The sequence below is a fragment of the Antrihabitans stalactiti genome (genome assembly GCF_012932915.1).
GTDB lineage: Bacteria > Actinomycetota > Actinomycetes > Mycobacteriales > Mycobacteriaceae > Antrihabitans > Antrihabitans stalactiti.
The window spans coordinates 56061-113731 of the sequence record NZ_VCQU01000001.1 but is presented as its reverse complement, the minus strand read 5'-3'; the positions used below and the strand labels follow the sequence as shown (position 1 = coordinate 113731).

55 protein-coding genes (1 of these 55 only partly in view) are annotated in these 57671 nt (G+C 64.2%); 27 read left to right on the top strand and 28 right to left on the bottom strand.

Features of this window, described 5'->3' with window-relative positions:
* The 3 genes in view from FGL95_RS00560 to mptB are tightly spaced (each overlapping or abutting the next) and all read right to left on the bottom strand, a layout consistent with a single transcriptional unit that may run on beyond the window.
* Positions 1–643, bottom strand: the 5' portion of a protein-coding gene (locus tag FGL95_RS00560; RefSeq protein WP_338079664.1) for an ABC transporter permease. Its footprint begins 131 nt before the window's first position; the window shows 643 of its 774 coding nt (coding positions 1–643); its start codon is at positions 641–643; its stop codon lies off the left edge, out of view.
* Complete coding sequence (locus FGL95_RS00555) at positions 640–1584, bottom strand: ATP-binding cassette domain-containing protein (RefSeq protein WP_169584233.1); 945 nt, start codon at positions 1582–1584, stop codon at positions 640–642. The genes FGL95_RS00560 and FGL95_RS00555 overlap by 4 nt, the downstream gene beginning before the upstream one ends.
* Positions 1581–3287 (bottom strand): polyprenol phosphomannose-dependent alpha 1,6 mannosyltransferase MptB, encoded by a 1707-nt coding sequence (mptB, locus tag FGL95_RS00550; protein ID WP_169584232.1) that lies wholly within the window; start codon positions 3285–3287, stop codon positions 1581–1583. Before mptB ends, FGL95_RS00555 begins: the two co-directional genes overlap by 4 nt.
* Before the next feature lie 140 nt (positions 3288–3427).
* Here mptB and FGL95_RS00545 point away from each other — a divergent pair, with 140 nt between their 5' ends.
* The 8 genes from FGL95_RS00545 to FGL95_RS00510 all read left to right on the top strand — a co-directional run bounded on the left by FGL95_RS00545 (position 3428) and on the right by FGL95_RS00510 (position 10456).
* Positions 3428–4159, top strand: coding sequence for a helix-turn-helix transcriptional regulator (locus FGL95_RS00545; RefSeq protein WP_169585170.1), 732 nt, complete (start codon positions 3428–3430; stop codon positions 4157–4159).
* Positions 4156–5592 carry a Fe-S cluster assembly protein SufB gene (gene sufB, locus FGL95_RS00540; protein WP_169584231.1) on the top strand — a complete coding sequence of 479 codons (1437 nt, stop codon included), beginning with the start codon at positions 4156–4158 and terminating at the stop codon, positions 5590–5592. Before FGL95_RS00545 ends, sufB begins: the two co-directional genes overlap by 4 nt.
* The gene (gene sufD / locus FGL95_RS00535; protein ID WP_169584230.1) at positions 5592–6794 is read left to right on the top strand and encodes a Fe-S cluster assembly protein SufD; all 1203 of its coding nucleotides are present in this window, start codon (positions 5592–5594) and stop codon (positions 6792–6794) included. The genes sufB and sufD overlap by 1 nt, the downstream gene beginning before the upstream one ends.
* Positions 6795–6817: 23 nt before the next feature.
* Positions 6818–7591 carry a Fe-S cluster assembly ATPase SufC gene (gene sufC, locus FGL95_RS00530; RefSeq protein WP_169584229.1) on the top strand — a complete coding sequence of 258 codons (774 nt, stop codon included), beginning with the start codon at positions 6818–6820 and terminating at the stop codon, positions 7589–7591.
* Positions 7592–8842: a cysteine desulfurase gene (locus tag FGL95_RS00525; protein WP_169584228.1), complete on the top strand. Its 1251-nt coding sequence runs from the start codon at positions 7592–7594 to the stop codon at positions 8840–8842.
* A 95-nt stretch (positions 8843–8937) separates the two neighbouring features.
* A complete protein-coding gene (gene sufU / locus FGL95_RS00520; RefSeq protein WP_169584227.1) occupies positions 8938–9384 on the top strand; it encodes a Fe-S cluster assembly sulfur transfer protein SufU in 447 nt (148 codons plus the stop codon).
* Complete coding sequence (locus tag FGL95_RS00515) at positions 9381–9725, top strand: metal-sulfur cluster assembly factor (protein ID WP_169584226.1); 345 nt, start codon at positions 9381–9383, stop codon at positions 9723–9725. The genes sufU and FGL95_RS00515 overlap by 4 nt, the downstream gene beginning before the upstream one ends.
* A gap of 2 nt (positions 9726–9727) precedes the next feature.
* Positions 9728–10456: an SDR family NAD(P)-dependent oxidoreductase gene (locus FGL95_RS00510; RefSeq protein WP_169584225.1), complete on the top strand. Its 729-nt coding sequence runs from the start codon at positions 9728–9730 to the stop codon at positions 10454–10456.
* 51 nt (positions 10457–10507) lie between these two features.
* On the opposite strand, the gene FGL95_RS00505 is transcribed toward FGL95_RS00510, so the two are convergent.
* The 4 genes from FGL95_RS00505 to FGL95_RS00490 all read right to left on the bottom strand — a co-directional run bounded on the left by FGL95_RS00505 (position 10508) and on the right by FGL95_RS00490 (position 14998).
* Complete coding sequence (locus tag FGL95_RS00505; RefSeq protein ID WP_169584224.1) at positions 10508–10975, bottom strand: SRPBCC family protein; 468 nt, start codon at positions 10973–10975, stop codon at positions 10508–10510.
* 10 nt (positions 10976–10985) lie between these two features.
* Positions 10986–11642, bottom strand: a complete 657-nt coding sequence (locus FGL95_RS00500) for a TetR/AcrR family transcriptional regulator (RefSeq protein WP_169584223.1) — start codon at positions 11640–11642, stop codon at positions 10986–10988.
* 2 nt (positions 11643–11644) lie between these two features.
* Entirely contained in the window at positions 11645–13585 is a 1941-nt protein-coding gene (locus FGL95_RS00495; RefSeq protein WP_169584222.1) for an acyl-CoA dehydrogenase family protein, read from the bottom strand.
* 129 nt (positions 13586–13714) lie between these two features.
* On the bottom strand, positions 13715–14998 hold the full coding sequence (locus FGL95_RS00490; protein ID WP_169584221.1) for a glycosyltransferase: 1284 nt from the start codon (positions 14996–14998) through the stop codon (positions 13715–13717).
* A 19-nt stretch (positions 14999–15017) separates the two neighbouring features.
* Between FGL95_RS00490 and FGL95_RS00485 the strand changes: the two genes are divergently transcribed.
* Both FGL95_RS00485 and FGL95_RS00480 read left to right on the top strand, forming a co-directional pair.
* Positions 15018–16214, top strand: a complete 1197-nt coding sequence (locus FGL95_RS00485) for a glycosyltransferase 87 family protein (RefSeq protein ID WP_169584220.1) — start codon at positions 15018–15020, stop codon at positions 16212–16214.
* Entirely contained in the window at positions 16211–17545 is a 1335-nt protein-coding gene (locus FGL95_RS00480; protein WP_169584219.1) for a cytochrome P450, read from the top strand. Before FGL95_RS00485 ends, FGL95_RS00480 begins: the two co-directional genes overlap by 4 nt.
* Positions 17546–17547: 2 nt before the next feature.
* Here the strand turns inward: FGL95_RS00480 and FGL95_RS00475 are convergent, their stop codons facing one another.
* The 12 genes from FGL95_RS00475 to FGL95_RS00425 form a co-directional block, all read right to left on the bottom strand.
* Positions 17548–18450, bottom strand: a complete 903-nt coding sequence (locus FGL95_RS00475) for a UbiA prenyltransferase family protein (protein ID WP_338079663.1) — start codon at positions 18448–18450, stop codon at positions 17548–17550.
* A complete protein-coding gene (locus FGL95_RS00470; protein WP_169584217.1) occupies positions 18447–19385 on the bottom strand; it encodes a ScbA/BarX family gamma-butyrolactone biosynthesis protein in 939 nt (312 codons plus the stop codon). Before FGL95_RS00470 ends, FGL95_RS00475 begins: the two co-directional genes overlap by 4 nt.
* Positions 19382–20329, bottom strand: a complete 948-nt coding sequence (locus FGL95_RS00465; protein ID WP_169584216.1) for a nucleoside-diphosphate kinase — start codon at positions 20327–20329, stop codon at positions 19382–19384. The genes FGL95_RS00470 and FGL95_RS00465 overlap by 4 nt, the downstream gene beginning before the upstream one ends.
* Positions 20326–21399, bottom strand: a complete 1074-nt coding sequence (locus tag FGL95_RS00460; RefSeq protein ID WP_338079662.1) for an SDR family oxidoreductase — start codon at positions 21397–21399, stop codon at positions 20326–20328. Before FGL95_RS00460 ends, FGL95_RS00465 begins: the two co-directional genes overlap by 4 nt.
* Positions 21396–21632: an acyl carrier protein gene (locus FGL95_RS00455; RefSeq protein WP_169584215.1), complete on the bottom strand. Its 237-nt coding sequence runs from the start codon at positions 21630–21632 to the stop codon at positions 21396–21398. The genes FGL95_RS00460 and FGL95_RS00455 overlap by 4 nt, the downstream gene beginning before the upstream one ends.
* Complete coding sequence (locus FGL95_RS32115; protein ID WP_240962626.1) at positions 21629–23257, bottom strand: nucleotidyltransferase domain-containing protein; 1629 nt, start codon at positions 23255–23257, stop codon at positions 21629–21631. Before FGL95_RS32115 ends, FGL95_RS00455 begins: the two co-directional genes overlap by 4 nt.
* Complete coding sequence (locus FGL95_RS32110; protein ID WP_240962625.1) at positions 23254–24951, bottom strand: AMP-binding protein; 1698 nt, start codon at positions 24949–24951, stop codon at positions 23254–23256. Before FGL95_RS32110 ends, FGL95_RS32115 begins: the two co-directional genes overlap by 4 nt.
* A gap of 4 nt (positions 24952–24955) precedes the next feature.
* On the bottom strand, positions 24956–27658 hold the full coding sequence (locus FGL95_RS00445; RefSeq protein WP_338079661.1) for a phosphoenolpyruvate synthase: 2703 nt from the start codon (positions 27656–27658) through the stop codon (positions 24956–24958).
* Positions 27659–27867: 209 nt separating this feature from the next.
* On the bottom strand, positions 27868–28701 hold the full coding sequence (locus FGL95_RS00440) for an alpha/beta hydrolase (protein ID WP_169584213.1): 834 nt from the start codon (positions 28699–28701) through the stop codon (positions 27868–27870).
* Positions 28702–30180, bottom strand: a complete 1479-nt coding sequence (locus tag FGL95_RS00435; protein WP_169584212.1) for a wax ester/triacylglycerol synthase domain-containing protein — start codon at positions 30178–30180, stop codon at positions 28702–28704.
* A gap of 12 nt (positions 30181–30192) precedes the next feature.
* Entirely contained in the window at positions 30193–31626 is a 1434-nt protein-coding gene (locus FGL95_RS00430) for an HAD-IB family hydrolase (RefSeq protein WP_169584211.1), read from the bottom strand.
* Entirely contained in the window at positions 31623–33512 is a 1890-nt protein-coding gene (locus FGL95_RS00425) for a lysophospholipid acyltransferase (protein ID WP_169584210.1), read from the bottom strand. Before FGL95_RS00425 ends, FGL95_RS00430 begins: the two co-directional genes overlap by 4 nt.
* A 120-nt stretch (positions 33513–33632) precedes the next feature.
* Between FGL95_RS00425 and FGL95_RS32695 the strand changes: the two genes are divergently transcribed.
* The 3 genes from FGL95_RS32695 (at position 33633) to FGL95_RS00410 (ending at position 34786) form a co-directional block, all read left to right on the top strand.
* Positions 33633–33824: a zf-HC2 domain-containing protein gene (locus FGL95_RS32695; RefSeq protein WP_169584209.1), complete on the top strand. Its 192-nt coding sequence runs from the start codon at positions 33633–33635 to the stop codon at positions 33822–33824.
* A 99-nt stretch (positions 33825–33923) separates the two neighbouring features.
* Entirely contained in the window at positions 33924–34544 is a 621-nt protein-coding gene (locus FGL95_RS00415) for an RNA polymerase sigma factor (protein WP_420838016.1), read from the top strand.
* Positions 34541–34786, top strand: a complete 246-nt coding sequence (locus FGL95_RS00410; RefSeq protein WP_338079660.1) for an anti-sigma factor family protein — start codon at positions 34541–34543, stop codon at positions 34784–34786. The genes FGL95_RS00415 and FGL95_RS00410 overlap by 4 nt, the downstream gene beginning before the upstream one ends.
* Here FGL95_RS00410 and FGL95_RS00405 read toward each other — a convergent pair.
* Entirely contained in the window at positions 34764–35765 is a 1002-nt protein-coding gene (locus FGL95_RS00405; RefSeq protein WP_169584207.1) for a YncE family protein, read from the bottom strand. The two genes, FGL95_RS00410 and FGL95_RS00405, sit on opposite strands and share 23 nt — an antisense overlap.
* Positions 35766–35883: 118 nt before the next feature.
* On the opposite strand from FGL95_RS00405, the gene FGL95_RS00400 reads away from it, so the two are divergent.
* Positions 35884–36777 (top strand): NHL repeat-containing protein, encoded by an 894-nt coding sequence (locus FGL95_RS00400; RefSeq protein ID WP_169584206.1) that lies wholly within the window; start codon positions 35884–35886, stop codon positions 36775–36777.
* 7 nt (positions 36778–36784) lie between these two features.
* On the top strand, positions 36785–37690 hold the full coding sequence (locus tag FGL95_RS00395; RefSeq protein WP_169584205.1) for an NHL repeat-containing protein: 906 nt from the start codon (positions 36785–36787) through the stop codon (positions 37688–37690).
* Between the two features lie 60 nt (positions 37691–37750).
* Here the strand turns inward: FGL95_RS00395 and ku are convergent, their stop codons facing one another.
* The 3 genes from ku to FGL95_RS00380 are packed head-to-tail and all read right to left on the bottom strand — an operon-like array spanning position 37751 to position 40538.
* The gene (ku, locus tag FGL95_RS00390) at positions 37751–38626 is read right to left on the bottom strand and encodes a non-homologous end joining protein Ku (RefSeq protein ID WP_169584204.1); all 876 of its coding nucleotides are present in this window, start codon (positions 38624–38626) and stop codon (positions 37751–37753) included.
* The gene (locus FGL95_RS00385) at positions 38623–39834 is read right to left on the bottom strand and encodes a lycopene cyclase family protein (protein WP_338079659.1); all 1212 of its coding nucleotides are present in this window, start codon (positions 39832–39834) and stop codon (positions 38623–38625) included. Before FGL95_RS00385 ends, ku begins: the two co-directional genes overlap by 4 nt.
* A complete protein-coding gene (locus FGL95_RS00380) occupies positions 39774–40538 on the bottom strand; it encodes an SDR family oxidoreductase (protein WP_169584203.1) in 765 nt (254 codons plus the stop codon). The genes FGL95_RS00385 and FGL95_RS00380 overlap by 61 nt, the downstream gene beginning before the upstream one ends.
* Positions 40539–40660: 122 nt before the next feature.
* On the opposite strand from FGL95_RS00380, the gene FGL95_RS00375 reads away from it, so the two are divergent.
* Positions 40661–42292 (top strand): ATP-binding cassette domain-containing protein, encoded by a 1632-nt coding sequence (locus tag FGL95_RS00375; protein WP_169584202.1) that lies wholly within the window; start codon positions 40661–40663, stop codon positions 42290–42292.
* 63 nt (positions 42293–42355) lie between these two features.
* Positions 42356–42574 (top strand): helix-turn-helix domain-containing protein, encoded by a 219-nt coding sequence (locus tag FGL95_RS00370; protein ID WP_169584201.1) that lies wholly within the window; start codon positions 42356–42358, stop codon positions 42572–42574.
* On the opposite strand, the gene FGL95_RS00365 is transcribed toward FGL95_RS00370, so the two are convergent.
* Positions 42571–43071, bottom strand: coding sequence for a cupin domain-containing protein (locus tag FGL95_RS00365; RefSeq protein ID WP_169584200.1), 501 nt, complete (start codon positions 43069–43071; stop codon positions 42571–42573). The two genes, FGL95_RS00370 and FGL95_RS00365, sit on opposite strands and share 4 nt — an antisense overlap.
* Before the next feature lie 69 nt (positions 43072–43140).
* On the opposite strand from FGL95_RS00365, the gene FGL95_RS00360 reads away from it, so the two are divergent.
* Positions 43141–43638, top strand: a complete 498-nt coding sequence (locus FGL95_RS00360) for a MarR family winged helix-turn-helix transcriptional regulator (RefSeq protein ID WP_169584199.1) — start codon at positions 43141–43143, stop codon at positions 43636–43638.
* A 2-nt stretch (positions 43639–43640) separates the two neighbouring features.
* Here FGL95_RS00360 and FGL95_RS00355 read toward each other — a convergent pair whose 3' ends face one another.
* Both FGL95_RS00355 and FGL95_RS00350 read right to left on the bottom strand, forming a co-directional pair.
* A complete protein-coding gene (locus tag FGL95_RS00355; protein ID WP_169584198.1) occupies positions 43641–44204 on the bottom strand; it encodes a TetR family transcriptional regulator in 564 nt (187 codons plus the stop codon).
* Between the two features lie 81 nt (positions 44205–44285).
* Entirely contained in the window at positions 44286–47105 is a 2820-nt protein-coding gene (locus FGL95_RS00350; protein ID WP_169584197.1) for an aconitate hydratase AcnA, read from the bottom strand.
* Positions 47106–47272: 167 nt separating this feature from the next.
* Here FGL95_RS00350 and FGL95_RS00345 point away from each other — a divergent pair, with 167 nt between their 5' ends.
* From FGL95_RS00345 to FGL95_RS00310, 8 genes are all read left to right on the top strand, one after another.
* Positions 47273–47815, top strand: a complete 543-nt coding sequence (locus FGL95_RS00345) for an Rv1476 family membrane protein (RefSeq protein ID WP_169584196.1) — start codon at positions 47273–47275, stop codon at positions 47813–47815.
* A gap of 177 nt (positions 47816–47992) precedes the next feature.
* Positions 47993–49474 carry an NlpC/P60 family protein gene (locus FGL95_RS00340; protein WP_169584195.1) on the top strand — a complete coding sequence of 494 codons (1482 nt, stop codon included), beginning with the start codon at positions 47993–47995 and terminating at the stop codon, positions 49472–49474.
* A gap of 127 nt (positions 49475–49601) precedes the next feature.
* The gene (locus FGL95_RS00335) at positions 49602–50780 is read left to right on the top strand and encodes an AAA family ATPase (RefSeq protein ID WP_169584194.1); all 1179 of its coding nucleotides are present in this window, start codon (positions 49602–49604) and stop codon (positions 50778–50780) included.
* Positions 50777–51727, top strand: coding sequence for a DUF58 domain-containing protein (locus tag FGL95_RS00330; protein ID WP_169584193.1), 951 nt, complete (start codon positions 50777–50779; stop codon positions 51725–51727). Before FGL95_RS00335 ends, FGL95_RS00330 begins: the two co-directional genes overlap by 4 nt.
* Positions 51724–52725: a VWA domain-containing protein gene (locus FGL95_RS00325; RefSeq protein ID WP_169584192.1), complete on the top strand. Its 1002-nt coding sequence runs from the start codon at positions 51724–51726 to the stop codon at positions 52723–52725. The genes FGL95_RS00330 and FGL95_RS00325 overlap by 4 nt, the downstream gene beginning before the upstream one ends.
* Before the next feature lie 55 nt (positions 52726–52780).
* Positions 52781–53500 carry a 3-oxoacyl-ACP reductase FabG1 gene (gene fabG1, locus FGL95_RS00320; RefSeq protein WP_169584191.1) on the top strand — a complete coding sequence of 240 codons (720 nt, stop codon included), beginning with the start codon at positions 52781–52783 and terminating at the stop codon, positions 53498–53500.
* Between the two features lie 29 nt (positions 53501–53529).
* Complete coding sequence (gene inhA / locus FGL95_RS00315) at positions 53530–54360, top strand: NADH-dependent enoyl-ACP reductase InhA (RefSeq protein WP_169584190.1); 831 nt, start codon at positions 53530–53532, stop codon at positions 54358–54360.
* A complete protein-coding gene (locus tag FGL95_RS00310; RefSeq protein WP_169584189.1) occupies positions 54361–55392 on the top strand; it encodes a ferrochelatase in 1032 nt (343 codons plus the stop codon).
* A 71-nt stretch (positions 55393–55463) separates the two neighbouring features.
* Here the strand turns inward: FGL95_RS00310 and FGL95_RS00305 are convergent, their stop codons facing one another.
* Positions 55464–56267 carry a hypothetical protein gene (locus tag FGL95_RS00305; protein ID WP_169584188.1) on the bottom strand — a complete coding sequence of 268 codons (804 nt, stop codon included), beginning with the start codon at positions 56265–56267 and terminating at the stop codon, positions 55464–55466.
* A gap of 67 nt (positions 56268–56334) precedes the next feature.
* On the opposite strand from FGL95_RS00305, the gene FGL95_RS00300 reads away from it, so the two are divergent.
* Entirely contained in the window at positions 56335–57162 is an 828-nt protein-coding gene (locus FGL95_RS00300; protein WP_169584187.1) for a DUF3097 family protein, read from the top strand.
* On the opposite strand, the gene FGL95_RS00295 is transcribed toward FGL95_RS00300, so the two are convergent.
* Positions 57159–57626: a nuclear transport factor 2 family protein gene (locus FGL95_RS00295; RefSeq protein ID WP_169584186.1), complete on the bottom strand. Its 468-nt coding sequence runs from the start codon at positions 57624–57626 to the stop codon at positions 57159–57161. The genes FGL95_RS00300 and FGL95_RS00295 overlap by 4 nt on opposite strands.
* Positions 57627–57671 lie beyond the last annotated feature (45 nt).

Genomic DNA, 57671 nt, shown 5'->3' with positions numbered 1-57671 from the left:
GAATCAGTCGGGCGGCGAACCGAAGTGCGTCGGGAAGTTGGTCGGAGGCGAAGACGATGCTGCCGATGCCGAGCATGACGAACCACAGAATGTTGGCCAGGGCGAGCACGATCTCGGCTTTGAGCGTGCCGCCGAGCAGCAACCCCATCGCAGCGAAGGTGACGGTGCCGATCGCGATGGCGACTGCGCCGAGCGCAAGGCCTGCCAATTCGGGCCGCCAGCCGAGCGCGATGCCGATCGTGCCGAGGATCAGCGCCTGAATGGCGACCACGATCACGACTGCGGCGCTCTTGCCCGCGATGATTCCCCACTTCGGGAGCGCAGTCGCGCCGATGCGTTTCAGTGCGCCGTAGCGCCGGTCGAAGCCGACCGCGATCGCTTGACCGGTGAATGCCGTCGACATGACCGCAACCATCATCACGGCAGGGACCACGTTGTCGATGCGATGTTCGCCGAGGCCGTCGAGCGGCAGCAGGCACAAGCCGACCAGCAGCGTGATCGGGATGAACATCGTGAGCAGGAGTTGTTCGCCGTTGCGTAGGAGCAGCAGCAATTCCAGCCGGGTCTGCGCCCACAGCATGAGATGCGGTGCGTTCGGGCGCGGATCCGGTGTGAACGTCCCCGCGGGGAATCGAGTGGTCACCCGCGTAGCTCTTTTCCGGTCAGTTCGAGGAACACGTCTTCGAGCCGTCGTTGGTCGACGCGCAGGTCGGTCGCGAGGACGCCGATGCGGGCGCACCATGCGGTGACGGTCGCCATCACCTGCGGATCGATCTTGCCTTGGATCAGATAGGAACCGGGCGAAGTCTCTTGCGGCTCATAGCCTTCGGGCAGTGCCGACGCGAGCAATGCCAGGTCCAGTTTCGGGGGAGCGGAGAATCGCAGCTGACCCTCGGCGCCGCGGGTCGTGAGCTCCGACGGCGTGCCCGACGCGACGATTTTGCCGCGGTCGATGATCACGAGGTCGTCGGCGAGTTGTTCGGCTTCGTCCATCATGTGGGTCGTCATGAGCACCGAGACGCCGTCCCGGCGCAGCGAATCGATGAGCTCCCACACCATCAGCCGTGCCTGGGCGTCCATGCCCGAGGTCGGCTCGTCGAGAAACACCAGTTCCGGTCGGCCGACGACGGCGCAGGCGAGAGCGAGCCTTTGCTGCTGACCACCGGATAGGCGGCGGTACGGCGTCTTCGCTGCATCCTGCAAACCGACGGTCCGCAGCAACCACTCCGGATCGAGCGGATCGGCCGAGTATGCGGCGACGAGCGAAAGCATTTCCGCCGCACGAGAACCCGGGTAGGCGCCGCCGCCTTGCAACATCACGCCGATACGGGACCGCACGGCTCCCGAATCGCGAACCGGGTCGAGACCGAGCACCTGCACCGATCCCTCATCAGGGGTGACGAAGCCTTCGCACATCTCGACGGTCGTGGTCTTTCCTGCGCCGTTCGGACCGAGCAGCGCGAGGATCCTGCCGCGTTCGAGGACGAGATCCAGCCCGTCTACCGCGGCGACAGATCCGTACCGTTTCACGACGCGCTCCAGGCGTACGGCAGGCGCTGCCGATCCGGACGTTCGTGAGGTCACGAGGGTCCAGAGTATGCGGTGGGGGCGGGTGCCGGCTCTGGTGCCCCGGACTCGGCCCGCCACGGCAACAGGTTGCGGGTGGCGAGAATCAGGGCGCCGCACACGATGACCGTGGCAATCGCGGCCTGGATGATGACGTAGGGCACCTCGTCCTTGCCGCTCGGCATCAGAATCACGCAGACCACCGTCGACAGCGCGACCGCGGGGAAGCGGAACAACGGTCGGGTCGCCCACGCGGCGAGCGGAACGACGGCCCACAGCAGGTACCACGGCTGGACGACCGGGGACAGCAGCACAATTGCACCCACCGCAACACCGAGTGCTCCAACCGCCTGCAATCGTCCGGCGTAGACGGCGACCATCATGCGGATCGCGATGAACGCGGCGACCGCAGCCGCAATCGGCCGCGTCAGGCTGAGCAACGCGGTCGTGTGGTCGCCGAGGCCGAGCAGAACGCCGCCGAATCCGGTGACGACGCCGATTGCTGTCGGCAACGACATCCAGCTACGGACCGCATTAGCGGTGCCCAGGGTGTGGATCCAGCCGAAGCCGAGGCCACTCACGACGCTGACCAGCAACGTCACCGCCGCGGCAATCGCGAACAAGAACGCCGCCGACGCCACAAGGCTGCGCCAGTTCGCACCCCAGCGCCGCGCGAGGGCCATGCCGACGAATCCGAGGGCGATCAACGCAGGAATCTTGATCGTGGACGCGAGGGCGATGATCGCGCATCCGCCGACGAAAATGGCGAGACTCTTCCCCCGCATAGGTTCGGAACTTTCCAGCGATCGCATCGTCAGCTCGATACCGGCCAGCATCAGCCCGATCATCAACGCTTCGTTGTGTACGCCCGAGACCAGGTGAAACAAGAGCAGCGGGTTGGCTGCGCCGAGCCACAATGCGCTCACCGCAGCGACGCCGCAGCGGCGGGCGACGCGGGGGAGTGCCCACACGATCAGTGCAACGCCGCCGAGTGCGAGCAGGCGATGCAGGAAGATCCCGGCGACGATGTTGTCGCCGGTCACGGCCCAAATTCCTTTGCCGATCCAGAGGGAGAACGGTCCGTAGGGGGCTGGGGTGTCGCGCCAGATCGTTGGCACGGTCCGGGTGAGCACGTGGTCCAAGCCGAGCGCCTGGTTCGGCCCCAGTTCGTAGGGATTGAAGCCTCGAGCTGTGATCTCGCTCTGCGCGAGGTAGGAGTAGACGTCGCGGCTGAACATCGGCGGACCGACCGACAGCGGCAAGATCCAGAGCAGCAGGGTGCGGTCGAGTTGGGACCGGCTCAAGCGGCGCGCAGGTTCGTTCTGATGTGCGCGGCCGATCGCGAACCGTCCCAGCAGCAGCCAGGCGAGCACGACCATGACGGTTCCGGTCATTGCGATCGTCAACGACGTCGTGGGCATGCGAGCAGGAACGCCGAGCAGCCGAACACCTTGGGTCGGGTTCTGCAGCACGGGCTGGGCACCTGCGCCGAGCGCGCCGATCGCCATGAGCACGGCCCCGGTCGCTCCGAACAACCGGATGTGTCGCAGCTGCAGGGTTTCGCGCGCGTTGAGTCCGGGAACCTCGGGTTCATCGGTATGCAACGCGGCGACCGTGTGGTCGGGCGCGACGTCCAATCCGAGGACGCGACGGCTGAGATTGCGAACGCGACGGAGCGCGGGACTCTTGTCGGTCTCCTGCGTCACCGTCGCGGCTGTCACACGCGCAGCCTAGCTGTCAAGGCACCGAAGGTGTGTAACTAAGCGCACCCTTCCTAGACCCGGCCTCCGAATTCCGTCACACTAGTGTTGTGAAAACGTTTCAGCAGGCCACGGAGACAGAACGGGCAGGTCAGCAGGCCATGTCCGGTTCTGGCAATCCGGTAGCTCCGCTGTCCGTTTCCCATGATGGTCACACGCGTGCGGCCATCGTGCAGTTGTTGCTCGAGCACGGGCCGATCACCGCAACGTCGATCAGCTCCGAATTGGGCTTGACTGCGGCGGGTGTGCGCCGCCACCTCGATGCGTTGATCGATGCAGGTGAGGCGCGTGCAGCGTCGTCGGCAAGCTGGCAACAGCGCGGTCGCGGACGCCCGGCGAAGCAGTACCAACTCACCGCAGCAGGTCGGGGCAAACTAGCTCACGCCTACGACGACCTTGCCGGTGCGGCTATGCGCCAATTGCGCGAAATCGGTGGCGAGGGAGCGATCAAGGAATTCGCCCGTAAGAGGGTTGCGTCGATTGTGGCCAACGTCTCGTCCACCACAGGTCAGGACCCGAAGGCGACGGCAGAAAAGGCAGACGAGATCGCCGAGGCGTTCACCTCGGCAGGTTTCGCGGCATCGACTCGCAAGGTCGGCACGGGCGTCCAGATCTGCCAGCACCACTGCCCGGTGTCACATGTCGCCGAAGAGTTCCCCGAGTTGTGTGACGCGGAATTGAACGCGTTCCGCGACTTGCTCGGCACGCACGTCCAGCGGTTGGCGACCATCGCGAACGGCGATTGCGCCTGCACCACACACGTTCCGCTGATTCAGATTTCGAACCTCGCCGGAGCACAGCCCGCTCCAGCAATCCGGAAGGAAGCCGAATGACGCTCACCAGCGATCAGACCGAGCCACTGACCCAGGAAGAGACGATTGCGTCGCTGGGTAAGTACGGCTACGGCTGGTCCGATTCCGATGTTGCGGGCGCAAGCGCGCAGCGCGGCCTGTCCGAGGCGGTTGTCCGCGATATCTCGGCCAAGAAGAGCGAGCCCGAGTGGATGCTCGAGGCACGCCTCAAGGCCCTGCGTATCTTCGATCGCAAGCCCATGCCCAACTGGGGTTCGGATCTGAGCGGCATCGACTTCGACAACATCAAGTACTTTGTGCGCTCCAGTGAGAAGCAGGCCGCGACCTGGGACGATCTGCCCGCCGACATCAAGAACACCTACGACAAGCTCGGCATCCCGGAGGCGGAGAAGCAGCGCCTCGTCTCGGGTGTCGCGGCTCAGTACGAGTCGGAGGTCGTCTACCACTCGATCCGTGAGGACCTCGAGAAGCAGGGCGTCCTCTTTCTGGACACCGACACCGCGCTGAAGGAGCAGCCAGAGCTGTTCCGGCAGTATTTCGGCACGGTCATCCCAGCCGGTGACAACAAGTTCTCCGCGCTGAACACGTCGGTGTGGTCGGGTGGCTCCTTCATCTACGTGCCGCCGGGCGTGCACGTCGATATCCCGCTGCAGGCTTACTTCCGGATCAACACCGAGAACATGGGCCAGTTCGAGCGCACGCTGATCATCGTCGACGAGGGTGCCTACGTGCACTACGTCGAGGGCTGTACTGCGCCGATCTACAAGTCGGATTCGCTGCACTCGGCGGTCGTCGAGATCATCGTGAAGAAGGGTGGCCGCTGCCGGTACACCACGATTCAGAACTGGTCGAACAACGTCTACAACCTGGTCACCAAGCGAGCCAAGGCCGAAGCCGGCGCGACCATGGAGTGGATCGACGGCAACATCGGTTCCAAGGTCACCATGAAGTACCCGGCCGTCTGGATGACCGGTGAGCACGCGCACGGCGAGGTTCTCTCGGTGGCGTTCGCAGGCGAAGGTCAGCACCAGGACACGGGTGCGAAGATGCTGCACCTCGCGCCGCACACCTCGTCGACGATCATCAGCAAGTCGGTCGCGCGTGGCGGTGGCCGCGCGTCCTACCGCGGTCTGGTCCAGGTCAACAAGGGTGCCTACGGCTCGAAGTCGACCGTGAAGTGCGATGCGCTGCTGGTCGATCAGATCAGTCGCTCCGACACCTACCCGTACGTCGACATCCGCGAGGACGACGTGACGATGGGTCACGAGGCAACGGTCTCGAAGGTCAGCGATGATCAGCTGTTCTACCTGATGAGTCGCGGCCTCACCGAGGACGAGGCAATGGCCATGGTGGTGCGCGGGTTCGTCGAGCCCATCGCCAAGGAACTGCCGATGGAGTACGCGCTCGAATTGAACCGGCTCATCGAGCTCCAGATGGAAGGGTCCGTCGGCTGATGGGGGCTGTCGAAAACGTGGTCGAAGCCGCAGAAGGCAGACCAGTACAAAACCCGGGCGCCGGAGCGGCGACCAACAAGGGCGAGGTCTTCACCTCGTTCGACGTCAATCAATTCGAGGTGCCGTCGGGCCGTGACGAGGCGTGGCGGTTCACCCCGATGCGTCGGCTGCGCGGACTGCACGACGGGACTGCGATCGCGGACGGCGTTGCAAGCGTTGACGTTCGGGCCGGTCACGACGTGTCCGTCGAAACTGTCGGACGCGACGACGCCCGCCTCGGTCAGGCAGGCAAGCCTGCCGATCGCGTTGCGGCGCAGGCGTACTCGTCCTTCGAGTCCGCGACGGTCATCACCGTCGCCAAGGAGGCCGAAGTTGCCGACGCAGTCGTCGTCTCGGTCACCGGTCCGGGCGAAGGAAAGACGGCATTCGGTCACCTGCAGATTCGGCTGGAGCAGTTCGCCAAGGCGACAGTCGTCATCGACCAGCAGGGCAGCGGAACGTTCGCGGAGAACGTCGAATTCGTCATCGGTGATGGCGCGGCTTTGACGGTCGTCGCGGTCCAGGACTGGGCCGACGACGCGGTCCATACGGTTGCGCACCACGCCAAGCTCGGTCGCGACGCAGTGCTTCGGCATACCGCGGTCACGCTCGGTGGCGACCTCGTTCGCTTCACCGCGACAGTGAATTACGCCGGCCCTGGCGGCGACGCCGAGTTGCTCGGTCTGTACTTCGCCGACGCCGGCCAGCATTTCGAGCAGCGTTTGCTGGTCGACCATTCGCAGCCGCATTGCAAGTCCCGCGTGACGTACAAGGGAGCGCTGCAGGGTGATCCGAACTCAGGCAAGCCGGACGCGCACACGGTCTGGGTCGGCGACGTGCTCATTCGCGCGGCAGCCGAAGGCACCGACACGTTCGAATTGAACCGCAACCTCGTCCTCACCGACGGCGCGCGTGCCGACTCGGTCCCGAACCTCGAAATCGAGACCGGCGAGATCCAGGGCGCCGGGCACGCCAGTGCGACGGGAAGATTCGACGATGAACAGCTGTTCTACCTACGTGCGCGCGGTATTCCGGAAGATCAGGCGCGACGGCTGGTGGTACGCGGCTTCTTCCACGAAATCATCAACAAGATCGCTGTCACCGAAATTCGCGACCGACTCGAAGCGGCAATCGAAACCGAGCTCGCCGCCGTCGGTGTTTGAGCCCAATCCCTAAGGAACACACATTGACTACCCTCGAAATCCGCGACCTGCACGTCGAAGTTGCGAACCCCGACGGCAACGGCGATCCGATCAGCATCCTCAAGGGTGTGAATCTCACGATCAGCTCGGGTGAAACCCACGCGATCATGGGCCCCAACGGATCTGGCAAGTCGACCCTGTCGTACGCGATCGCCGGCCACCCGAAGTACACGGTTACGTCCGGCACCATCACCCTCGACGGTGAAGACGTGCTCGCCATGTCGGTCGACGAGCGCGCCCGCGCAGGCCTCTTCCTCGCGATGCAGTACCCGGTCGAGGTGCCCGGCGTCTCGATGTCGAACTTCCTGCGCACGGCCGCCACCGCGGTCCGCGGCGAGGCGCCGAAGCTGCGCCACTGGGTCAAGGAAGCCAAGACTGCTCTCGGCGAGCTCGAGATCGAGCCGTCGTTCCTGGAGCGCTCGGTCAACGAGGGGTTCTCCGGCGGCGAGAAGAAGCGTCACGAGATCCTGCAGCTCGGGCTGCTCAAGCCGAAGATTGCGATCCTCGACGAGACCGACTCGGGCCTCGACGTCGACGCGCTGCGCATCGTCAGCGAAGGTGTCAACCGCTACAAAGAGCGTGAGAACGGCGGCGTGCTGCTGATCACGCACTACACGCGGATTCTTCGCTACATCAAGCCTGACTTCGTGCACGTGTTCATCGGTGGCCGCATCGTCGAAGAAGGCGGCAGCGAGCTGGCCGACGAACTCGACGCCAACGGCTACGTCAAGTTCACGCAGGCCGTCGCAGGAGCCTGAATGACCAGCGTCCAGGTTCTCGACGTCACCAAGATCAGGGCGGACTTCCCGATCCTGCACCGGACCGTGCGGGACGGGAAACCGTTGGTGTACTTGGATTCCGGTGCGACGTCGCAACGTCCGGTCCAGGTTCTCGACGCTGAGCGCGACTTCCTGACGACGAGCAACGCCGCCGTTCACCGCGGCGCGCATCAGCTCGCCGAGGAAGCGACCGACGCGTACGAGGGCGCGCGTGAGGACATCGCGCGGTTCGTCGGCGTCGACGTCGGCGAGATCGTGTTCACGAAGAACGCAACCGAGTCGCTCAACGTCGTCACCTACGGTTTCTCTGACGATCGCTTCCCGTTTGCGCTCGGTCCCGGCGACGAAATCGTCATCACCGAGCTCGAACACCATGCCAATCTCGTTCCCTGGCAGGAGCTTGCACGCCGAACCGGTGCGACGCTGAAGTGGTACGGCGTGACCGACGACGGTCGGATCGACCTCGACTCGCTCGAGCTGACCGACGCTGTCAAGGTTGTTGCGTTCAGCCACCAATCCAACGTGACGGGCGCAGTCGCTCCGGTCGCTGAACTGGTCCGGCGCGCTCGCGCTGTCGGCGCGTTGGTCGTGCTCGATGCGTGCCAATCGGTCCCGCATGCGCCGGTGAACTTCCGGGAGCTGGACGTCGACTTCGCTGCGTTCTCCGGCCACAAGATGCTCGGTCCGTCCGGTGTCGGTGTGCTCTACGGCAAGCGCGCGTTGCTCGACCAATTGCCACCGTTCCTGACCGGCGGCTCGATGATCGAAACCGTCACGATGGAGGCGACTACGTTCGCGCCGCCGCCGCAGCGTTTCGAAGCGGGCGTGCCGATGACCTCGCAGGTGGTCGGGCTCGGTGCCGCAGTTCGGTACCTCGAAGCAATCGGCATGGATACCGTTGCGGCGCATGAGCATCAGCTCGTGTCCGCCGCGCTCGAAGGTCTCGGCGCGATTGAAGGCGTCCGCATCGTCGGACCGACCGAGAATGTCGATCGCGGGGGAGCCGTGGCGTTCGTCGTCGACGGAATCCACGCCCACGACCTCGGCCAGATTCTGGACGACGAGGGTGTCGCGATCCGCGTCGGTCACCATTGCGCCTGGCCGCTACACCGTCGTTTCGGCGTCGCCGCAACCGCACGTGCATCGTTCGCGGTCTACAACACGCTCGACGAGGTCGACGCGCTGGTCGCTGCGGTCCGGAAGGCTCAGAAGTTCTTTGGGACGGCCTGACCCATGCGTGTGAGTGAGCCCAACCCTCGTGAGTCTTTTAGGAGTCCAGGGACTCCAAAAAGACTCACGACGGTGGCCGAGCGGAGCGAGGCAAAATGAGAATGGAGCAGATGTATCAGGAAGTGATCCTGGATCACTACAAGCACCCGCATGCGCGGGGGCTGCGCGAGCCGTTCGGCGCAGAGGTACATCACGTGAACCCGACGTGCGGTGACGAGGTCACCCTGCGAGTGCATTTGGATGAGAACATCGTCAAAGATGTCTCGTACGACGGTCAGGGTTGCTCGATCAGTCAGGCGTCGACGTCGGTGCTCACCGACCAGGTGATCGGATTGCCGCTGGTCGATGCGCTGAAGGTCGTCGACTCTTTCAACGAAATGATCAGCAGTCGCGGTACCGTCGAAGGTGATGAGGACGTGATCGGCGACGGCATCGCCTTCGCGGGTGTGTCGAAGTATCCGGCTCGTGTGAAGTGCGCGTTGTTGGGCTGGCTTGCGTTCAAGGACGCGATTGTTCAGATAGACGAGAGGCGAGCATCATGACCGAGGCAACACCCGAGACAGAGACCGACGTTCAATTGCTGGACGATCTCGAAGAGGCGATGCGCGATGTCGTCGACCCCGAACTCGGCATCAACGTTGTCGACCTCGGCTTGGTGTACGGCATCGCCGTGGAGAACGACATCGCTTTGCTCGACATGACACTCACGTCGGCGGCCTGCCCGCTGACCGACGTGATCGAAGATCAGTCGCGAAATGCCTTGGTGCGCAGCGGCCTTGTCGAAGATATCAAGATCAACTGGGTCTGGGTACCGCCGTGGGGCCCGGACAAGATCACCGACGACGGCCGCGAACAGCTGCGCGCCCTCGGGTTCACCGTCTAGGGGTGAGCAGCGCTCTGCGCGGACGTGTCGGTGTTGTCACCGGAGCGGGCCGCGGGATCGGTCGTGAGATCGCGAGCACTCTTGCTGCCGAAGGAATGTCGCTGCTGCTGCTTGCTCGGAGCGGCAGCGAGGTCCGGGCGTTGGCCGACGAACTGACCGAACGTCATTCGGTCCGTTGCTTTCCCGCAGCAATCGATGTCACCGACGCTGCGGCGATCGACCGCGTGATCCTGCACGTCGAACAGCATCTCGGCCCTGTCGATCTGCTCGTCAACAATGCCGGAACCATCGAGTCGTCGGAACGGCCGTTCGCCGATGCCGACACCGACGAGATGTGGCGGGTGGTCGAGACGAATCTGCGTGGTCCGATGCTGCTGACCCGCGCATTGCTGCCAGCCATGATCGCGCGCGGTCGCGGTCACGTCGTGAACATCACGAGCCTTGCGCGCGCCGCAGCCAAGACTGGCACGTACACCGGCTACGCCGTCTCGAAGCGGGCGTTGTCGATCTTCACCGAGTCGATCGCGCCGTCACTCGCCGGTACCGGAGTCGTGGTGGTCGACGTGTTACCGGGGTTGGTCAAAACCCCGATGACCGAAGCGATGCCGATATGGGCAGATGTGACGGACTGGGATTCGGCCGCTGCCACCGCGACGCTCGTGGTCGACATCGCGCGAGGCAACTACGACGCACAAGCCGGCACCATCATCGACGCCACCCACCCCTCGTGAGTCTTTTAGGAGTCCAGGGACTCCAAAAAGACTCACGAGGGGCGCGCACCATCATCGACGCGGTGACTTCTCGACAACGTTCTTGATGCGATTGAGCGTGGTCAACATGTTCTCGCGGTTGGTCTTTCCGCGCGTCCAACCGGCCAGCAACCAGTAGATCCGTACCGGCAACGCACCGGCGAGTTCGAACGACTCGGTGACATCGGTTCCGTCGCCGCTGGGTTCCAGCTGGTAGCGCCACGTGTTGACGTCCATGCCGCCCGGACCCAGGACGGTGAATGCCAGTTCGCGACCAGGTTCGCACGTGATGATCCGGCAGACGGTCCAGTAGATCGGCCCGATGCCGTTGCGCTTGACGTGACCGCGGAACTTCACCCCGACGGCGGGTGCGGTTGCGCCTTTGAGCCATTCGGCTTCGAAGGTTTCGGGGCTGAACTCGCCGATCCGCGTGACGTCGCTGACCAGCTCCCAGACGACGTCGGGTGGGGCATCGATATGGACAGTTACGGAATTGGACATGTCACCCACGCTACTGCAGGCCTCGGGCCAGGTCGGCTGCCCCCGAATCGAACTCGGTCGTCGCAGCAACCATGGCTCGCAACTGACCGAGTAGCCAGTCCTCCAACTCGTGCCTGGGCAGCGCGCGTTCTTCGACTCGGTCGGTCAACCAGGTCAAGACTGTGCCTTCCAGCAACCCGATCCACGACCGTACTGTCAGCAGCAGGTACGGCGTCGGCGCCGCACGTGCTCGCGCGAGGATGGCGTCGATCGTGTCGGTTCGCACCTTTTCGACCAACTCGTACGCTCCGGGCGTCGACACCCCTGGACCGCGCCTGACGAGCGCGATGTACGGCGTCGGATATGCCCTGGCGAAGCTGAAGAGCTCGTGGATCGCGTGGCGCACCTGACCGACCAGCGGCTCGTCTTCGGGCGGCAGGAGTTGCGCGGTGAGACCTTCGGTCACTTTCTCCAGTGCGGCGATGTTCAGCTCGTCCATGCTGGAGAAGTAGCGGTAGAACAGCGCCCGCGAAACTCCGGCTTCGGCAACGATGTCCGCCGGGGTGACCTTGTGGTGGGGTTTGCGGCCGAACAGTGAGAGCGTGGCCGCAATGAGGTCGTCCCGACGTTCGGACGGCAGCATGCGGCGAGGCTTGACGTCCCCCGCCGCAGCTGCCGTATCGGTCATCGTCAGGGGTTCATCTCGTACGAGCCGGCGACCGCGCGCGCAAGGGTGACGACCCGGTCGAAACGGCCCTCGTCGGCGAGCGGACGGCGAATCAGGTTGAGCCCCTGAGTTTGCTGCGCCTTCGTCGCGTTCGGCTTGCCGTTCAACGTCACGGCATGCCCTGAGAAGTCGCGGACCAGGACGTCGAAGATCTGGTCGAGGACATCGGTCCGTGTGCCTGCGATCTGCGCCTGTTCCAACACCAGCTGAGCGTACGGAATCAGCGTGAACATCTCGCCGATTGCGAACAGGAAGTCGACGTCTTTCTGTTGGTCGGCCGTGGGGGTCGCCGATGCCAACAGCGTTTGCAGACCCTCGGCCTGCTCGAGGAAGACTGCGACGTTCGGCACGTGCGAGAACGCTTCGAAGATCGGGCGCCAGTCGTGGAACCGGACCTTGCTCAGGCCGCGGCTCGGTCCCTGACGGAACAGGAACTCGTCGTCGGCGGTATCGCGCCGCGTCGGGACGGGCTCGAACGTCGCTCGTGACAGCTCCGAACGCAGTTGGGCGACACCGCGACTCAGCACGGGGGTGGCGGCGCGGCTCGACTTGCGCAGCACCTTCGACAAGGTCGGGTTGCCAGGCAAGTAGCGCAGAAGTGCGAGGCCGGCGTCGGCGGGATTGAACATGTAGTTCTGCATGAACTTCAGCGCGAGCGCCATGTTGACGTGGACTGTACCTTCGAGCCGCGGCAGACCGCTGACGCCGAGGATCGCCATCGGGAAGTACATGTCGTTCTCGAAGGCGCGCGCGGCAATCGTGTCCCAGAGGCCGATCATCACCGATTCGCCCTGGCGGGTCACCGTCATCTTCTCGATCGAGTTGAACAGCAGGTAGCGACGGTCTTCCGGTGAGGCGGAACGCATGTAGTCGATGGCGCGCTCGCTGTAGAGCTTCATCGCGATGAGGCGAGCGTAGGCGTCGGCGAGCATTCGCCGGACCTGCGGGAACTCGGTTACGCGCTGCCCGAACAGGATTCGGTTCTCGGCGTGCGTGACGGCCTCGTGGTAGGAGTGCTCGCACGCGCCGATCGCACCGAATCCGAGATTGAACTTGCCGACGTTGACCGTGTTGATCGCTGCGTGGAACGCGGACTTTCCGGTGTGCAGAATGTCGTCGGCCTTGACCGGGTAGTCCTCGAGATCGAATGCGGCGACGTACATCTGGGCGTCGACGACGTTGCGGCCCAGTTTGTAGGCGGGGTGCTGGCTGTCTGCAGCAAAGAAGACGTAGCCGTCGAACTCGTCCTCATTGGCGTGCCGTTCGAAATCGGCGCTGTCGAGAATCGGCTTGTCGGCGCGGCGGCCGAAGATCGACACCATGCGGGCGAGGTTGCCGTTGCCGATGTAATGCTTGCCGCCGGTCGCGGTGAAGTCGCCGTCGCCCGCCGGCGTGAGCACCATGTCCGTCGAGTAGACGTCGGCGCCGTGGTCCTTCTCCGACAGGCCGAACGCGAAGATTTCGCCGTTTTCCAGCTGTTCGGCAGCACGCTTCTTGGCGGCGACGTTGCTGCTCTGCCAGATGGGTCCGAGGCCGAGGATCGTGACCTGCCAGACGTACCAGTACGCCATGCCGTAGAAGCCGAGGATCTTGCTCAGCATCGCGTTGCGGCCGGTGTCCCAGCGCTTGTTCGGATCGCCGTCCGCCAGGGCCGCAGGGGTCAGGAAGGTTGCGAAGATTCGCTCGGTCTTGACGACCTCGAGGAAGTCCGAGTACCAGATCAGGTCGCGGTCTTGCTCCTTGAGCACCTTCTTGCCGCGGGTCTCGAAGAAGTCGACGACCACCTTGAAAAGCCGTTGGGTCTCGGGATCGAACTCGGTAAACGTGGCGGTCTTGGGGTTGAAAAGCGCTTCCGACGGTGTCGCGGGGGCCGGCGCGGCCGTGCGCAGTGCAGTGACAGTCATGAGACCGATAGTAGACAAAGTGTCAATAACGGCACAACTGTTGGACTAAGTGTCAGTAGTAGGTCGTTTGTCCAACGCCAACCCTCGTGAGTCTTTTAGGAGTCCAGGGACTCCTAAAAGACTCACGAGTCAGAGGCCGGCGCGCGCCTCGATGGCGTCGGCAACGCGAGCGGCAGCGGTCTCCGATGGCCGGAGCCGATGGGCGAACTCACTTGCCCGCTGGACCGTTTTCGGGTCGAGCAGGACGCGGAGGCCGGCGGCCAGGGTGTCGGCGTCGACCTTCGGAAAGGGCACGTGCGCGCCGAGCTTCAGCTTTTCGATCTGCGCGCCCCAGAACGGTTGATCGAACGAGACCGAACACACGAGAGTGGGCAGTCCGGCTCGTAGGCTCTCGAACGTCGTCCCGATGCCGCCGTGGTGAATGGCGGCGGCGCAATGCGGCAGGACGACGTCGTGGGCGAGGGCGCCGACGACCTTGACGTGGTCGGCGGTCTCGGCGTCGGTGGTCGTGAGATCACTCCACCCGGCGCTGATCAGCGCGCGCTGGCCGGCGTCTGCGCAGACCTGCTCGACGAGCTTCGTCACCGCGTGGGTATCGCGAATGGGCATGCTGCCGAAGCCGAAATAGATCGGGCGCGGACCGGATTCGGCCCACTCGACGATGTCGGTATGTGACTGAGCGAGTTCACCGACGGCCTCACGTGCCTCCCGCGATAGCGGGATGAAGCCGATGAAAGGGCGCGCGTCGCCCCATTCCTCAGCGAGTCCCGGCACCAGCGCGTGACTGTAGATCTGGAGCTCCGGCACGCCTTCGCTCGCGAGGATGCCCTCGATGCCTTTGCGTGTCGTCGGTAGATTCAGCCGCTTGCGGAGGCGATTGATGTACTTGCCGAAGCCGACGCGGCGGAGATTCTCGGCGACCCGCCAAGTGGTCTCGTTGACGAACGGGGGAAGTTCCTTTTTGTGCGACACCGACCCGGGAAACGGATAAGTCCGGTTCCGGCGTGACGGGAACGTGTGCATCGTCAACATCGGGATGCCTGCGGCTTCGGCGATGGACTGGCTGCGGTCCTCGGTCATCTGCGTCGAGACGATGATGTCTGCGCCCTCGGACAGAGCGATGAGTTCGCTGTCCATCTGGTAGGCGTACTCCGACATCTGCTTGGCGACCATCGGCATCAGCTTGAATGTGCTGCCTGCAGCCAGCGCTTTCTGGCCGCGGTCCGACGAGTACAGCTTCTGGACGTCAGGTCCGAACGTGTGGGCAGTAAGCCCGGCGCGAGTCGCGAAGTCGACGAGGTTCGGAGGCACCCCCAGCACGACGTCGTGACCACGTGACTGTAATTCCAGGCCGAGGGCCACGGCGGGTTGAACATCGCCGCGGGTGCCAGCTAACGGGAGTACGACTCTCATCGCGGCTAACCTAACAGAGGTGCGCGTGTCGACCGAGAGCATTCGTCCGGTGTTGGTCGCCGTTGTCGTCGCAGGCGTGCTTACTGCGGTCCTCGTCCAGCTGCGTGGCGTCCCGCTCTGGATGGCCGATTTCGACGTGTACCTGGCCGCTGGAAACGCTGCGCGGCAGGGTCATTCGCTCTACGACCTCAGGATCGACACTGCAGCGTTCAGTGACATGAAGTACACGTATCCGCCCTTCGCCGCCGTGTTGTTCGAGCCGTTGACTTTCCTGAGTGGCATTGTTGTTCAATCGCTTTCGGTGTTCGCCAATGCGCTCGCGATGGGCGGGGTCTTGTGGTTGGCGCTCGGCATGGCAGGCGTCACCGATCGTCGCAGAAAGGCGTCGTTCATGGCTGCGGGCATCGTCGCGACCATGTTGCTCACGCCGGTCCTCGCGAACACCGCGCTGGGGCAGGTGAATGTTCTCGTGATGCTCGCGGTGCTCGTCGACTTCTCACCCGCCATGCCGAAGCGGTGGCGCGGCGTGGCGACGGGGTTCGTGGTCGGGGTAAAGCTGCTGCCCGTGCTTTTTGTTGCGTATTTCGTGTGCACGGGTAGCTGGAAACCCGCGGCGCGGGCGATCGTCACCTTCCTCGGGACTGTTGTTGTCGGTTTCCTCGTCCTGCCAGCGGACTCGCGCGAATATTGGCTGCGGGGCGTGGTTTTCGAGGCGAATCGCGTCGCAGACCTCGCCGATGTGCAGAACCAATCCGTGCCCGGACTGATTGCGCGGGCGTCCTACGGGCTGAGCAACAGTGTCTGGTGGCTGCCCGTGTCCGCGCTCGTTGCCGCCGCCGGACTGTTCGGCGCAACCTGGGCGTACCGGCGCGGTGAGGAGTTGCTGGCGCTGACGGTCGTCGCTTTCACGGGAATCCTCGCGTCACCGGTGACCTGGCCTCATCACGTCGTCTGGATCGTGCCGGTGCTGGTCTGGCTTTGGTACGCGCGGTGGAATGCCGATTCCCGATTGCCGCGAATCGTTTTCGGGCTGCTCGTGCTGTGGTTCGTCGTACCGACCTTCGTACTGGCGGTTCCGGAGAGTTGGCGAGATCATCAGCTGACGGTCGCACAACAGGTCGTGGTCGCGGTGTCTGGCTATTTCGTCATCACTGTCGTCGCGCTGGCGTTGCTACCGGTCTGGTCCCGACGGTTACGGACGGTGGAAGTGACGTGAACACGATCGACGATGTACCGACCGCGCCCGGTCGGCTCCCGCTGGTCGGGCATGGAATTTCCGTGTTGCGGCGGCCGCTGGACTTCGTCACCATGCTGCCCCCGTATGGTCCGATCGTCCGTATCTTCCTGGGGCCTAGGACTGCATATGTGCTGACGACCCCGGACTTGATCCGTCAGGTCGGGCTCGGCGAGGCAGGCAGCTTTCATCGCGACGAGCTGCGCGACGCGATCAAGGAACTCTCGACCGGCGCCGTCAACGTCCTCAGCGGGCAGGCACATGAGTTGCGGCGCAGGATGATCGCGCCGTCGTTCAAACAGGGCAGGCTGGCTGAATACGGGGTCGTCGCCGCCCGGCTCGGCAACGAATGGGCGCAGTCGTTCCACGACGGCGAGATGGTGAATGTCGTCGAATCAGCGCACGACCTTGTGCTACGGACGATTTCGTCGACGCTGTTCACCGCAGACTTCAGCTCGAATGCCCACGACGACATCCAATCGTCGATTCCATGGCTGCTCAACGAGGTGATCCGCCGCGCGTCGCTGCCGCCTGGAGTCCGGCCGGTCCGGGTGCTCGCGAATCGCAAGTTCGTCAAGCGCTCCCGGCAACTCCGAGCATCGATCGGCGATGTGGTGTCGGAGTACCGCAAGTCGGGTGCCGACTACAACGACATGCTCTCCGCCTTCATCGCCCACGTCGATCCGGAGACCGGTACACGGTTGAGCGACAACGACATCGTCGACGAACTCATCCTGATTCTCGGCGCCGGAGTCGGTTCCGAGGCTTCGATGTTCGCGTGGTTGGTTCACGAGGTCGTCACGCACCCCGAGGTAGCCCAGCGCCTGTATGCCGAGCTCGATACCGTGGTGCCGGACAAGACGATTGGACCTGAGCACGTCGGACAGTTGGTCTATTTTCGCCAGGTGCTACAGGAGACTTTGCGGTTCTGGGCACCGTGGGTCAGCATGCTTACTGCTGCGGGTGATGTGACGGTCGGGGGTCTGACGCTGCCCGACGGCGCGATAATCGTGTTCAGTCCGTACATGATTCAGCACGACGAGCGGTACTTTCCGAACGCGGCGAGCTTCGACCCGGACCGTTGGGGTCCCGACCGGGTGAGCGAGATCGACAAACGCCACTCGCTGCCGTTCGGTGTGGGGGAGCGGCGTTGCCCCGGCAACCACTTCGCGATGTTGGCGATCACGCTGCAGGCCGGAGCATTCCTCGCCCGCTGGCGTCCCGTTCCGGACCCGGACTATCGGGTGAAACCGACGAACCGCGATTTCACAGCATCGCCGTCGAAGCTGCCGGTCCGGCTGCACGCGAGGTGAACTCACGCGAGCGTTGCTTGCGCAATCAGAACGGCGTAGAGCGCGAGCACGAACACCACCGGTGGTCCCAGCGGAAAGGTCTCGCGATCGGTGCGAAGAAACTTCGCTAACCCGACCGCGGGAAGGGCGAGCAGCACCGGGGGCAGCCAGCCGAACACCGCTGCCGCACCGTCCAATTGCCATGGGCGTGCGAGCAGCACTTCGGCGCCGACCGCCACCACCGCGAAGACCGCTATCGCGGTGGCACTTCCGGTTGCGCCGAGTGCGTTCGAATACAGGTGTTCGCTCGGCGCATGCACTTTGGACGTCTTGCGCGCAAACTCGAACTGCAGGAATGCACCGGCGAAGACGGCGACGACAGCGACGGCCTGCCACCGCGATCCCACTTCGCCGGTGTCGACCGCCGACACGAGAACGTATGCGGTGACGAGCAATTGGACCGGGTAGGTCACAGCGAGGTTGAGCATGATGTCGTCGCGGACCCGAGGGAGCGCGGCTTCCGCAGCCCAGAGGAACAGTCCATACAGCAAGGTCAGGCACATGACCACAACCGAGCCGACCGACAAGAACGCGCTTGCCGCAACGGATATCGCGGCCAGCACGGCCATCGACGCGCGCAATTCGGTCGCGCTGACCGCTCCGGTGACGAGCGGGCGATCGGGATTGTGGACGCGGTCGTACTCGAGATCCTTCTGCTCGTCGACCATGCGCAGATAGAGCAAGACGAGCAAAACGACGACGATGCGGATCACGGTGTCGCGGCCGGGCCGGTACGGCAACGGTCCAGCGGTCGCGACGGCCGCGGTGCCTTCGAGGGCGAGCACCCACAACACGCCGTAGACCATGTAGTGCGGCTTGTACATGACGACGATGAAGTGGGCGACGCGTTGGAGCGACGAGATCACAGCACGAATCCTGCGACGAACTGCGCAGCAGGACGGCCGAACTGGCGAATGCTGCACGAGACGACGGCACGGTCGTCGGTCACCTCGGCTATCTCGGAGATGACGACGCTCGGGCGATCGAGCTCGAGGAACGCGTCGAAGGTGCTCTTCACGCAGTCCAGGCCGGGTGTTGCGTCCGGGAACCGGGATCGCAGTGCCGCAACACCGATCTGCCGGCATGCCTCGATCTGCAGCGAGCCTGGCATGTGGTCGACCGGATGATCGAAAAGCGTTGCGTGACCGGTGTCCACGACCAACATCGACTTGGCTGTATTGCCGTACAGCTTCGGCGGGCTGATCACGACATTTCTGTTCAGGTGCCTGCCGACCGACGCTGCGGCAACGGGTACGCAGTGCGGAATCGGCTCGACCACATCGGGCAATCCTGCTTTGGAGCGGATGTCACGGCGCAGACTTATCCACTGCGGTTTGGGAATCCAGGAGAATTTGCTGTCGACCACCATCATCGGCATCCCGGACCGCTTGATGTCGACCGTCACGCTCATCCCCGTGAGCGCGTCGTGCTGATGGACCAGCCTGGTCACCTGCGTGACCATCGTCAGCTCCGCAGGCTTGGCATCGATGTCCCACGCGCGCCCGTCGATCGCCCGTCCGTTGAAGGTGCGGAGAAGGAAGGCCATGGTGAACGGAACGTCGAAATGCTCGTGCACCACCACCATTCCGCTCTGCCGGGCAGCTTCCATGACCATCATCGGGTCGTAGGCGTTCTCGAGCGTGCCGGTGTGGTCGCCGAAGAACGCGTGGGATCGAGGCAGCTGCGCGGTCGTGACGAACTGGTCGTCGCGGCGCTTCGTCAACGATGTGACGAACACTTCGGCGATCTGGGCGCGATGCACGAGCTCCCGCGAGATGGCGTGCGTGTGTGGGGTAGTCACGACTGCCCTCCCATTCGCGCACGCCAGTCCGCGGGGTCGGCGGCCCCGAGGATCTGTGTGCCAGTAGCGGTCCGCATCGGCAGGACAGCCGAGCCCACAACCAGGACCGGCCACGGGTCGAGCGGCCAGTCGACATCCCATGCAGTGGTGAGCAGTTCGGCCCACGCAGCGTTAGGCACTGTGTCACCTTCGAGGACCAGCCGCGCCTTTTCTTGAAGTCGTTGCGGCAGTTCCTCGCCCGACCGCAACCGCTTCTTCAGCGCGGCCTCGGCGTCGGACCGTTCGAAACTGCCTGCTTCGACGGTCTCGTACAGTTGCTGTCCCAAATGCTTCGCCACAGCACTGCGGTCGATGCCCGTCAAAGCTTCACCGATCACGACGCGTCGCTCGTGCTCGGTGAAGTAGATTCCGAGTTCCCGCACCACATCTGCTGGATCATCAGGCGTATGAACCATATTCAGCAGATAGGTGCCGCCGCCGAGGAGGTGGCGCAGATGACCCGGCTGCCGTTTCGACGGCGCGGTCGGACCCTTGCGCTCGGTCAGTCGCACCGACGTCGGCAACTCGTCGGCAGCGTCGGTGACCACGAGCAGCAGCGACGACGACACGTTGAGGAGCAGGTCGGCAAGTGTGCGTCGCTCGGCCGACGCGATGTTCCACTGGAAGTACCACAGCGAGCGCACGAAATGACCGTTCGCGGCCACTGTTCGCGCGGAGACGACGCGAAACCCGTTGTCTGCCAGCCACTGCAGCGTCGGCTCGACAGCGCGTGCCACGATAGCGTCCGGCTTGAGGAACAGCAGACCATGCCGGAGCGCGAACGATTCGACATCGGCGCCGAGCCGGGAAAGCTGTTCGACACTTTCCAGAAAATAGGTATCGGTGACGTAGGCCGCGACCTTCTCGGGCATCGTCGTGAGCGAACGCGCAACGTCCTCGGTCATGTTGTCGCTCCAATTCTTCGAAGGACGTCATCGATCGACGGCAGCGGAATTCCTAGATACCCGGTATCGAGGCAATGATCGAGAAGTGTTCGGAGGTAGTCCTTTCCGGTTGCGGGCGGCGGGGCGCCCAGTAGTTCACGAGTGTTGGTGGTGTCGAAGCTCGGACGCCGATCGAAGTAGCTCTCGTACAGCACGCCGATGCGCCGGTAGTACTCGCGCTCATTGCGATCCAGATTGTCGACCGAGAACGTCGAGGGCGGAACATATTTCGCGACCTCGAACGAGGGGTACTCCGCCAGGACATCGGAAATCTCACGCAGCGAGATCGTTTCGTTCCCGGCGGCGTGGAACGTCTTCCCGGCGGCGCGATCGAGGTCGACGACGGCACCCACGATGACATCGGCGACGTAATCGACCGGCACCAGCGACAGCGTCGCGTCATAGCGACCCGGCAAGGATCGGAGCTTGCCTTCGACGATGAGCTTCACAACCGTGTAGAGATTTTTGTGCTCGCGTATCGCGCCGTCGGTCGCGCGACCGGTCACGATGCCGGGGCGCACGATGCAGGTGCGCAGACCAGCGGCTGCGGCTGCGCCGACCAGCTGCTCGGCCCGGAACTTGCTGGCCTCGTAGGCATTTCCGAACGTCTGCCCTGTGTCGAGGTCGCTTTCGAGAATCGTTCCGTTGCGGGTGCCGCAAACGTACGCGGTGCTCACGTAGATCAGTGGAACGGTCCATTCGCGGGCGAGCGCGATGGCGTGCTCGGTACCGGCAACGTTCAGCTCGTCGTATTCGGTTTGGCGAGCACCGAAGTCGGTGGTCGCGGCGCAGTGAACGATGGCGGTCACCGACATGCCGAGTGCGGCGCGCTCGTCGTCCGACAGTCCGAAGGATGGTGCCCGCACGTTGCCGTGTACGACTGCGGCACCGGGCACCGCACGGCCGTCGTTGGCAACGAAAGTCGAGTTCCGGTGTACGACCGCCGACACTGCGTCGCCGCGACCGACCAACTGCGACAACACCTCTACGCCGACCAATCCGCTGGCGCCGGTGAGCAATACATGAGTCACGATGTCGCCCCCTCGATCAGTTGGACGACGGCACCGACCGTGAGTACCCCGGCGAGATCCTCGGGCTTGTACGGCGGCAGATCGAAGGCCCGCTCGAGAACGACGGTCAGCTCCATCAGTCGCAAGGAATCATAGAAGAGGTCGTCGATCAGCCGCTGATCATCGGACACCGCCGCTGGCAGTTCGGGCGCCATCGACTTGACGATCTCGCGCACTTGCTCGGCGGTGCTCATCGTTCCCCCTCGGCATCGGAGCGCGCGTGCGGCTGAACCCCACCGGACGTCAACAGGTCTCGGGCCTCGTCGAGCGGCAACTTCGCGTTGAGGTACCCGGCTAGCCGCAGCCAGTCGTAACTGATGTCGAGCGTATGCCGCCATTGTTCGCGGGATGCGAAGGAATCCGGGAACGCGGAACCGTTGGCGATTTCACGAACAGCCTCGGCATAAGCGTCCAGTTCGGCGGGGTTTCGATCCGATTGCGGGTCGTCGAACCGCACGTGTTGTGCACGTGCGAGCTTCGCGAGCAATTCCGCCTTGCCTGGCGTGCTCGCCGGAATCAATCGGCGGAGCGCTGCCTGTGGCGCGACGTCGGCAGGAAGCGGATGAATGCCGAACGCGGACAGCAGCACTCGCGTCGACATGGCGATCAGCCGGTGTGCGGCGATGTCTGCAACTTGCCACTGTGAATTCTTCAGCGCACCACGGCAATCCTCGCGGGCGTTCTCCAACACGATGTTCGACCAGATCAGGGTCGTGGCGCATTCGGCGAAGCGGTCGGCTGCCAGCGGCGACAGCGTGACCGCGGCGTTCGGGTCCTGGGCGGCACCCCCGACGCCGAGCGTAGGTACCACTGTCCCGGGCGGCGGTGAATACGCGCCGGCCACCTCGCACATTGCCAATGCCGGCCGCAGCGGTTCGGCGTGCCAGCGCAGCCCGACGAAGCCGAGACGAACGAATTCTGCCAGCTCCGAGCCGATCCCGAAACGCGTCGACACCGTCGCCACGGATTGTCCGAAAACGACGGATCGCCAGGCTTGCCCGGTTGCCTCGGACAGGACGAACACGTCTCGTCGATTGCGCACGACGTGCAGCCGCCCGCCGATCGGCCAGGTCGTGACGTCCGGAACCCGTTGCAGGCGGACCGCATCTGGCGTGTTGTCGACTGCGGGGATCCCGGTGAGCGCTGCGGCGGCCAACACGTCGTCGAGCGAAGCGCCGGACTCGACCGAACGGTATCGCGCCGCCACCTCGTGAGGGCCGATCCGATCCAGTTGCCGTGGTAGCCATTTGGATTCGAGATACGTCTCGCCGAGGCTCGCGGCCCACGCCTTCATCGCCTGTGCGAGGCCGTCACGTGCCCAGCCATCGGCTTCCTCGTCGGCGCCCATGGCCGCGAGCGCAACGGAGTAACGCAGCGCCTGCACGGCTCGCGCGGACCACCACGTCTGCATCACGCGAGCAAACTCGTCGTACGGCACAACTGCGCGCAACCCCGCGATATCGGGATTGCCCTCGCGAACCACGTGTGCGCGAAGAAAGCGCTGGACCCGGTTCAGGGTGTCTTCGTCCGCCTCGCCGCTGGTGACGCGGTCGAGCTGTTGCCGCAGTTGCGCTTCCGAGCGGGTCCGGACCTCGACGCGGCGGCCGTCGACGAACAGCACCGTCGGCATCGTCGGCATCGGCTCGCTGCCCTTCGACACCACAAGGAAGTCGATGTCGGAGCCGTCGTTGCCGAAGCCCTCCGCGATCGAGCCTTCGAGCAGAACAGCGCAGTCGTCGGGAACGGTGCTGAGCTGGGTGGTCTCGTCGAGCAGCGTGCGAATGTAGTCGGCGGACAGGATGAGTTCGGGTGCCGTCATGTAGCACCCGCGTCGTGATCCACCGCGCCGTGCAATGCGCCTTCCTGCAACAACTGCCACATGACGCGTCTGCGGGGCTTCCCGCTCGAGGTGCGCCTGATCAGCCCCCGCGGACCGCTCACCACCCGGACCGACTTGGTCGACCCGACGACGGCAGCCGCCGCGCGACGGGCACCGTCGACCCACTCGCCACCGTCACGTTCAACGAATACCGCGACCATCGGCTCGCTCGCATTGGGGATCGCAACGCCCGCGACTTTGCCTGGTGCAATACCGATTTCGGCCGCGACTCGCGCCTCGACGTCTTCCATGAAGACAGACCGCCCACGGACCTTCAGGCTCGTTCCCATCCGGCCGAGGACGAAAAGCTCGCCGTCGTACAGGAACCCGGCGTCGCCGGAGAAAATCTTGCCGTCGACGATCCGGGTGCTCGAGTTCGAATAGTCGCCTTGGTAACCCCGTGCGACGGATTCGCCAGTTACCACGACCTCGCCGATCGTGCCGTCCGGCAACTCGGTGCCGTCGTCGTCGATGATCGCAACCTGCGACGTCTCGGTGGATCGTCCGAGGCCACTGGTCCAGCCGTCGCCGGAAATCTCTACGCCCGCAACTAGTTCACGCCGGTCGAGCACGTCGACCGGTTTGCCGAACCGCAACGCCGCGTAGTCCACGCGCAGCGCTACGACCGGCGATGTGCGCGCGGACGTGGTGATGTGCAGGGTGTTCTCCGCCATGCCGTACGCGATGGTCAGCGCCGACATATCGAATCCGTTGCCCGCGAGGAAGTTCGAGAACTCTACGACATCGCCGGGCGGCACCGGCTCGGACCCGAGCGCAAGCGTGCGCCAATTGGAGAAGTCCAGACCCTCCAGCTCCTGCGGACGGACGCGGCGCGCAACGTATTTCAGCGTGAAGGCGGGGGAGGGGCAATGCTTGCAGTGCGTCATCGCCCGCAACCACCGGGCGGGGTCGCGCACGAACTGGTCCGGGCGCAGCAAGTACAGATCACCTTGCACGGTGATGGTCATGAACAGCGCGCCGATGAGGCCCATATCGTGGTAGAGCGGCAGCCACGACGCCGTCGAATCGCCGTCCTGCCATTGCACAACACCTGCGATCCGAATGACGTTGTCTGCCAGGTTGCCCCACGTGATCTCCACGCCGCGCGGCGAACCCGTCGAGCCGGAGGTGAATTGCAGCAGGCACAGCTCACCAGGCTCTACCAATTCCGCGATCGGTGCGGTTGCTGCGAGAACGGCGTCGTCGATGATGAGTGGCTCGTCCGTGCGACCCGACGCGGCGATCGCACCCCGCACCAAGTCGGCGAAATCGCGCGAAGTGACAATCAGCGCAGGATCGGCGACGTCGAGGATCCCGCTCATGTGCTTGGTGTAGGTGTCGAGGTCTTCGAACATCGGCGGAGTGATCGGGGTGAACAACCCGCCCGCGGCCCAGGATGCATAGAACGCCGCGACGCAGTCGATGGTGGTCGGCATGACGACGCAGACGTTTTCGCCGGTCCGCAGACCGCGTTCGTGCAGCAGCGTGGCGATGCGCCGAGCGCGATCGGCAAGGTCGACGTAGGAGTAGAAATTCCAGCCGTCCGCTTCGTCACCGAAATAGACGCCAGTGCCTGCAGCGGGGTTGGTCAGCCAGTCACGGAGGTGCGCAACGGGAGTGGTCTGATCTGTCATCGTCTCAGTTCTCCTCGGACAGAATCGTCACGGTGCCGCTGGCGCCGTCTACTTCGATGTTCATTCCCGTGCGGACCAGCTTTGTCACGTCTTTGATCTGGACGACAGTCGGCACGCCGAGTTCGCGGGCAACGATTGCGACGTGCGTCAACGGGCTACCGCGTTCGATCACCAGTGCCGATGCCGACGGCAGTGCGGCAACCCAGCCTGGATCGGTTCGATACGCGACAAGAATTCCGCCCGCCACGTCCTGCGGCTCGGTCACCACGACCGCGCGACCCCGTACGACGCCGGATGCGGACGGAGTACCGCGCAATACGGTTCCGGCGGTGGCAGATTCGGTGGCGCTGATCGGTACCCAGCCTTGCGCGGCCAATTCGTCGTTGTGGAACGCCCGTCCTCTGGTGACGAACCGCGCCGGCGCGACCAACTCGGCATCCAAGGCGCGCTGCGCCTTTCGTGCCGCAACCAGACCTGCCAGCGCAGCCGTGTCAGTCGTTCCCTCGTAGCAGCCGTGCAATTCATCGAGGCGCAGGTAGAACACGTCGGTGAACTCGTCCAGAATGCCCTGGCGTGCCAGGTCGCGACCCATTGCGCGGATCGTCCGCTTGACCATGCCGAACGCCCGAGTTCGGCAGAACCGCAATCGTTCCCGGTTTCCGAGGGCTCGGCTTGTCTTGCCGCGGAGCTTCTCGTAGATCTTGCGGCGGACGCCGTGCAGGCGCGAGTCGAGATAGTCGTCGGCGTCCGCGCGCTTGGACAGTGGCGCATCGGGAAGAGCGCTGCGCAGCATGACGAACAAGCTGGCCGGATCCTCGCGTAGGTCAGGTGTTTCGAGCTTCAGTTCGTCGAGGCTGCGATAGCCATACTTGGCGATGTACTCGTCGACCTGCCCGGCGAACTCCTGCCAGTCCGATGCTTGCACAGCGGCGTATGCCTTTTCGGGTGGCGTGGTGTTGATGAAACGCGCCAGCTCCGGGTCCGCCCGGACGAACTTCGCCATATCCTGCATCGCCCGTGCAGGTTCGGCAGATTCGACGTCGGAACCTGGACTGACGACCGCGTATTGGAACCATTCGGGAGTGTCTTTCAGGAACAGCTTCGTCAACAGGAAGAGCAGGCCCGACGACGTCAACAGAATCGCGTCGAGCACCATCATCGGACCCCAGCGGTCCACGAGATCGCGCTCCAACTTTCGGTAGCGGCGATACACCTCCTCGCCGGGCAGCGTGTTGTAGTCGACGGCGTCGTATTCGTCGTAGACCTTGTAGAACTCCGTCATGAACGACTCTGTCTTGCTGTCGATCTCGGCGAAGCGTTTGATGTAGGTGGCGGTAGTGACTGCGCGAGAGAAGCCCTTGTGCGCGATCGTCTTGAAAGTGAACGGTCGCAACGTCTTTGCGAGGTCGTTTTCGATGGATTCGTCGACGCCGAGGGCGACCTCCAGCACCCGCCAGTTCAGCGGATAGCCAGGCGCGATGTGCACCATCCGGTACCAGTGCAGCAGGTTGTAGTAGACTCGGCCGTGGAAGTAGCCGAGCATCGCCGGGGTCCACACCTCCATCTGCCGCAGCTGCGCTTCCGGAACACGTAGTGACCGTGCGTAACTGCGGTAGACGCGGCCGTAGACGTCCGCGGCGGTGGTGAGGGTCAGCGGTGAACTGATGCCGCTGAAACTCTCGATGATGTTGGAGTTGTCCCAAATTCGCATCTCGTCGTCGGTGACGGCTTCGGTGGCGCCGAGAATGACGCCCTTCGACGGATCGACGGCGTCGGGCAGTGCAGTGATCGGCCGGACCTGAAGGACCCAGAAGTTTTCGCCGTCGCCGACCCACTCGATGTCCTGCGGTCCGTCGTGGAGCGACTCGATGGCGATCCCGAGTTCGGCCAGTTGCGCGAGTTCGTCGTCGCTGAGCGTCGGTTGGTTGCGTAGCTGCTCGGGCACAGGGGTGGGCGCGCACCCCGCGGCGCCGGTAGGGACGAATTGCTCGGACTTCTCGCCGACGACGCGGTCGTCGACGGCGCCTGTCGACTTGTCGATCACTACGTAATCGGCATCGACCGCGCCGGAGACCAAGCCCTCGCCCAAGCCGTAGACCGAACTGATCGCGATCTGGTTGCGTGCGCCGGTGATCGGATTGGCGGTGAAGATGACCCCGCTCGACTTGGCGTCCACCAGCCGCTGAACGACGACGGCGATGCCGCCTTTCGACACGCCGGTCCCGTGCTCGAACAGGTAGCGGACCGATCGATCCGAAAAACCGGACGCCCAGCATCGGCGCACTGCGTCGAGGACGTCGTCGAGCGTGGTGACGTTGAGGAAGGAATCGAATTGCCCGGCGAGCGAGCGGTCCACGCCGTCCTCGTCGGCGCCGGACGAGCGCACGGCAACCCGTCCCGAGCCGACCGATTCGTAGGCGAGCGCCACCATATCGCGCACTGGTTCCGGGATCGGGGAGCCGAGAATGGCGGTCCGTACGGTGGCCGCGCGGTCCAGCGCGGTGGCGAGGTCTGTTGCCGAAGTCAGCTCTGCGAGTAGCGAATTCACGTCATTGGCGGCAATGAACGCAGCGAAGGCGTCGACCCCGATCGCCGCCCACTCGGGGACCTTGAAACCGTGACAGGTCAGGGAGTGCAGCCCGCGTGCTTTACCGCCGGCAAGTTCTCGAATTGCCGTGCTGGGGGTGCTTGCTCCCAGAATCTGCACGCATTCCCCTTTGCGGTCGGTCGGTGGAAACGAACCCGAAACCATTCGTACAGTAATCGGCAAGCAATACGAAACCGCAACATATAGGGGCAGCCCCACCCCCGTGCGCGCGTCTAACCCCCAGAAGGGCGAAATTCACGCACAGTTCTACGCCCTCTACTGTGCGTGATTTTTACCCCTGGAGGGGTGAGACGCGCGCACGGGGTGGGTCAGCTGTGTTCCTGCAGCCAGGCGATGACGTCGGCGATGACCGCTTCTTTTTCCGGCTCGTTGAAGACCTCGTGGTACAGACCGTCGTAGATCTTGAGCGTCTTGTCGGTCGAACCTGCTCCTTCGACGACGATCTCGGCGCCCTCGGGCTTCACGAGCTTGTCGGCGGATCCGGCGATCACCAGAATCGGCTGCGTCACCTTTGCGAGCCCCGCCGTCACTCGATCGACCGCGTCGATGAATTCGGCACCGGTGCGAGCGCGGATCTTGCCCTTGACCATCAACGGATTGGTTCGGTGGTACTCGACGATTGCCGGGTCCCGGCTCACCGTCTCCGAATCCAGTTCGACCGTGGGCGCATTCGGCGCAACGACGGATAGCACCTTGGCGACCTTCAATAGCAACGGCGACGCGACGTCCTGCACCAGCGGCGGTGCCGACAGCACGACCCCGCGCAGTTCCTGCGGGTTGCCGACCAAGTAGTCCAGGGTGATCAGCGAACCCATGCTGTGCGCAACGATGAACGGCGCGAAACCGGGATGACGGCCTGCGGCCAGCGCAAGAAGCGCATCGACACCCGCGACGACCTCGGACATACGTCCGATCTGACCCCGCGGACCCTCCGACCGGCCGTGCCCGGCGTGGTCGATGGCGTACACCGCGAAGCCTGCCTCGGCGAGTCTCGTGCCGACCCACTCGTACCGACCGCTGTGTTCGTGGAGGCCGTGCACCAGCACGATGACGCCTCGACTTGTGTCCGGTCCGATCCAGCTCTGCCAGTGCAGCTTTCGCTCACCGGCTCCTGCGAGCTTGCCATCGGCGTGCTCGGTCATCTAGTCCTCCGTTGCTGTGTCGGATCCCTCGTCGCCCCGGCCCAGGGCAAGAACCTCTTCCAAGCCTTCTTTCATACACTGCACCAGCAACGCGACGTCGGGCACGGCGGTTCCGTCGCAGTTGAGTCCGAAGCAGCAAGTACCTGCGTGCGACACCATCGCCGCCATGATCGCCACTCCGGGCAGCGGTCCGAAAGGGTACGCCCGTTCGATCCGTGCGCCTGCCATATAGACGGGGTAGGGGATGCCTGGAACGTTCGACGCGGAGATATCGGCGGCCGACCCGAGTCGCATGGCGGCAGCCCCCAGCGCCGACGGCAACCGATTGACCACCGGTGCGGCGAATTCCATGCTGCCCAGCGCAGGCTCCACGCGCAGCGACAGGACCGTTCCGCGAATGATGGCGATTCGCTCGGCGGGGTCGACCACGCCGATGGGTGCGGCGAACATCGCACCCGCAAACTTGTTGCCGCCCATGGGGTCGTCGGCCTTGCGCAAACTCAACGGCATGGCCATCGGGATTTCGTCCAAGCTGTAGCCGAACATCTCGTGGTAATGCCGCAGGCCGCCCAGCAGTACCGCGACGTACGCGTCGTTGAGTGAGCCACTGGCGGCTTTCGCGGCGGCCTTGAGATCCTTCAATTCGCACTCGAAAACGCCGAAACGCCACGACTTTCCGGTCCTGATGCGGAACAGGGGCGACCCGGCGACCGGCGGTGGAGCAATCGTGCGTCGCGCCGAGGCTGCCAGGCGAAGGGCCTCGTCGGCGGCGGCGCCCGGGCGCAGCAACGCGCGAGCGCCCGCCGAGAGCAGCCCACGCGCGGCCGACGGAATTCGGCGAATGGTTTCGTTCAGCTCGTCGACTGCGAGCGATTGTGCGTCGGGATCGTCGGGACTCGGAACTGGCTCAGGGAGGGGATCTTTCGGTGTGTGCTCGGACGTCCGGCTCTGAATGAGCGACAGCATCTGAACACTGCCGACGCCGTCGGTGAGCGAATGGTGCAACTTGAGCAAGTACGCAGCCTTGCCACCGGGCAAGCCTTCGATCAGGGTGCCTTCCCACAACGGCCTGGTGCGGTCGAACGGCGCCATTGCCGCCGATTGGGCGAACGCGAGTAGCTCCGGCATTCGCGCGGGTGCGGGCAGTTGGGTTCGACGCAGGTGATAGTCGAGATCGAACGAGGGATCGACCGTCCATGCAGGCGGGCCGACCGGGACCAACGGTTCCAGCACCCGCTCCCGCAGGCGATGGATCATCTTGGTCGCCCAATCATGTGCCGCGCGAAGGCGATCCCACTCGGGAACGCTATCGAGCAACATGAGCGTGCAGATCGTCGACGACCCGCGTGGATGCCGCTCGCTGCGCCACATGAGCGTTTCCAGCTCGTTCATCCGATGGTCGGCACCCCACTGGGAGGCCATCGACCACGCACGGCGGTTGGCTTCGACCAGGTCGTGATTCTTGTCATCGATCGTCATCGCGCCAGCACCTTATCTTTCCGGCCACTTGTCCAGCGTGTCGGCGAAAAGTTGTCGCACTTCCGCCACCCTCTGATCGAGCGTCTCGACGGTCCACTCGTCGGTCGGGATCGGGTCCAGCACACAGACTTCGACGGTCCCTGGGTTTACTACCGCCGATTGACGCCACATCAGTTCCCCAGCGTTGCGCAGCACGATCGGAACGATCGGCACACCTGCCTGCATCGCCATGTGGAACGCGCCCTTCTTGAACGGCGCAAGTACCGGCGTCGGAGTCCGTGTCCCCTCCGGGAAGATCACGATCGAGGTACCGTCCTTCACCCGTTCGACAACTTTGTCCAAGGCGGCACGAGCCTGTGCCGTGTTGCCTCGGTCGACGAATGCGGGCGCGAGAAGGGTGTTGAAAAGTATTGTCCGCGGGTCGTTCTTGGCCTCGATCTTGCCGACAGCGGTGATGTCGCGGCGCAGGAGCGCGAACACGATGACGGGGTCGAGCGCGCTGGTGTGGTTGCCGATGAAGATCGCCGGACGCGCCTTGGTCAAGTTGTGCTCGCCGATGACGTCGAGTGAGATGCCGGCGAGTTTCAGCCCGATGTCGGTACCGACCGAGATCGCCGCGTTCGCGCCACGCTGGCGATCGCGGTTGAGGAGTCCGACAGCGGCACCGACCCCGAACCCCGCGTTCAGTCCGACCAGCATGCCGACCGTACCGAGGTAGGACCGCAGCCCGGGGGAGCGCGGTTCGCGCAGATTGAGGACAGGCCAGCCGTAGTCTGCGGCGGCCTGGCGCAATGCCGGATGCGGATTCAGCGCGTTGGGATGGCCGACCGATGCGAGGAAGGCGATGTCTTCCTGGCCGTTGGCGTACGCGTGGCTGGCCCGGAGGTCGAGTTGCTTGGTGCGCGCGTACTTTCGGACCGCACTTGCCTTCCCCTCACCCCAGAGAATCCCAGTAGGCGATTCGCCGGTGAAGATGCCGTTCGCGACGCCGAGCTCGGTACACAAGACCTCGCTTATGCCCAGATCCCTTGCCAGCGGCTCGATCTGGGCACGCGTCGCGGCCGAGGCAACGGCAACCGTGTGGCCCTTGCGCAGATGCGCTCGGACCAGTTGTCTAGCCTCCGGGCGAATCGTGCCCGCGATCTTCTGGACGAACAGCCGCTCACCCATTTCGATCTGCTCGTCGGCGTTGCGCCCCTTCAACGCTGACAGCGCGCCACCGGTGATCTTCTTCGGATCGCCGCCGAGGGCGCTACCGTCGATCGCGGAAATAAGCATCTTCGCGAGATCGCCCGGTGCGAGCTGACCGCGTCGCACCCATTCGGAGTAGAAGGTGCCTGCCGTGTAGCCCTGGACCAGCGTGCCGTCCAGGTCGAAAAAAGCACCGATCCGCGGACCCGACGGTCCAGCCTCGACCGCCTTGATCACCTCGTCGACTGTTGTCATGACCGTCCAGTGTGTGCTTGCGACATCGCGGCGACCTGATTGACCTGCCGCACGGTCTCGGCCAGTTCGCTCGCGAATTCCGTTCTGCGCTTTGCTAGTTCGGGTGCAGTGGACTCGACCAAACCACGATGGCGGGCCAGCCGCAGCGCCGGTTTGAACAATTCGAGCGAGACGGATTCCTCGCTGGCGATCCGCTTCTGCATCGCCCATTGCTTGCCGACGCGAAGGCATTCGTCGAGGAATTGCTTCTCGTCGAATTCATCGTCGTCCTCCAGCGCGGCAAGTCGATCGGCAACGACGTGATACGCGTCGAGATACGGCCGAAGGACCAGATGCGCGATGAGCGGTTTGCCCTTCTCCAGCCAGATGCGCGCCTCCTCGGCATCGAATTTGTCGATGCGGGCGGCGGCATCGGCATCGATCGTCGCGAGTTCGGTCCGCATCTCCTCGGCGAAATCGGGTCGCGAGGAGAAGAAGAAGTCGAACTTCAGGAGGTCGCGCAACCGAAGCGTCTCGTCGAGTGCTGCTCGCGCGCCGTTGTCGCTTTCGGTCGCGGCGACCAAGGCCAGCTCGCCGATCGACCGGTCGACGAGGATGTGCACTGCCGTATTGCGGTAGAACGCGGCCACGAGGTGTTTCTGCGGGCCGATGTCCCAAATCGTCTCTGTGCCACCCTCGTAACTGGTGAGCACGCCGGACGACACCAGCTCCTGGAGGGTTCGCCGGACGGTCGCGCGGTCGGTCAGATTCAGTGCACCGGCGACCTGCCACTGCCGTCGCTCGATGTAGCGCGCCAGCGGCGAGACCGTGCCCAGCACCTCGTCGAGGCTGAGTGCACGGTCGGCGGCGAGCATCGCGACGCAGACGATTGCCGTCGCGGTGACGGGTGTGGCGCGATTGATGCGATGGCAGGTATCGAGCGCAATTCGTTCGACGATGTGGGCACCGTCGGGGTCTTCACCACGCAACTCGGCCAGTCGTTCGCGGACGGGAATCGGCGTACCGAAATCCAGGTAGGCGCGCCCGAGGTGCTCGCCTTGCGATCGCGCAAAATTCACCAGCCAGCGCAGGTCTTCGGGGCGCTTATTCCCACCGCGAGCTTCGGAGGTCATCATGCTGACCTCGTGCAATTGTTCGTAAACGAACGAGACCGGAACGATGAGCGCGTCCGGACCCGTCGACGCTTCGACCGCGTCGGCAACGTAGCGCAGGATGCCGTAGACCGGTGGGCGAAGTTTGCCGGTCCGCGTGCGGCCGCCCTCGATCGACCAACACAGATTCTGGCGATTGCGGATCAGCTGACCGATGTAGGACCGCAACGCCAGCCGATACACCGGAAGATCGGAAGTGGAACGACGGATGAAGACGACCCCGGTGCGGCTGGCGATGGCACCGAATGGGAAGAAGTTGAGGTTGGCGCCACCCATCGTGAACGGCGCCGAAATGCCGTGCGCCGCAAGGGTGACGGGCAGGATGAACCCATCCAGATATGACCGGTGCGAGAACAGGAAGAGCAGCGAATGCTTCTTGCTCAGTCCGCGCAACCGACGCGCTTCCTCCTCGTCGACGACGATGTCGTGCGCACGATTCAGCCAGCCGCCGAACCGTTCCCACATCTTGCCTGCGCGGTCGGAATGAACCGCCGACATCTCGCGCAAATACGCCGCGGCATCGGCCTTGACGTCGTCGAGCTCGAGGTTGTACTTACGTGCAAGGGCCTCGAGACCGGCGGCGAAGGTGTCGTCGGCGAGCAATTCGGCGACTTCGGGTCGATCAGTTGGTAGGGCTGAAGTCGCTTCGCCGAAAATGCCGACGCGTTGCAGCGCTTTGCGCGCGTGAACGCGGTCGAGATTGTCGGCAATAGCCAACCGTTCACCAAGACTCATTGCCTTCGCCCCTCGCCTATGAGGTAGATCACTCGCTCGCCAGTCTCCATTGGGCAGCTTAGGGGGTCAAGCACCCGGGATCTGCTGTAACGCCGAAGCCTTCGCGATGCACTGTGCAAAGTGCGTCGCAAAAGGATTCACTGCGCAAACTTCGTCGAGCTGGTCACCGACCACCTCGAGGGAGCGCTGTCGTCGCGCGACCGAAATGCATTCGAGGAGCACCTTCGCGTGTGCCCACCCTGCGCGAATTATCTGGACCAAATGCGGCGGACGGTCGCGACGCTGGCGACGTTGTTCAGGCGCGCGCAATGACCGCCGACAATGATTACGCAGTCGTGACGTTTCCCGTCGATGGGGCCGCAAGTGAGTAGCGTTATCTGCGGGGCGAGACGAGCGGAGTTGCGGATGGATATGGCTGCGGGCCAACCCGAGCAGCAATTGATCGACCGTTTGCGCGCCGGCGACGAGTCAGCATTCGCCGAATTGGTCGAGGTGCATACTCCGATGATGTTGCGTGTCGCGCGTGGTTATGTGGCCAGTCACGAAGTGGCCGAAGACGTCGTCCAAGAAACGTGGATTGCGCTCGTGAAAGGAATTGATCGCTTCGAAGGGCGGTCGACATTGCGGACCTGGTTGTTCAAGGTCCTCGTCAACATCGCCAAGAGTCGTGGCATTCGCGATCAGCGTGACCAGGCACCGTATCCCGGTGGGGCGACGGTTGATCCGTCCCGATTCCGTCCTGGCACGGATCCTGAGTGGCCTGGTCATTGGGAGACCCCGCCGACACCGTGGCCGGAGACTCCCGAGGGTTCTGTCCTGGGTTCGGAAGTGCTGGAATTGACCCGTCGCGAGCTGGATCGGTTGCCCGAAAAGCAACGCGTGGTCGTGGCTTTGCGGGATGTTCTCGGCCTCGATTCGGACGAAGTCTGTGCGCTGTTGTCGCTGACTGCAGCGAATCAGCGCGTACTTCTACATCGCGGTCGGGCGCGTATCCGAGAGTCGCTCGCGGAATATCTCGAGGTGCGCGTGTGACTGCACGGGATATGGATTGCGTCGATGTCGTCGAATTGGTGACCGCGTATCTCGAGGATGCGCTCGACCCACAGACGAAGGAGGACTTCGAAGCGCACCTGACGGTGTGTGAAGGGTGCGCGAATTACCTGGAACAAGTTCGACGGACCACCGGCTCGCTCGCAGAACTGCGGTCGGAAACGCTCGACCCGGTATTTCGCGCGCGATTGCTCAGCGCTTTCAACGATTGGCAAGGTCGATGACGGTGACGGCTCCGTCACCACCATTTGTCGCATAGGCGACCTGCGTCCCGGGATCGATCGCGAGATCCAAGATGCCCTTGCCGATGGCAATCGTTTGGGTGATCTCTCGCTTTTCGAGATCGATGATCATGACAGTCTTGTCTTCATCGTTGGCGACGAGCAATGTGTTCGACTTTGCATCCAGCGCAGTGGATTTGGGTTCGTTGCCGACCCGGATGAGCCCTGTCAGCGTGCGCGTCTTCGTGTCTATGACCGCGACGGCGCCTTGAAAGGTCGCTGCGTAGACCGCGTGGTTGTGCGAGTCGATCGTGATAGATTGCGGCTGCTCGTTGGAGCCGAGAACAACGGTCGCCGTTGCAGTGCGAGCAGCCACGTCGACCGCCACCACTGCGTTGTCGCCACCGTTGGCGAGGTAGATCGTGTGGGTGTCGGCATCGACAGTCAGGTGTTGGAACTGTGTTTTGTCCCCGAGGGCGATGGTGTCGGTGACCTTCGCCGTCTCGGGATCGATCACGATGATCGACCCGCCGCTGACGACGTACACCGTGTGGGTCGCCGCATCGACGGCGACGTCGACGGGATAGCCGTCGACCGGGATCGTCGCCGTGACCTTCTTCGACGCGATGTCGACGACCGAGACCGTGGAGCCACCCTGGTTGGCGGTGTACAAGGTGTGCCGTTCAGGGTCGATCGCGATCTCGACCGGCGTCTGACCGACCGAGATGGTGTCGGTGACCTTGTGCGATTCGGGGTCGATGACGTAGATGAGGTCACCGAGTACGCCTGTTGCGTATGCGATGTGGGTATCCGGGTCCACGGCGACGGCGTAGACGGAATCCTTGATGTCGATCGTCGCGGTTACCGTCGGCCCGGCCTTCGGTTTCGCTTTGTCATCCGCCGGCTTGTCGGTGCCACAGCCTGCGGACAACGCCGCGGCGAGCACCGTAGCGGCCACGATCACCAACGCCTTGGGCTGCATGGCGCGCCTCTCGTCGAACAGCAGTGATAGATCAACATTATCCAGTCTGTTGGGCTTGTAGTGGGATTTGATTTGCGCTCTGATTAAGGTTGTCCATGGTCGACGAGGTAGGGCCGATATGCGTTCTAACGCGTTTGCAGCCGTCGTACTGATGGCCTCGACTCTCGCGCTCAACGGCTGCGCAGAGGACAAAGCCACGTCGAACTCTCAGGTGGAGCTTCCGTTCGGACTCATCGGTGAGTCGCGCGGTATTGCCGTCGACGGCGACGGGGTGGTTTACGTCGCGGCCGCCGATCGCCCCGAGAACAGTTCCTCTTGGACGCACGTCACGACTTTGGCGAAAGATGCCGCCAAGCCGAGCGAGTTGGTTGCGGTGCCTGCTTCGTTCACGGACGTGGTGCGTGGTGGTGACGGCACGTTCTACGGTCTCGTCTATCCGAAGGTCGCGTCGCTGGAGAAGGGGGCATTGGCTCCGACGGACGTGCCGATCGAGTTCGCGGAGGACGATAGCTTTCTGGTCGACCTCGCTGTCAATGAAGACGGAGATGTCTACATCGCGTCGTCGAAGCGGATTCTCCTGGTGCGGAAGGGTTCTGCGAAGCCCGAGCCGCTGCCGTTCCCCGCGATCAAAGGTCGCGTCGCAATTGCGCTCGGCCCTGAGGGTGACCTGTATGTACTGAGCCAGGAATACAAAGATGCCAAGTCGGGCGACAAGACACCGCAACTATGGCGGTTGGCGAAGGGCGCCTCCGAACCGACCAAGTTGGACGCGCCTGACTTCGCCGGTTTCGAATCGTTCGCGGTAGGTGGCAATGGCGACCTCTACGTCACGGGTTCCGAGACCACCGATGGCGGTGATCCGGAGGTGCTCGTCTTCATCCCGGGGGAGAAGTCGCTCACGAAGATTCCGTTCGATGGGACGGTGAACGGCCGGCACGACATCGCGGTCGGTCCGGACGGTGACATCTACGTCACCGACGACAACCGAGTCTTCGAAGTGCCGAGGAATTGAGTCGATCATGCGAGTGAAGACGGGAGCCGTGCTGGTCGCGGGCGTGCTGTTCACGATGACGGGATGCAGCGATGACGACAAAGGATCGGCGGGCGGTTACAAGCAAACGGAACTTCCGCTGACCGCTTACAGCACGGTCTCGGGTATTGCGGTCGACGGTGACGGCGACCTGTACGTCGCTGATATCGGCTCAGGCGCATATCTTCGCCGCGGTACCTACAGCGGGTCGTATGACAAGAAGGGCCGCATCCTGGCGCTGAAGGAGGGTGCCGATACCCAGACCGAACTGTTCGCTGACCTGGGCACGATCTCCGCGATGACGCTCGCCCCGAACGGCGACATCATTGCCGGCGAATTGAGCAAACCGGCGGTGCTTCGGCTGAAGGATGGAGCGTCGACGCCGGAGGTCCTGCCGTTCGACCTCTCGACCTTCGACAACGCCGACCACCTGGCCGTCAACGCCAACGGTGACGTGTTCGCGTTCTACGACGATGGCATCAAGGTGGTCCGGGCCGGCGCATCGAAACCCGAGTCGGTCGACAACCCGAGTGTGTTCGACGACTACCTCGTCGGGCAGGCGCCGAACGGCGACATCTACGTCCTCTACCGGTCCTTCGACGAACTGACCATCACGAAGCTCGAAGGTGATAAAACGTCGCGGACGAAACTATCCGGCCTGTCCGACCCTGTCGCAATGACGTTCCGCGACAACGGGGAAATGTATGTCGTCGACCTCGGACACAGCGACCGAGGCGGACTGCGAGTGGCAAAGTTCGACAAAGATGCGACCTCGCCGAGCGAGCTCATACCGTTCACCGGAACGCTCAACGGCGTCCACGACATCGCCGTCTCCTCGTCAGGCGACATCTACGTGACCGACGACAATCGAGTCTTCGAACTGTCGGCCCGCTGAAACGCTCGTGAGTCTTTTTGGAGTCCAGGGACTCCAAAAAGACTCACGAGGGGTGGTTGGTCAGGCTCCCTTGCGGGTGCGGGAGGCGGCCTTCTTGGCAGGTGCCTTGGCGGCCGGTTTCTTCGATGACGAGTCGCTCGACGACTTCTTGCCAGCCGCGGCGGCGTCGACGCTGCGTTGCAGAGCGGCGACGAGATCCACGACCTCGGCGTCCTCTTCTTGCTCCTCCGCCTCGGCGGCGGGGATCACGGCCTTGCCGCCGGCTTCGACGGCGTCTTCGAGCATCTTCTTGAGCTCGATCTGGTAGTCGTCGGTGTATTCGGACGGGTCGAAGTCGCCCGACATGCTTTCGACGAGCGTCTCGGCCATCTTGAGTTCCGCGGGCTTCGGCTCGGCGACCCCGTCGAGCGAAGAGAATTCGGCTGCCCTGACCTCGTCCGGCCATAGCAACGTCTGCAGGACCAGCACGCCGTCGCGCACGCGCAACGCCGCGAGACGCGTCTTTTGGCGCAAGGTGAAGTGGACGAGTGCTGTCTGGTCGATGGATTCGAGCGTCTTCGCCAGCAGCACATAGGCCTTCGGCGTCGCCGAATCTGGTTCGAGGTAATAACTCTTGTCGAGCAGGATCGGATCGAGTTGCTCGTTGGGAACGAACTGCAGCACCGGAATCTCGTGCTTCTCGGCGGCGGGGAGCTTCGAGAAGTCGGTGTCGGTCAAGATCACCCTGTCACCGTCGGGCGACTCCCACGCCTTGTCGATGTCGGCGAACTGCACCGATTTACCGCAGACCTGGCATACGCGGTCGTATTTGATCCGACCGCCGTCCTTGGCATGCACCTGATGGAACTTGATGTCGTGGTCCTCGGTGGCGGTGTAAACCTTGACCGGGACATTGACCAGCCCGAAGGCGATGGAGCCCTTCCAGATCGACCTCATTCCCCCATGATGGTGGAATTGCTTCGAAAGTGCGAGCGAACTCCCGGCACGGATGCGGATTTGGCGGTCACGATTTGCAATTCGCGGGGGAGACGAGCGAACTGCGTCAGCATGGCGCGCATCGTGCCCCGCAGGTCGGACCGGTCCGACAGGTATGCCCGCTGCAGCGGCGTCGGCAGGTCGAAGAAGGCCTCGAAGAACGGCGAAACCTGGTCCGGCGCAAGGTTCAGCAACGTTCGTAAGCCAGCGCGTCGCAGGATGTCGACCGACACTGCCTGCGCCGGCCACAGGGCGCGGTTCGGCCGGTCCAGCGAATGTGCAAGAACGTCAGCAAGACTCAACGACGTCGCGACGCTGTAACCGGTGCCAGGATGCATCGTCGCACCGCGGGCGCCAAATGCGACCGGCTGTCTCGACAACGGTCGGCGCCGCCGCCCGTCGACCGGAAATCGAACGCGTTCGATCCGCTCATTCCCGCTCAGATCGACGCCACGAGAACGCAACCGCGCATCCAAGCGGGATTGCAGGACGCGTTGGCTCAGGCCCGGCCGCCCGACCAGGCAGGTCTCTTCGACAAGAAATTCGTTGCGCGACAGCGGGACCGCGTAGAGAAACGACGGCGAATCGTGCCGTGTCGTCCCATTGTCGGTGCGCCAGTCCATGAACCACGCGTCGGCACCATCCAGCACGGACCGTGCGGCCTCGGCCCCGACGACGTAACCGAAGGCGGTCTGCTCGGCCGTGCGGGGTCCCCGAACGGCGCCGCGCGCATCGATGACGGTCTGGGCGTGCAACATCGTCCCGTCGGCTAACACGACCCGGTCACGCATGGCCTCGACCACGGTTCCCTCGATCACCGCACCTGGATCTATCGTCAGGGCTGCCTGCAGCGCTGCGGTATCCAGCACCGCATACGGCCGACCGATGAGTTGTCGTTTCGTCGTCCACGCCTCTGGGCGGTCGACGACAGCACCGATCACCGAATCCGGCAGCCAGCCAGGTAGCTCGTCGCGCCAGGCCGCATACGTCGGCGTCCATGTGCGGCGAGGGTGTGGATCGACGGCGCGCACGTCGATACTGTGCACCGACAGTCGGTGTGTCAGCGCTCGCCCCGCTGGTCCGAGGCCGAGCACGAGAACCTCTGCGGTCAAAGCCCGCCGGTCGAAAGCAACCCGCCGTCGACGCGGACCGTTTCGCCCGTGATCCACGACGATTCGTCGGACACGAGGAAGCCGACGAGCTTCGCGACGTCCTCGGGTGAGCCGAACCGCTTCAGTGGATAGGCCGAGGCCGATTCGTCGGCAGCGACGAGCGCTGCGGCGAACTTCGTCTTCACGACACCAGGCGCGACCGCATTGACCCGGATGTTCGGTCCCAGCTGCCAAGCGAGTTCCTCGGTCAGCCGGATCAGCGCAGCCTTGGAGGCGCCGTAGGCCGCGATGACGCCGGTCGAGCGCAAGCCTGCAACGCTGGCCACGTTCACGACGGCGCCGCCGTGGTCCTTCATCCATGCCTTGTATGCCAGCTGGATGTAGGCGAGAGCAGCGACAACGTTGACGTCGAAGATCTTCTTCACAGCGTCGAGGTCGGCATCCATGAGGAACCCGTAGACCGGGTTGATTCCGGTGTTGTTGATCAGAATGTCGAGCGAGCCGAACTCGCTGACCGCCGCTGCCACAGCTTCGGCGCGCGACTCTTGATCGCCGGAGTTTCCGGCAAGCGCGACGACCTTGCCGTCATGGCCCAGGGCGCGCAGGTCCACAGCGGCCTCTTCCAACGGCTCCGGCTTTCGTGCGGTGATCAGCACGTTGGCGCCGCGACCGAGCAATTCCGCCGCGATCGCCTTGCCGATGCCCCTGCTTGCGCCTGTGACCAGCGCACTTCTGCCCTGCAAATCCTTGACGTCGCTCATGGCTTCAGACGTTAGCGGAGTCACCGTGAGGGTGGTCCGGGGAGTGCGGCCGAGCGGGTAAAATGGGTGGTTCTTGTGCCTTCTACCAGCCCATTTCGTGCACCGACCGCAAGGAGACCAGTGTGATCACCGCCACCGACCTCGAGGTCCGTGCCGGCGTGCGCACCCTCCTGACCGCACCCGGCCCTGCGCTTCGCGTGCAAGGCGGCGACCGTATCGGTCTCGTCGGCCGAAACGGTGCCGGAAAGACGACGACGCTGCGGATCCTCGCAGGCGAGAGCGATCCTTATGCCGGCTCGATCATCCGGTCCGGCGATGTCGGCTACCTGCCGCAGGACCCGCGCGAAGGCGATCTCGACGTGCTCGCCAAGGATCGCGTGCTGTCGGCCCGCGGACTCGACACGCTGATCAAACAGCTCGAGAAGCAGCAGTTGCTGATGGCAGAGGTCGTCGACGAGGCCGAGCGCGACCGTGCCGTCACGAAGTACGGCCAGTTGGAGGAGCGATTCAGCTCGCTCGGCGGCTATGTCGCCGAAAGTGAAGCAGCTCGGATCTGCAACAGTCTCGGCCTGCCCGATCGGGTGCTCGCGCAGTCGCTTCGCACACTGTCTGGCGGTCAGCGTCGACGAATCGAACTGGCGCGCATCCTTTTTGCCGCATCGGACGGCAGCGGTGGCCGTTCCGAAACGACGCTGCTGCTCGACGAGCCCACCAACCACCTCGACGCCGACTCGATCACGTGGCTGCGCGGATTCCTGCAGAGCCACGACGGCGGGCTGATCGTGATCAGTCACGACGTCGAACTGCTCGCCGACGTCGTCAACCGCGTGTGGTTCCTCGACGCGGTCCGCGGTGAGGCCGATGTCTACAACATGGGCTGGCAGAAGTACCTGGACGCGCGGTCCACCGACGAGCAGCGTCGTCGTCGCGAACGCGCGAATGCCGAGAAGAAGGCCGGGGCGCTCAAGATGCAGGCCGCCAAGCTCGGCGCCAAGGCGACGAAGGCCGTCGCGGCGCAGAACATGGTGAAGCGCGCCGAGAAGATGATGGCCGAGTTGGACGCCGTCCGAGTATCCGACAAGGTGGCGCACATCCGTTTCCCGGAGCCTGCATCGTGCGGAAAAACTCCGTTGATGGCCGAGAACCTCACCAAGATGTACGGCTCGCTCGAAATCTTTACCGGCGTGGACCTGGCGATCGACCGCGGCAGCCGCGTCGTCGTTCTCGGGCTCAACGGTGCCGGTAAGACGACGTTGCTCCGCATCCTCGCTGGCGTCGAAACTCCGGAGGCCGGCAGCATCGTTCCTGGTCACGGCCTGAAGATCGGCTACTTCGCCCAGGAGCACGACACCCTCGACGACCACGCCTCGGTGTGGGACAACATTCGCCATGCCGCACCGGACGCGGGGGAGCAGGACCTGCGGTCGCTGCTCGGCGCGTTCATGTTCACCGGCCCGCAGCTCGAGCAGCCGGCCGGAACGCTGTCCGGTGGTGAGAAGACTCGTCTCGCATTGGCCGGGCTCGTGTCGTCTGCCGCCAACGTGCTGTTGCTCGACGAACCGACCAACAACCTCGACCCGATTTCGCGCGAGCAGGTTCTCGACGCGTTGCGGAGTTACAAGGGTGCGGTCGTGCTCGTCACGCACGACCCGGGCGCTGCCGACGCACTGTCACCGGAACGCGTGATTTTGTTGCCGGACGGCACCGAAGATCACTGGTCTGCCGACTATTTGGAACTCATCCAGCTCGCGTAGTTGATCAGCAACGGGCGAGTGTCTAGCCTTGAATCTACGCTGGTTGGCTGACTGGAGGACGCCATGGGCGATAGTGCTGGTCTCCCCAAAGGCGCCCGCGTAACGGGCAAACCACGAGACAAGTTGCAGGCTCAACTCAAGAAGCAATACGAAGCAGGCGCGAGCATTCGCTCCCTTGCCGAAGCGACCGGACGGTCGTACGGGTTCATTCACAATGTTCTCGTCGAATCGAACACGCAACTCCGCAGTCGCGGTGGAGCGAACCGGCGCAAAGCAAGTTAGCGACGGCCTGCGGTCCGCTCGCTCCACCACTCGGGCGCGTCGACGAAGTGGTTGTCGAAGCGGTCCTGGGATGCAGCGAGGTCGGCCAAAGTCGCCTCGCCGGATTGAATGCGGCCGAGCAGCCTGAAGTAATCGAAGCGCTCGACTCCTGGGGTGAGCGTGATGAGTAGTCGCGCGCTGCTGTCCGGCGAGGCGCCGAACGCGTGCGGCATCAGCTTCGGCACCACAACGGACCCGCCGGCGCCGACGGTGACTATGCGGTCGCCCGCCATGATCTGGACCTCACCTTCGATCACGTAGAACAGTTCCGACGACAGCGTGTGGAAGTGCGGTGCCGCTCCGTCGGCGCCGACGCTCATCCGCACTTCGAGTGCGCTGAGCGCGCCGCCTGCGCTGGACGAATCGATGAGCAGGTGGGTGGAGATGACGTCGTTGCCAATGGCTTCGACGTCCTGCGGGTAGACGAGCGCTGCTTCTTGGGTCAGGTTCCTGGTCATGACGGCTCCATATGATTCGCTGGAATATAATTCGCTACCGAACTATAAATCAGCGAATAGAATCTGTCCATGGACAAGCCGGATCCGGTCGACACGATCGTCGAGCAATGGCAACGCGAACGCCCCGACCTACGGACTGAGGCAATGGGGATATTCGGCCGGTTCGGCCGACTGGTGCTGGCAGTCGAGGAGGCAATCAACTCCACGTTCGTGCGGCACGGACTGCAGCGCGGCGAGTTCGATGTGCTTGCGGCGCTGCGACGTTCAGGTTCGCCCTTCGAGCTGAACCCTTCGGTCCTCGCCGATACGCTGATGCTGTCGCGCGCGGGAATGACCGGCCGCCTCGACCGCCTCGAATCGGCGGGATTGGTCCGGCGGATCGCCGATGCCGACGACCGTCGAAGCGTTCGTGTTGCCCTGACCGAACGGGGCCGCGAACTCATCGACGTCGTCGTCACCGAGCACATCGACAACGAGGAACGCCTACTCGGCGTCCTGCCCGCCGCCGATCGCAAGCACCTCGACCGCATCGTTCGGCGAATGCTGGGCAGCTTCGACGCCGGTTAGACCTACTTGCGCCGGACCGACTCCTCGACCAGATCCAGGACGCCGGACAGGTTGTCGCTCGCATGACCGGACGCAATGCGTGCGATCAAGCCGTCGAGCACCAGGTCCAGGTAGCCGAGCAACACGTCGGTGGGGACGTCGTCGCGCAGCCTGCCCTCGGCCTTGCGGCGTTCGAGGCGGGCCAGTGTTGCGGCGGTCAATTCCTCGGACCGCTGTTCCCAGCCGTCGCGAAATTCAGGATCGGTGCGCAGCCGTCTGGCAATCTCCAAACGCGTACCGAGCCAATCGAATTCCTCCGGCCGCGCCAGCATGTCGCGCATGACCTGCACGAGACCCTGATTCGCGGCGACCTCCGCCATCCGCCCGGCGTCCTCGTGTGCGAGCGCGAGAAACAGGGCATCCTTGTCGCGGAAGTGATGGAAGATCGCGCCGCGTGACAGCCCCGTCGTTTCTTCGAGGAGTCGAACGGTCGCACCTTCGTACCCGTACTCGGCGAAGCACCGACGGGCGCCGTCGAGTATCTGGCTCCGCCGCGCTGCGAGGTGGTCCTCACTCACTTTCGGCACGAGTAGGCCCTCCCTTCGGGCGAAACCTGTGCGCGATTCTTACCCCCGGAGGGGTAAGAATCGCGCACAGGAGCGAAGCGGCTAGGCGTTGACCATGTTCCGAAGGACGTACTGCAGGATGCCGCCGTTGCGGTAGTAATCCGCCTCGCCGGGGGTGTCGATGCGGACGACCGCGTCGAACTCGATCTTGTCGCCGTCCTCCTTGGTCGCAGTCACGTGGACCGTCTTCGGCGTCTTGCCGTCGTTCAGTGCCGTGATGCCCGAGATGTCGAACGTCTCGGTGCCCGTGAGGCCGAGCGACTTGGCCGACTCACCTTCCGGGAACTGCAGCGGGATGACGCCCATGCCGATCAGGTTCGACCGGTGGATGCGCTCGAACGACTCGACGATGACGGCGCGCACACCCAACAGGCTGGTGCCCTTGGCCGCCCAGTCGCGCGAGGACCCGGAGCCGTACTCCTTGCCGCCGAGCACGACGAGCGGGATGCCCGCCTTCTGGTAGTTCTGTGACGCGTCGTAGATGAACGACTGCGGTCCGCCGTCCTGGGTGAAGTCGCGAGTGTAACCACCCGAAACATCGTCGAGGAGCTGGTTCTTCAGGCGGATGTTCGCGAACGTGCCACGAATCATGACCTCGTGGTTACCGCGACGCGAGCCGAGCGAGTTGTAATCCTTGCGCTCGACGCCGTGTGAATCGAGGTACTGCGCGGCAGGCGTACCCGGCTTGATCGGACCGGCCGGGCTGATGTGGTCGGTGGTGACCGAATCGCCGAGCAGCGCAAGCACGCGGGCGCCTTCGATGTCGGTGACCGGCGATGTTTCCATCGTCATGCCGTCGAAGTACGGCGCCTTGCGGACGTAGGTCGAGTTCTCGTCCCACGCGAAGGTATCGCCCTCCGGGGTGTTCAGCCCCTGCCAACGGTGGTCGCCGTCGAAGATGGTGGCGTAGGACGACGCGAACATCTCTTTGTTGATCGACGACGCGATGGTCTCCTCGATCTCCTGCGGGGACGGCCAGATGTCTTTCAGGAACACGTCGTTGCCGTCGGTGTCCTGGCCGAGCGGGTCGGTCTCGAAGTCGAAGTCCATGGTGCCCGCAAGTCCGTATGCGATGACCAGCGGCGGCGATGCCAGGTAGTTCATCTTCACGTCGGGGGAGATACGACCCTCGAAGTTGCGGTTACCCGACAGCACTGCGGTGACGGTGAGGTCGTTGTCGTTGATCGCCTTGGAGATCGGCTCCAGCAGCGGACCGGTGTTACCGATGCAGGTGGTGCAGCCGTATCCGCCGAGGAAGTAGCCCAGCTTCTCGAGGTAGGGCCACAGGCCGGCCTTGTTGTAGTAGTCGTTGACGACCTGCGAGCCGGGAGCCATGTTGGTCTTGACCCACGGCTTCGTCGACAGGCCCTTCTCGACCGCATTACGGGCCAGCAGAGCGGCGCCGAGCATGACCGACGGGTTGGACGTGTTGGTGCAGGACGTGATGCCTGCGACCACGACAGCGCCGTGGTCGAGGATGAAGTCGCCGCCTTCGTCCGTACGGACCTTGATCGGCTTGCTCGGGCGTCCCTCGGCTCCGTTGGCTGCGGAGACGACGTCGATCGCGCCGTCGTCGGCGAACGAAAGGGTTGCCGGATCGCTGGCCGGGAACGATTCTTCGACGGCCTCGTCGAGCTGGGTGTGCGGCGTGTCCGCGCCGGCATGGCCCTCGGCATCGCTGGTGTAGTTGTGAATGTCCTTGCGGAAGGCCACCTTCGACTCGCTCAGCAGGATGCGGTCCTGCGGGCGCTTCGGTCCGGCGATCGAGGGCACCACCGTGGACAGGTCGAGCTCGAGGTACTCGGAGTAGACGGGCTCCTTGTCGGCGTCGTGCCACATGCCCTGTTCCTTGGCATAGGCCTCGACGAGCGCAAGCTGCTGATCGCTGCGGCCGGTCAGGCGCAGGTAGTTGATCGTCTCCTCGTCGATCGGGAAAATGGCTGCGGTGGAACCGAACTCGGGGCTCATGTTGCCCAGCGTCGCGCGGTTCGCCAGCGGAACTTCTGCCACACCCTTGCCGTAGAACTCGACGAACTTGCCGACAACGCCGTGCTTGCGCAGCATGTCGGTGACTGTGAGGACGACGTCGGTCGCGGTGACGCCTGGCTTGATCTCGCCTGACAGCTTGAAGCCGACGACGCGGGGGATGAGCATCGAAACGGGCTGGCCCAGCATGGCCGCCTCGGCCTCGATACCGCCGACGCCCCAACCCAATACGCCGAGTCCGTTGACCATGGTGGTGTGCGAGTCGGTTCCCACACAGGTGTCGGGGTAAGCCTGGCCGTTGCGGACCATGACCGTCGGTGCGAGGTATTCGATGTTGACCTGGTGGACGATGCCCATGCCTGGGGGGACGACCTTGAAGTCGTCGAACGCGCCCTGGCCCCAGCGCAGGAACTGGTAGCGCTCGCCGTTGCGCTCGTACTCGAGGTCGACGTTGCGCTCCAGCGCATCCGCACGACCGAACACGTCGAGGATCACCGAGTGGTCGATGACCATGTCGGCGGGGGAGAGTGGGTTGACCTTGCTCGGGTCGCCGCCGAGGGTGGTGACCGCTTCACGCATGGTCGCGAGGTCGACGATGCAGGGGACGCCGGTGAAGTCCTGCATGATCACGCGGGCGGGGGTGAACTGAATCTCGATGTCTGGCTGCGCCGACGGGTCCCAGTTCGCGATCGCGCGGACGTGGTCGGCGGTGATGTTGGCGCCATCCTCGGTACGGAGGAGGTTCTCGGCAAGGACTTTGAGGGCGTAGGGAAGTTTCTCGGTGCCGGGCACGGCGGCGAGGCGGAAGATCTCGTAGGACTGGTCTCCGACCTCGAGAGTGCCCTTGGCGCCGAACGAATCAATACTTGTCGTCACGTCAGCTCCACTCGAAAGGGTCGCCGTCGACGGGGCTGTCGTCGGCTTGTATGCAGTTGCGATTCTAACAGTACGCTTGTCCTGTGAAGCAGCGGGGTCGAATCGCAATGTAGATTTCGGCCGGTCCTTGCCGTGATCTCGGATGACGATCCGATACTGTGCTCTCGATGTCTCCGCGCCTCGTTTTCGTGCCTGCCCGGGCAGAGCTGCCTCCGCACCTGAACATCGACGCTATTGTCGCCGATGTCGCGGACGACCATGTCTCGGCACCGAGCAAAGACGTCGACGGTTTACGGCAAATCGTCGCAAAAGCGCAGGACAAAGGCGTAGACCTGTCGATCGTCGTAATCGACAAGAACCCTGACGCCGAAGCCCGGCTCCGTGATCTCGCCACCGAGGTTGGCAAGCACGAGCACGGCACGGTGGTCGTACTCAGCCCCGATTGGCTGGGGACCTACAGCGACACGCTCAGCCGTGTCCAGCTCGAGGCCGCCGAGGATCCCGCGAAATACACCGGCGGCGATTCCGTACTCGCCGCGCGCAAGTTCGTCGACGGATTGAACCCGTCTTCTGATCCGTGGACGCCGATCACCTGCGTCCTCGTGGGCGCGACCGTGATCGCCATCACGGGTCTCTACGCGGTAAAGGCGCGCCGCGCGCGGACCGCACAGGCGGCAGCCGAATCGGCTGACTCCACCCCGCGCGTCTGACCTTCTGACGCATATCCGCAGGTAGAACGCATAAATTACTCTCTTGTAATTTGTGACTAAAGTTTCCCTTCGTGTGAAAAGTGTCGTACGGTGCCATTGACACTGCTGGGGAAGGAGTGTCGCAACGAGCACTGAGGGGTCCGAGGTGCTGTGGTTGTCGGTGCAAGGGAGAGAGCTGTGAAGCTAAGGTCGTGCAGCCGCGAAAAGCGGCAGGCGCAGACCGCGGTACGGGCATTGATCGGTCTCGTGATTGCGACTGCGTTAGCTGTCGCTACTCCCGGGCAAACGTTCGCCGTACCGCCGCCGCCACCTAATCCGAGCGACAACGACATCGCCAACGCCGGCGAGAACGTCAACTCGCAACTCGGTGCTGTCGGTGACCTGATCAACCAGATCGCGAACGCGGACGAGCAGCTACGCAAACTCGACGACGCGGTCGCAGCCAAGCGCGAAGAAGTCAACAAAGCGCTGGTAGACCTGCAAAACGCACGCTCAGCACAAGACGTTGCCGCTGCGGCGATCGGTGCGACAGCGCAGGCGCTCACCGACGCAGGCGCGCAGATCGAAGCGGCGCAGAAGAAGTTCGACGGTTACGCCGCGAAGTCGTACACACAGGGCAATGCGAGTGCCACCTCGGTGGCCTCCTACCTCGGTTCGACGTCGCCGGAAGAGGCGCTGGCCAGGGCACAAACGCTGCAGCTCGTCTCGTCGAGCCAACAGTCCGTGCTCGACGGATTGCAGCGCGCTCGGACCGAACAGGCCAACAAAGCCTCCTCGGCCAAGAAGGCCAAGCAGGATGCCGACGCCGCAGCGCAGGAAGCCGTCGCCAAGAAGGGCGAAGCCGAGCAAGCTATTACCGTCGCGCAGTCGGCACTAGCTCAGCAAGCGGCCCGCAAGTCGTCCATCGAGCAGCAGAAGTCGGCAGCGGAGGCACAGCTCGCCGCCGCGAGGACCAATGTCGCCGGGCTGCAAGGGCAACGCGACGCCTACGCGAGCTGGGACGCGCAGAAGACTGCCGAGCAGCAGGCCATCATGGCCGCCACGTCCGTCGCGCAGCAGCTGGCACTCGAGGCTGCCGCCCGTGTGGCTGCAAACCAAGCTGCGCGTGATCGCGCTGCCGAATTGGCTTCCGGCACAAGGTCGCACACCGCGCTGGACGACGACGATGCTGCCGTGACGGTCAAACCACGCACGAAGACCAAGCCCAAGACCAAGCCGAGGCCTGCGGTCACGGGCGACGATGCTGTCGAGACGGTCGTCGACCGTGCGATGTCGCAGCTGGGCGTCGAGTACGCGTGGGGCGGCGGGGACGAAGACGGACCAACGCTCGGCATCAGGGACGGTGGTGTCGCCGATTCCTACGGTGACTACAAGAAGACCGGCTTCGATTGCTCCGGGCTGATGATCTATGCCTTCGCCGGTATCGGGATCTCGCTGCCGCACTACAGCGGCTACCAGTACACCTCCGGCGAACAGGTTCCGGTGGCGGACATGCAACGCGGGGACATGCTGTTCTGGGGTCCCAACGGCAGCCAGCACGTCGCGCTGTACATCGGCGACGGGCAGATGATCGAGGCGCCGGAGTCCGGTGACGTCGTCAAAATCTCCGACGTTCGTGAAGACGGCATGATGCCGTACGCAGTCCGGCTGACCGATTAGTGCGTGTCTGCCTGAGAATCGGCCGATAAGGGTGGGGCAGTAGCGGCGGAAACTCGCAACACCTGGAATAGTTGTGACGGGTAGCTGATTCGAGCACGACTCCTAGGTTGAAAGCGGTGGATTCTTGGTGACCTCATCGGACGGCGCAACTGTGACGCTTGCCAGCGACGTGCAGACGCTCGAGAAGGCGATTTACGAGGTCAAACGCGTCATCGTCGGTCAGGACCGCCTGGTTGAGCGGTTGCTCGTCGGCGTGTTGGCTCGCGGTCACGTTCTGCTCGAAGGTGTGCCCGGCGTTGCCAAGACCCTTGCGGTCGAGACGTTCGCGAAGGTCGTCGGTGGCTCGTTCTCTCGTGTGCAGTTCACGCCCGACCTCGTCCCGACCGACCTCGTCGGAACCCGGATCTACCGGCAGGGTCGCGAGGAATTCGACACCGAGCTCGGTCCCGTTGTCGCGAACTTCGTTCTCGCCGACGAGATCAACCGCGCGCCTGCCAAGGTGCAGTCGGCATTGCTCGAGGTCATGGCCGAGCGCCACGTCACCATCGGTGGCAAGACCTACCCGATGCCTGATCCGTTCCTCGTCATGGCGACGCAGAACCCCATCGAGAACGAGGGCGTGTACCCGCTGCCGGAAGCACAGCGCGACCGCTTCCTGTTCAAAGTGCTCGTCGACTACCCGTCGATCGAAGAAGAGCGCGAAATCGTCTACCGCATGGGTGTCATTCCGCCCGAGGCGAAGCCGATTCTCGACCCTGCTGAACTGGTCCGGCTCCAGAAGGTCGCCAGCACTGTCTTCGTGCACCACGCGCTGGTCGACTATGTCGTCCGCGTGATCGCCGCGACCCGCAATCCCGGGGCTCTCGGTCTCACCGACGTCGCGGGCTGGATCGCCTACGGTGCCTCACCGCGTGCAAGCCTCGGCATCATCGCGGCATCGCGTGCGCTGGCGCTCATCCGCGGCCGCGACTACGTCGTTCCGCAGGACGTGCTGGAGATCGTCCCGGACGTGCTTCGCCACCGCTTGGTGTTGTCCTACGACGCGCTGGCCGACGAGGTTTCGCCGGAAGACATCATCACGAAGATCCTGCAGACGGTCGGGTTGCCACAGGTCGCCGCACAGTCCGTAGCGCCGCAGGGGCACCAGGTGCACAGTTCGATTCCGAGCCCCGGCGCGCCGCAGATCCCGCAACCCCCACAAGGTCCGGCCGGTCCGCCGCAGCAACCGGCGCCCCAGTACGCGCCCCCCGCGCCGTCGGGCCAGGGCGGTAACGCCGCGCCGACGTCCCTGACCAAGTCGCAGTGACGGCGCACGCCCCGCCGTCGTTTCGATCGGGTCTACTCGACGACCCGAAGCTGTCCGCAGCGCTGAAGACTCTCGAGCTGACGGTCCGTCGTCGGCTCGACGGAGTTCTGCACGGCGACCATCTCGGCCTCATCCCCGGTCCGGGATCGGAGCCGGGCGACGCGCGGCTGTACCAGCCTGGCGACGACGTCCGCCAGATGGACTGGTCCGTCACGGCCCGCACGACGCATCCGCACGTCCGGATGACAGTGGCAGACCGCGAACTCGAGACGTGGATCGTCGCCGACCTGTCGGCAAGTCTCGATTTCGGCACCGCGCTGTGCGAGAAGCGTGACCTCGTTGTCGCTGCGTCGGCTGCGATCGCTCACCTGACCAGCGGCGGCGGTAACCGGATCGGCGCGGTCGTGACGACGGGAGACCGGCTGACGCGCATTCCGGCCCGCAGTGGGCGTGCCCACGCGAGGTCGATGCTGAGCAAGATCGCGACCACCCCGCATTCGGAGGACGGCGTCCGCGGCGACCTCCGTGCAGGCATCGAGTCGCTGCGTCGCCCGCAGCGCAAACGTGGACTAGCCGTAGTGATCAGCGACTTCCTCGGACCCATCGACTGGCAGCGGGCGCTGCGCTCGATTTCGGCACGCCACGACCTGCTGGCCGTCGAGGTCCTCGACCCGCGCGACATCGAATTGCCCGATGTCGGCGACATCGTCCTGCACGATCCGGAGAGTGGCCGGACCCGCGAGTTCCGTGTCAACGCGAACTTGCGTGCCGATTTCGCCGAGGCAGCGCAAGCACATCGAGACGACGTAGAACAAGCGCTGCGAAGTTGCGGCGCACCCGTCATGACGCTGCGGACCGACCGCGACTGGATCAGCGACGTCGTTCAGTTCGTCGCCACCCGCCGCCACAGTTTCGGCGCACCCGCGAACAAGGCGCCCCGCCAGTGAGTCTTTCCGGTTTCACAGCCCCCATCTGGCTCCTGTTCCTCATCGTCGTAGCAGCGCTCGCCATCGGTTACGTCTTCGCACAGCGGTGGAAGAAGCGCCACACCATGCGCTTCACCAACATGGATTTGTTGGAGAAAGTCGCGCCGACGCGGCCAGGCGTAGCGCGGCACGTGCCGATCGTGTTGTTGCTGGTCGGGCTACTGACTTTCACGATCGCGGCCGCTGCTCCGACGCAGGACAAGCGAGTGCCTCGCAACCGCGCGACGGTCATTCTGGTGCTCGACGTGTCGCTGTCGATGGAAGCGACCGACGTCAAGCCGAGCAGGCTCGCCGTCGCTCAGGAAGCAGCGAAAGACTTCGCCGACGGCTTGACCCCCGGCATCAACTTGGGCTTGGTCGCGTTCGCCGGAACTGCGTCGGTGCTCGTCTCGCCGACAACGGACCGGGCAGCGACGAAAGCAGCGATCGACCACATCAAGCTCAGCGAGCGCACAGCGACCGGTGAAGGCATCTACTCCGGTTTGCAGTCGATCGAAACGCTGGGTCAGGTCATCGGCGGCGCCGAGGCACCACCACCTGCTCGCATCGTGTTGATGTCGGACGGAAAGCAGACCGTTCCCGACGACAAGGACACGTCCAACCCGCGGCACGCGTTCGTCGCAGCCCGCGAGGCGAAAGCCAAAGGCGTGCCCATTTCGACGATCTCGTTCGGTACCAGCTACGGAACCGTCGAGATCCCGAACGACTCCGGTGGTACCGACACGGTCAAGGTGCCTGTTGACGACGATTCGCTACGGGAGATCGCGAAATTGTCGGGCGGCGAGTTCTACACGGCGTCGAGCCTCGAAGAGCTCACTGCGGTCTACGACACCCTCGAACAACAGATCGGCTTCGAAATCACGAGAGGCGATGCGAGCCGATTGTGGTTCCTGTTGAGTGGGCTTTTCACCGCGGCAGGCCTTGCGGTCGCGCTGCTGGTGCGCCAACGCCTTCCCTAGATTTGTTTCTGACCCGCACACGCTCGCCGAATGCGAGCAGATTAGGTTGTTCACCATGGCGAACCCCACCCCCTCGCGTTCGGTCCTGGTCACCGGCGGTAATCGCGGCATCGGATTGGCTGTCGCACAACGGCTTGCAGCCGACGGCCACAAGGTTGCGGTCACGCACCGCGGTTCGGGTGTTCCCGAAGGCTTGTTCGGTGTGCAGTGCGACGTCACCGACACCGACGCTGTGGACCGCGCTTTCAAAGAGGTCGAAGAGCACCAGGGTGCCGTCGAGGTGCTTGTTGCCAATGCCGGTATCACCGACGACACGCTGTTGATGCGGATGAGCGAAGACCAGTTCACCCGCGTCATCGACGCAAACCTGACCGGCGCGTTCCGCCTCGCCAAACGAGCGAATCGCGCGATGCTGCGGGCGCGGTGGGGGCGACTGATCTTCCTCGGCTCGGTCGTCGGGATGAGCGGTCAGGCAGGCCAGATCAACTACGCGGCGTCGAAGGCCGGTGTCGTGGGTCTTGCGCGTTCGGTAACGCGCGAGCTCGGCTCCCGGTCGATCACTGCCAACGTCGTCGCGCCAGGTTTCATCGAAACGGATATGACCAAAGATCTGCCTGACGACATCCGCGACATGGCGAAGAAGTTCATTCCGCTGCAACGGTTGGGCAAGCCCGAAGACGTTGCCGCTGTCGTCAGCTTCCTCGCATCAGAAGATTCCGCCTATGTCTCCGGTGCCGTCATCCCGGTCGACGGCGGCATGGGCATGGGCCACTAAATCCCTCGAACTGCAGGAGACACATACCAATGAGCGGACTGCTCGAAGGCAAGACCATCCTGGTCACCGGGATCATCACCGACGCGTCGATCGCGTTCCACATCGCGAAGGTGGCGCAGGAAGCCGGCGCAAAGGTCATCATCACCGGGTTCGACCGGCTGCGACTCATCGACCGTATCGCTCAGCGTTTGCCACAGCCGGTGCCGCCGGCGCTCGAGCTGGACGCGACGAACGAGGAGCATCTCGCCACGCTGGCCGACCGCATCCGTGAAATCGCACCCGAGGGCGTCGATGGTGTCGTGCACTCGATCGCGCAGGCGCCGAAGACCTTGATGGGTCCCGATGCGTTGCCGTTCCTGGAGGGTCCCGGTCCGGATGCTGCGCGGGCATTCACAGTGTCTGCGTGGACCTACGCGAGTCTCGCGCGCGCTGTTCTCCCAGTCATGAACGAAGGCGGTTCGATCGTCGGCCTCGACTTCGATCCGCGTACGGCCTACCCGTTCTACAACTGGATGGGTGTCGCGAAAGCGGCGCTGGAATCGGTGAACCGCTACGTGGCGCGCGAGGTCGGCGAGGCGAAGAAGATCCGCTCGAATCTCGTTGCCGCAGGCCCGATCAAGACCCTCGCCGCGAAGGCCATCGCCGGCACCGCCACGGGCGACGCGATGGGGATCAACCAGCTCAACACCTACTGGGATGGCGCGTCGCCGATCGGCTGGAACGTCGACGATCCGACTCCGGTCGCCAAGTCGGTCTGTGCGTTGCTCTCGGATTGGCTGCCGGGTACGACGGGCTCGATCGTCTACGTCGACGGCGGCGCGAGCCACAACACCTGGTTCCCGGAGGGCTTCGGCAGCTAGATGAGCGCCGATGGGCTTCTGTTCCTCTCGTTCGGTGGTCCCGAGCACCCCGACCACGTGTTGCCGTTCCTCGAGAACGTGACGCGTGGCAGGGGAGTGCCTCGTGAGCGACTGCTGGAGGTCGCCAAGCACTACGACCACTTCGGTGGCGTATCGCCGATCAACGAATGCAATCGTCGGATCATCGACGCGGTCGAGGCTGAACTTGCTTCTGCGGGTATCGATTTGCCGGTCTACTTCGGTAACCGCAACTGGGATCCGATGGTCGAGGACACCGTCGGCCGCATGCGCGACGACGGTGTGCGGTCGGCGTTGGTGTTCCCCACCTCCGCTTGGGGTGGCTACTCGGGGTGCTTGCAGTATCACGAGGACATCGCTCGTGCGCGTTCGGCAGTGACCGACGCGCCAGAGTTGACCAAACTTCGGCAGTACTACGACCACCCCTTGTTGGTGGCCGCCTTCGCCGACGCGATCCGAGCAGCCGTCGCGGAGTTACCAACCGAGCGGCGCGCCGGTGCGCGGTTGGTGTTCACGGCACATTCGATTCCGATCGCTGCCGACCGCGCCGCTGGACCACCGGCCCGTGGGGGTGCGCTGTACAGCCGTCAGGTAGCAGAGGCGGCGCGATTGGCCGCTGCCGCAGCGGGTTTCGACGATCACGACCTCGTCTGGCAGTCCCGCTCCGGACCGCCGCAGGTCCCGTGGTTGGCTCCCGACATCGTCGACCACGTGGATGCGTTGGCGGACAAGGGCATCGACGCGATGGTCGTGTGCCCGGTGGGCTTCGTGTCCGACCACCTCGAAGTCATCTGGGACTTGGACAACGAGGCTCGCGAACGCGCTGCGGAGTTGGGCGTGGCTTTCGCCCGCGCCGCGACGCCGGGCACCGACCCACGTTTCGCGCAGCTGGTCGTCGAACTGGTCCGAGAGGTGACGGAGGGAATTCCCCCGCGCCGCTTGGGAAATGAGCCCAGCTACGGCGCAACGGTCGATGGCTCACCGTGTGCGATCGGATGTTGCGGGAGCAAGTAAGCATGGCATGAATGTCACACACAGTCGGTCTGAGCGGTTGAATGTGACATCGATGCAGTGTGGGAACTGGGCTAGCGACCGTTGACGGCCCCAGCGACCGCGGCGAGGCGAGCGGTCCGGACTGCCGACCACAGGGGCCGCAGGGTTTCGTCTCGCGTGTAGGCGGCTGCGGCGGTCGTGGGCAAGGACACCGATTCCCGTTGCGCGACAGCAAGTATGGCGGCGACGTGGTCGGCGGTCTGGAGAATTCGGCGGGCCTGCACGGACATCGAGTCAGGGTAGGTGTGCCGTGCGTAGTCGGCCATCTGCTCCTCGATGTGTTTACGGGCATCGAATTCGTGGCGGTCGACCTCGACTCGTTGGACCGCGGTCAACGCGTCGGCGGCATCTCGGACCGTCTGGCGCATCATGTATTCGGCCTCGCCGAGACCCACCTCGACGGCAGGCACGGCGGGAATCGGGGCGCTGAATGCGGTCCATTGCAGGACGTCCTGCCCGACCCGAATCGGCACCAATCCGTTGCCGGGCCGACCGGGCACACCGATCAAGATGCCCTCGCCTGCGGTGATTGCCGACCGTTCGAATTCGGTGCCCGGTGGCAACCCGCGGACGTCGCCGGGGACCGGCAGGACGAGCCGCAACTCGCCACCGGTATTGCCTGTGCCTTCGCGAATCACCTTGAGCAGGAGTGTGACTCCGGTGTCTTCCGGATCGGGCCATGGCAAACCGGTGCGGATGGCTGTCTCGGCGTCGCTCGCCCCGACGAGGTGCATCGGGGCCCACTCGCCTAGCGCATCGAGGACGTCGTCGGGCGCGGCGCGGCCTGCGAGCCAGGCGCTGGCCCACACGGCGAGAGTGGCGCTCGGGGAACACATAAGAATCGAGCATAGGACGGCGTGGCAACCCGCGCCCGCCGACCCACTTCGCCTAGCGTGGTCGGGCGTGACGACGCGCAATAGCTACGGCGACATCTACTCCGGCCATACCAGGGCCCGCAAACCGGTGATCCCGACGGTGCCCGCCGATCGCGACTTGGTGGTGGAAGATGCCGCCACCGGATTCTGTGGTGCGGTCGTCGGATTCGAGAAGACCTACGACGGCGATTTCGTGCGCCTGGAGGACGGTCGGCGCCGCACGCGGCTGTTCGCGATGCGCGAAGCGGCGTTCCTGCTGGACGGCAAGCCGGTCACGTTGGTCAAGCCGAAGCCGAAACCAGCCACCGCCGGACCGGCTCGCTCGGCCTCGGGGTCGACCAAGGTCGAGGGTTTGCGTGCGCGGGTGGCGCTCGGCAGCCGGATCTGGGTCGAGGGTGTGCACGATGCGGCGCTCGTCGAGCGCGTGTGGGGTCACGACCTGCGGGTCGAAGGCGTCGTCGTCGAGCAGTTGGAAGGGCTCGACAACCTCGGTCCGCGCCTTGCCGAGTTCGGCCCGGGCAAGGGGCACAAGGTCGGCGTCCTCGTGGACCACCTCGTTGCAGGCTCGAAGGAGACCAACCTGACGACGGGTCTGGGGGAGTTCGTGTTGGTCACCGGGCACCCGTACATCGATGTGTGGCAGGCGGTCCGGCCTGCAGCGGTCGGCATCAAGGAGTGGCCGAACGTGCCGCGCGGCGAGGACTGGAAGACCGGCATCTGCCGTCGGCTCGGCTGGGGAACGCCGCAGGAGGGCTGGCGCCGCGTCTACAACGCGGTGAACACGTTCCGCGACTTGGAACCGCCGCTCATCGGCGCGGTGGAGCGACTCGTCGACTTCGTGACCGTGGGCGACTAAGCCCACATGTTGGTCAGGAACTGGAAGCTCGGCGTGTCGTCCAGCGACTGCATCGACTCGTAGATCCGGTTGTACGACGTGGCGGCGATGCGCCAGCGTCCGTCCGCGTCGCGGCGATAGCTGTCGTTGTAGTAGCCGGCGCCTTTGATGACGATGCGGTGCTCCGTCGCGATCACAGTGTCTTCGAACAGCCACGACCCTGTAGCCGCGTCGCCGTCGACGTCGATCTGAGGATGGTTCGCGACGTGAACGGTCGTGATGGCTGGGCCGAGTGCGTCGCGCATGAACGTTGTGACGGCCTCTCGCCCATCGAACGACAGGGGTTCACCCATTGCGTGGGTGCCGTAGCGCCCGACAATGTCGTCGGCGAGTGTGTCGGCGAACTCGTCCCATTGTTTGAGGTCGAGTGCCCGAAAATAGCGGTACTTGAGCTGACGGATTTCTTCTAATGCAACGAGGTCCACGGTCCAAGCATCGCATTTTCTGCCAGCTCGGTATCCTTATAGGCA

Excerpts from the sequence above, each read along its gene's own strand:
- FGL95_RS00545 (WP_169585170.1), top strand. The coding sequence starts at position 3,428 with ATGTCCGGTTCTGGCAATCCGGTAGCTCCGCTGTCCGTTTCCCATGAT.
- sufB (WP_169584231.1), top strand. The coding sequence starts at position 4,156 with ATGACGCTCACCAGCGATCAGACCGAGCCACTGACCCAGGAAGAGACG.
- sufD (WP_169584230.1), top strand. The coding sequence starts at position 5,592 with ATGGGGGCTGTCGAAAACGTGGTCGAAGCCGCAGAAGGCAGACCAGTA.
- FGL95_RS00525 (WP_169584228.1), top strand. The coding sequence starts at position 7,592 with ATGACCAGCGTCCAGGTTCTCGACGTCACCAAGATCAGGGCGGACTTC.
- sufU (WP_169584227.1), top strand. The coding sequence starts at position 8,938 with ATGAGAATGGAGCAGATGTATCAGGAAGTGATCCTGGATCACTACAAG.
- FGL95_RS00515 (WP_169584226.1), top strand. The coding sequence starts at position 9,381 with ATGACCGAGGCAACACCCGAGACAGAGACCGACGTTCAATTGCTGGAC.
- FGL95_RS00505 (WP_169584224.1), bottom strand. The coding sequence starts at position 10,975 with ATGTCCAATTCCGTAACTGTCCATATCGATGCCCCACCCGACGTCGTC.
- FGL95_RS00500 (WP_169584223.1), bottom strand. The coding sequence starts at position 11,642 with ATGACCGATACGGCAGCTGCGGCGGGGGACGTCAAGCCTCGCCGCATG.
- FGL95_RS00495 (WP_169584222.1), bottom strand. The coding sequence starts at position 13,585 with ATGACTGTCACTGCACTGCGCACGGCCGCGCCGGCCCCCGCGACACCG.
- FGL95_RS00490 (WP_169584221.1), bottom strand. The coding sequence starts at position 14,998 with ATGAGAGTCGTACTCCCGTTAGCTGGCACCCGCGGCGATGTTCAACCC.
- FGL95_RS00465 (WP_169584216.1), bottom strand. The coding sequence starts at position 20,329 with ATGACCGAGGACGTTGCGCGTTCGCTCACGACGATGCCCGAGAAGGTC.
- FGL95_RS00455 (WP_169584215.1), bottom strand. The coding sequence starts at position 21,632 with ATGAGCACCGCCGAGCAAGTGCGCGAGATCGTCAAGTCGATGGCGCCC.
- FGL95_RS32115 (WP_240962626.1), bottom strand. The coding sequence starts at position 23,257 with ATGACGGCACCCGAACTCATCCTGTCCGCCGACTACATTCGCACGCTG.
- FGL95_RS32110 (WP_240962625.1), bottom strand. The coding sequence starts at position 24,951 with ATGACAGATCAGACCACTCCCGTTGCGCACCTCCGTGACTGGCTGACC.
- FGL95_RS00440 (WP_169584213.1), bottom strand. The coding sequence starts at position 28,701 with ATGACCGAGCACGCCGATGGCAAGCTCGCAGGAGCCGGTGAGCGAAAG.
- FGL95_RS00435 (WP_169584212.1), bottom strand. The coding sequence starts at position 30,180 with ATGACGATCGATGACAAGAATCACGACCTGGTCGAAGCCAACCGCCGT.
- FGL95_RS00430 (WP_169584211.1), bottom strand. The coding sequence starts at position 31,626 with ATGACAACAGTCGACGAGGTGATCAAGGCGGTCGAGGCTGGACCGTCG.
- FGL95_RS00425 (WP_169584210.1), bottom strand. The coding sequence starts at position 33,512 with ATGAGTCTTGGTGAACGGTTGGCTATTGCCGACAATCTCGACCGCGTT.
- FGL95_RS00415 (WP_420838016.1), top strand. The coding sequence starts at position 33,924 with ATGGCTGCGGGCCAACCCGAGCAGCAATTGATCGACCGTTTGCGCGCC.
- FGL95_RS00405 (WP_169584207.1), bottom strand. The coding sequence starts at position 35,765 with ATGCAGCCCAAGGCGTTGGTGATCGTGGCCGCTACGGTGCTCGCCGCG.
- FGL95_RS00400 (WP_169584206.1), top strand. The coding sequence starts at position 35,884 with ATGCGTTCTAACGCGTTTGCAGCCGTCGTACTGATGGCCTCGACTCTC.
- FGL95_RS00395 (WP_169584205.1), top strand. The coding sequence starts at position 36,785 with ATGCGAGTGAAGACGGGAGCCGTGCTGGTCGCGGGCGTGCTGTTCACG.
- ku (WP_169584204.1), bottom strand. The coding sequence starts at position 38,626 with ATGAGGTCGATCTGGAAGGGCTCCATCGCCTTCGGGCTGGTCAATGTC.
- FGL95_RS00380 (WP_169584203.1), bottom strand. The coding sequence starts at position 40,538 with ATGAGCGACGTCAAGGATTTGCAGGGCAGAAGTGCGCTGGTCACAGGC.
- FGL95_RS00370 (WP_169584201.1), top strand. The coding sequence starts at position 42,356 with ATGGGCGATAGTGCTGGTCTCCCCAAAGGCGCCCGCGTAACGGGCAAA.
- FGL95_RS00365 (WP_169584200.1), bottom strand. The coding sequence starts at position 43,071 with ATGACCAGGAACCTGACCCAAGAAGCAGCGCTCGTCTACCCGCAGGAC.
- FGL95_RS00360 (WP_169584199.1), top strand. The coding sequence starts at position 43,141 with ATGGACAAGCCGGATCCGGTCGACACGATCGTCGAGCAATGGCAACGC.
- FGL95_RS00345 (WP_169584196.1), top strand. The coding sequence starts at position 47,273 with ATGTCTCCGCGCCTCGTTTTCGTGCCTGCCCGGGCAGAGCTGCCTCCG.
- fabG1 (WP_169584191.1), top strand. The coding sequence starts at position 52,781 with ATGGCGAACCCCACCCCCTCGCGTTCGGTCCTGGTCACCGGCGGTAAT.
- inhA (WP_169584190.1), top strand. The coding sequence starts at position 53,530 with ATGAGCGGACTGCTCGAAGGCAAGACCATCCTGGTCACCGGGATCATC.
- FGL95_RS00310 (WP_169584189.1), top strand. The coding sequence starts at position 54,361 with ATGAGCGCCGATGGGCTTCTGTTCCTCTCGTTCGGTGGTCCCGAGCAC.
- FGL95_RS00305 (WP_169584188.1), bottom strand. The coding sequence starts at position 56,267 with ATGTGTTCCCCGAGCGCCACTCTCGCCGTGTGGGCCAGCGCCTGGCTC.